The sequence below is a fragment of the Albibacterium sp. genome (assembly GCF_035514885.1).
Taxonomy (GTDB): Bacteria; Bacteroidota; Bacteroidia; order Sphingobacteriales; family Sphingobacteriaceae; genus Albibacterium.
This window is the reverse complement of record NZ_DATJCH010000003.1, coordinates 57,672-115,342: the sequence shown is the minus strand read 5'-3', so window position 1 is coordinate 115,342 and position 57,671 is coordinate 57,672. Positions and strand designations below refer to the sequence as shown.

Below are 57,671 nucleotides of genomic sequence, written 5' to 3'. Positions count from 1 at the left end.
CTTATTTTATTCCATCTGCCCGAAACGATTATGATGCTTATGGAATAGCCATCTTTTCAAGATATCCCATCACAGACTCCGGCAATGTGGATATTAACACTGAAACAGGTATTGTAAATAAAATAGTATACAGCGATATTAATAAACGGGGGAAAAACTTCCGGATATATAATGTCCATCTTCAATCGGTAGGCTTTAAACAAGAAGATTACGATTTTATAAAGAATGATATTCCGATTGCAAACGTTGATGTAAAATCAACCAAACGGATAGGAAGCCGACTAAAGTCAGCATACATTAAACGCAATAAGCAAATTGATTCTTTATACTCTCATACAAAAAATGCAAAAATACCTTATATAGTGGCCGGCGACTTCAATGACACTCCACTTTCATACTCTGTAAATAAGCTGTCTCAAGACATGCAGAATGCGTTTGTTGAAAAGGGGAGAGGCTTCGGAGTAACTTATAATGGCGCATTCCCTAATTTTCAGATTGATTATATTCTGGCTAGCAAAGAGTTTGATATTCAAAACTTTCAAATCATTTCTGAAAAGCTTTCTGATCATTACCCTATTTGGAGTGATTTACACTTATAGCCTATTAATTACACAAATCCAAAATAGAATCTCAAATCTCTTTAGTAAATTCGCAGCATGAAAGATTCACTTGTAGTTTATAATACAGTTAATCGAAATAAAGAGAAGTTTGAGCCTTTAAACAGCCCGTTTGTTGGTATGTATGTGTGCGGTCCAACCGTTTATAGTGATGTCCACTTGGGGAACTGCCGTACTTTTGTTTCTTTTGATTTAATATTCCGTTATCTGCTTCATTTAGGTTATAAGGTAAGGTATGTGAGAAATATCACCGATGCCGGACATTTAGAAGGTGATAGGGATGAGGGAGATGATAAATTCTCTAAAAAAGCTCGTTTAGAACAGGTGGAACCAATGGAGATTGTCCAAAAATATACGATTGGTTTTCATGAAGTACTAACACTTTTTAATACGCTTCCTCCTTCAATTGAACCTACTGCAACCGGTCATATATCTGAACAGATTGAAATGATCAAGGAAATCATTGATAATGGCTTTGCCTATGTCGTTAACGGGACAGTTTATTTCGATGTTGAAAAATATAGTAAAGAGAATAACTATACCCTATTAACCAATAGGAATTTAGAGGATATGCTTAATAACACAAGAGAGCTTGGTGGTCAGGATGAAAAGCGTGGCCGCTTAGATTTTGCGTTATGGATCCAAGCAAAGCCTGAGCATATTATGCGTTGGCCTTCTCCATGGGGAGTAGGTTTTCCCGGATGGCATATTGAATGCTCTGCAATGAGTAATAAGTATTTAGGAGCTCAGTTTGACATTCACGGTGGAGGCCTGGACTTGGCTGCTACGCATCATACAAATGAGATCGCTCAATCGCAAGCGTGTAATCATACCAATCCGGCAAAGTATTGGATGCATACCAACATGCTTACAGTAAACGGCGTCCGTATGTCTAAATCTGCAGGTAATGGCTTCTTGCCTCATGAGTTATTTACAGGTAAACATCCATTACTTAAGAAAGGTTATACGCCGATGTCTATCCGTTTCTTTATGTTGCAAGCCCATTATAGAAGCACATTAGATTTTTCTAATGATGCCCTTGATGCTGCTGAAAAAGGATTTAAGAGATTGATTAATGCAATGGTGTTGCTAAAAGACCTTAATCCATCCGATCGTGAGAATGATATTAATATTCAGGAATTAGAAGATCGTTGTTATGCAGCTATGAATGATGACTTCAATAGTCCGGTTCTAATTGCCGAGTTGTTTGAAGGGGTTCGTATTATTAATGGCGCCTACGATGAAAAGGTATTTTTAAATCAAAAGCAAATAAACCAATTGAAATCACTAATGGAACAGTTTGTTTATGATGTTTTGGGTTTAAAAGACGATGTCTTAAAGACGGATGAGGATTTTGAGAAAGTAATGGATATCGTTGTTGAATTACGTAATGAAGCTAAAGCAAACAAGGACTATGTAAGTTCGGATAAGATCAGAGACAGCTTGCAAAAAATTGGAATTCAGCTAAAGGATAATAAACATCAAACCCTCTGGTTAAAAAATTAGAAAACATAAACTCAACATATGCATTGTGCCATTAAATGGATCATTCCAATATCGTTTCTTGCTTTTCCCCATTTTGTTGTAGCTCAGTCAAATAATATGGTAGGTCAAATTGTGGCTGCCGATATCTATGATTCAGAGCTGAGCGTTAATAAAGGTAGTTTAGAAGGCCTTAGGAATTCCTTAGATAGAAATTCCATCTATTTTAAACCGGCACCTGAACCTGCCTTTGATTATTTCAGAACGCGTCCCAATATCCCCGATTCTATAAGCTGGCACCCTGTATTGGCAAAGATTGCTAAGAGTAATGAATGGGGTTTTACAACCGGTCCTATAAATTGGCAGAATGAAGGTTTCGGAAAGAAATATGGAGAATATCTAACCGTATGGAAAAGAGACAGACGAGGTAAATGGAAGATAGCTTTAAGGGCTGAGATTGAGCATCCTAATCCTTCTAAAGAGGAAAGTATCAAGTTTGTTAACCCTGCTAATGAAAAGTATTTTAAGCAGCACTCAGATGTGAGACTTGATCAACGGGAGGACATTGTCCGCAGTACTGACCGTCTGATGGGTACGATTCTCATGGCTGATAATGCTGTTGCATACAAGGAGTTTTTAGGTGATAATGCAAGAATGTTATTTGCAGGCTATGCGCCTCAAATAGGAAAGGAGAACATTTTTAATTTCCTAAAAACAAACAAAATTGAAATTAAGACGGAAAATATTGAGGTCGATAGGTCTTATAGTGGAGAATTAGCTTACTCTTATGGCAGTGCTAAAGTTATCAAGAACAATCGCGTTGAAAATTTTTATTATATCCGCATTTGGGAATTAAATGATGACTTTAAGTGGAATGTAATTGTAGAAATGTTATTTGAGAAATAGCTTGCCAAAAGCTATTTCTCAAATAACTATAACCATACCTTTAATACATCACAGTCTTGATATTCTTGATCGATTCTGATGTAGGTTGATTTCTTTCTTTTATCAAACCATTCTGATACTACTTTATTCATTTTCTCTTCTAAAGCAGCTTCTTTAATTTTGGCGAAGTCATCGTTAAAACTTGCTTGGTGAGGCGGGGTACGTGATTTCAAATAAACCAAACGATAAGCACTTTTACCATCCGGACCTGTAAAGCGGCTTGGTCTGGAATATTCGCCAGGCTGTAAAGTGTCGATAGCAGTAAATATACCTGCATCAAGTTGATCTACCGGAATGTAAGTAGTTCTTGTTTGAACATTCTGAGCATTAAGGATCATTCCGCCATTATACTTTGTTTCTTTATCGTCTGAATAAATAGTAGCCGCATTATAGAAGTCCAATCTCTTGGCATTTATCTCAGTATATACGCTATCCGCCAATTCCTTGGCACGTGTTAAACTAGCCTCGGTTGGAATAATTGAGAAAAGTATATGCCTAACTCTTACTTGTTCTCCTCGGCGTTCTAACACCTGAAGAAAGTGATATCCGAAATCTGTTTCAAAGACTTTTGATATTTCACCTGCCTTTAGCTTAAAGGCAACCGCTGAAAATTCCTTCACATACGAGTCACGGTCAGCAAACGGCATTTCACCACCATCAGGAGCAGATCCCGGGTCTTGTGAATATAAGCGTGCCATCGTTGCGAAATCTTTACCACCAATTATTTCCTGGCGCAATTGTTCTGCCCGGTCGTAAAAAGGTTTTTTCTCAGCTTCCGTAAGCTTTGGCTGAAATACAATTTCGCCAATCTCTACCTCGGTATTGAAGTTTGGAAGGCTGTCGGCAGGAATATTCTCAAAATAGCGTTTAACTTCGTTCGGAGTAACATCAACATCCTCAGTGATAGATCGCTGCATTTTGTTAGCAATCAGCATTTCACGAATCGTCGGACGCATTTCCTCTTTATATTGAAGTAAAGATCTGTTTAGAAATTCTTCTAATTTTTCTTGTCCACCTGCTTGATTCGACATATACCGTAAACGATTGTTTATATTGTCGTCTACTTCGTCTTCAGTAACACTGATTGAATCGATCGCTGCTTGTTGTGCAAGAAGTTTTTGAGTTAAGAGCTGATGTAAGATGAGACATTTCGCAGAAACATCCGTCGGACTTCCCTGAGCTATATATTGATTTTCAATTTCTGATTTTAAAATAATACTATTGCCAACTACTGCAACTACCTTATCAAGTTGTTGACTTTTTGCAGAATAGCTAAACGCAACGAGGAATAATATGATTAAACTAAAATACTTCTTCATTTATAATATGTATCTATTTTTAAAGATTTGCTAAGTTAGGTATTTATCGTAGATTGACTTTGCTTTTAACGATTTTTAACATTAATTATACGGTTTAAATGAAGCTTTATTTACCTTTGAAGCCATGAGTCCCTTGAATACCTCCAATCCTTTAGCTCTCCAGGTCCTGATGTCAGAGACCATCTTCGATATAGATTTTCCAATCCCTTCGATTGATGATGCCGTGGTAGAAATTCTCCCCGAAAAAAAGGAGGAGGAATTCGTGTTTAAAACTTATGGAGGCAATAATAAGAATATTCTTTTTGTAATTTCAGATAATGCCAATGAATTTCTTTCGCCAGAAGCGGAAATTGCGTTTATGAAGATATTGCGAGCCTTAAAATTAACATTGGAAGACATTGTCATTGTTAATCATAAAGAACCTCAGGTTAATTTGACATTCGAGAAGATTAGAGAAAAATTACAACCGGCAAATTGCATCTTTCTAGGTGCTGATCCTCAGCTATTAGGATTAGAGGTCTGCGCAGAGAATATATTAAAAACAGAAAATAATATCCAGTTTCTATACAGCTATAGCTTTGAAGAGATGCTGCGAGATACAGAAAAGAAACGCTTGTTCTGGGATGCAATAAAACTGATGAACCTATAAATATGAAAGAGATTGTTTTTGCAACCAATAATAAGCATAAATTAGAAGAAGTAAATGCGATGCTGGATGACCATATTATTCTAAAAAGTTTAGATGATATCGGCTGTACAGTTGATATTCCTGAAACAGGAGATACCTTTGAATTAAATGCCAGCCAAAAGAGCCATTATATCAAAGAACATTATCAGTTAGATTGCTTTGCAGATGATTCAGGATTGATGGTTGAAGCATTGAACAATGAACCGGGTGTATTCTCCGCACGTTATTCAGGATCGAGAGACATGGAAAAGAATATCGATCTGCTTTTGAATAATTTAAAAGGTAAAACTAATCGGAAAGCAGCCTTTATAACTGTAATATCCTTGTTGTTGGGTGATAAAGAATACTTTTTTGAGGGTAGGATTGATGGTACTATCAGTATGGAAAGGATGGGAGATAATGGATTCGGATATGACCCGATATTCATTCCGACAGGTTATTCGAAATCCTTTGCACAAATGGATGCCTCAGAAAAAAACAACATCAGCCATCGTGCTATTGCGGTTCAGAAGCTGGCACAGTTTCTTCAGGCTCTTCAGGCTTAAGAGTATCAGAGGCAGAAGCCGCTTCGCTGGGTAATGCCGCAGCAGTATCATCTTCGGTAGTAGTTTTTTCTTTAGTAACCGGAAGCTCTTTCGTATCCTTCACTTCGGGAACATCCTTTGCTTCGGGATCGCCTGATGGAATTATTTCTTCTTTTGATTTCGGTCGCAATTCGGGTTTCCATATAAAGCCTTCCAGTATATCTTGTCCCGAAGGAACAGAAGATATAGGATAGTAAACATTCTCTGCCTTTCGAATTGAAATCACATCGGTCATTTTATTATCTTCGAACTTGATCTTAATCCGGCTGCTGATACTTCGCAGCATACCTGTATACTTTTCCTTTTCGACCGTAAAGTAAATGCTTTCTGCATTTCCATCAACATAAATTCGATCAAGTTTATTGTCTTTGAAATAACCGGTTATCTTTCGACCTTTTACCTGATTAAATTTACTGGAATCGAGTTGTGTATTGACCATAAATGCATTCCGGTCAAAAAGAACGTTTTTCATTTTCTGATCCTTCAAAAGCATATAAATCGTGTCGGCAGAAAGCTGCGATCCTTGTGACCAAATAATTGGTTTCCCATAACAACGAATAATAGAGTCTGCATAACCATAATAGGCTGAATCGGCAATTGCCTGCAAATCCGATTTGAAAATTTTAACATTATGGTAAGCCTTTACAATTCGCGTTTCACCTGTATCTACTCTCAAAGAGTCCGTTTTAGCCTGTAGTGCAACTTTCGTTGCTTCATTGAGCAAACTGTCGGCAGCTCCCTTTACGGGTGATACAAATGTTGAATCAACAGCGAATTCCCCAACATTTAGCGAATCCAGGCTATCAATACTATTCAAACTATCAAGAGCAACGGCTTTCGTTATTGCTTTTGGAAGGTCTTTTGCTAAGCTATCAATAGGAATATCAGCAGAATCAAGAGTTTTAGCTGCCAAAGAATCAACTGTATCTATTGTTAAAGAGTCGGTTTTTACCTTCAAAGAATCGGTTGTCGTTATTGCTAAAGAATCCGCACTACTTAAAGAATCCGTACTTAAAGAGTCAGTTTGTAGCAGTGCCCCTCGACTAATTATATTATTCCGGACAGATGTATCTGGGGGAAGATTCATTGATTCGTCCGGTTCATCCAGATTATCATTTTCCTTCCCCAATTTTAACTTTAGGTGAATAAAATCACGAAGGGGTATGACTTGAGAAATAAGAGTATCAGCCGTCATAAAGGTAGAATCTCTTTTTGTTTCCGGCTTGGTAGATAAGCTATCTATTGCAGCATCGTTAACCACCATTTGAGTGGTGTCACTTAAAGTGGATGTAGTATCGCTTAATGTAGATGTTGTATTGTTTAATGTTGATGTAGAATCATTTGAATTGGAGGTGGAGTCCTCGGTCGCTAAAACAATATAAGCATTTTGAGTAACGACCGTAGTTTGCGTAGCCTTTGTATATACACCCAATTGTCCACGCATAACAATCTTTTGAGCAGTATCTATAAATAGAACATTCCTTACCGCACGGCCATTTCCTAAGATCCCATCATAATATAAACTATCACCTCGAAGGAATTTACTCCCTTCAGTATATAAATTGTTTTTTCCAAACTTTGCCTGATCGGTTTCAGTATTATAATCACCATTTTCGGTATATAGATTTCCACTTCCACCTTTAATGTTTGTAGGCCCGTAAAAGTAAGCTACTTTAGAATTGGAGTTATAACGCATGGTATCCGTATTGATAATAGCGTCCTTACTTCTAACCACTACATTCTCCCGGAAATAAGCATCCTGCGTATTCTCGAAATAATAGCCATGCGTACTATCGAGTGTATCGGTGCCGTTAATGATCTTTCCACCCCCATGATAAGAACCAATCTTTGATTTCATATTATAGGTTAGGTAATTTGTGGTTAATGTAGCCCCCCGGTCTACTAATCGAACATTTCCTGTTAACAATGCTTGTTGGGTGCTTTCCGTATAATGGAGCTTGTCGGCATAAACAACCGTGCCATTCGGTTGGGTAATAACCACATGGCCAAAGGCATCAAAAAAATTATCTCCTTCGTTGAAATCAGAACTATCGGCGGCTAACGTACTTCCTTCATGAGCAAAAACAGGATGATACCACCGGTAAGAGCCACGCTTCTGGTCATAGGTTACTTTTGTATTGGATACTACAGTAATAGTTTGCTGAGCCAATAGTAAAGTAGGAAACAATAAAATAACTAAAAAGAAGATTATTTTTTTCACCGCTTCAAAAATACGTTTTTGCTTTAACCAAAATCATAATAAAATAAAAATGTCATTTTAGGAAGCGCAAATGTGCTGCCAAAGATAATTTCCATAACTTTGATTATGCAATTCATGGATAAGTTTTTGCACTTTATTGCTGAAAATAACTTGTTTACCAAAGAACAGCCGATTCTTCTGGCTGTAAGTGGTGGTAAAGATTCTGTTCTTATGGCCCATCTATTTGCAGAAGCCGGCTTCAAATTTGGAATTGCTCACTGTAATTTTGGATTAAGAGAAAAAGCATCCGATTTGGATGAAGATTTTGTTAAAACACTTGCAGTTCAATTTAAGGTTGATTTCTATTCAACAGCTTTTCCTACGGAACAATATTCAAACGAGAACCATGTCTCTATTCAAATGGCAGCGCGTGATCTCAGGTATAAATGGTTAGAAGAAATTCGCAGTCAACATAATTATTCATTTATAGCTGTTGCACACCATCAGACAGATTCAGTCGAGACGGTATTTCTAAATCTTTTGAGAGGAACAGGCATTGCTGGTTTATCTGGAATCTTGCCCAAGCGAGATAAATTAATTCGTCCTTTATTGGCATTTACCGGAAAAGAAGTTGAAAAGATTGTTGCTCAGAAAAAACTGGCCTTTCGAGAGGATGCATCCAATGCCAGTACAAAGTATAAAAGAAATAGAATCAGGTTGGAAGTCTTGCCAATTATGCGCAAGATCAACCCGGAAATTGAGAAAACATTCCTTGCGAATAGTAAACGATTTCAAGCTATTGCTTCTTTTTTGGCTCAGGCTGTTGAAGAATTAAGGTCAGAACTCTTTATGGTCGAATCCAATGGAGAAACTCGTATCCTTATATCTCATCTGAAAGAGCTCAATCCAATTAGCTTATGGATGTATGAATTTTTCAGTCCCTATGGTTTCACAGAAGCAGTACTCTCGGATTTATTGAGAGACTGGAATAATGGCTCAGGAAGACAGTTTTATTCTTCAACACATCAGCTATTAGTAGATCGCGAGTACTTGATATTGAAACCCCTGGTCAGAGAAAGCTTTGTGAGCCACTCTATAAAAGAATTCCCCTATGAATTCACATGTTTTCATAAAAAATATAAAGTATATAGTGCAGATAGGGGAGATTTGAGTTTGACAGGTTTTACCCAAGTTGTTGATTTTGATACGATCAAATTGCCACTCTTGATCCGATCCTGGCAGCAAGGAGATCGCTTTCAGCCATTGGGTATGAAGGGACAGAAAAAAGTAAGTGATTTCCTGATCTCTTTAAAAATTCCTGTTACTTTAAAGCAGGAAGTGCCTGTTGTTGAAGATGGCAGTCAGGCTATCGTAGCAATCTTACCTTGGCGGATTGACGATAAATTTAAGGTAACTGCAAAAACTAAAAAAGTTATTATCTTCGATGAAATAAAAGATGAGTAAAGTAATTTATATCGAAAATCAGTACCTCGGTCGAGATCGCGGATGGTTAAGCGTGCGCTTACTTTTAGCGCTCTTTTGCTTCGTTGCCTATTATATTAATATAGAGCATGAAGAAAATAGCAGACTGTTTTTAGTTGCCGGCTCCATCATCATTTTTGTCTCCATCATTATGATGTATATGCTGCATTATCGGATTACTGTCACAGAGAATAGCGTGCAACTATCGGGATTGTGGACTACGCGATTGGTGAAAATCGACTTAAATAGCGTGGTACGTGCAGAAAATAGAGAATATAGTACCTTTTTGATTAACAATCCTGTTTATAATCTACATCAAAGTGGTAAAATTCGCTTCTATGCCGGCGGAAAAAAGGCTGTATGGATTACAGACCGGGAGGGCTTGGTTTACATTATTGGCAGCCAAAGGCCAAAAGAACTGGTAGACGCCATTAAACAAGCGCAACAAAAGTAATACACTCGTCACTTTTAGGGTCGATAACGACATTGGTAAACAGTTTTTTATTATTTTTGTTAGGAACTATAAAAAGAAAAGGATTTTACGATATGGGTTTTATAAAGTTTTTATTTATTGCAATATTGGTCTTATGGCTTCTTCGTATGCTGATGGCTCGTTTATTGCCCTGGATTTTAAGGAGCTTTGCCCGCAAAATGCAGGAGCAAGCTTTTAAGGAGTTTCAGGGACAAAGTCAGCAGAGAACCAGAACAAGTGCTCGTGAACATCAAAGAAAACCAGAAGGTAAAATCAATATTGATTATATTCCCCCGCAGCAACCCAATCATAACGGTGCAAACCGCGCAGGTGAATTTGTTGATTTCGAAGAGATAAAGTAAGGCTTTTTCTACAAAATAGTATTCTCTTCATAAAAATTGGATTCTATTCTATATTTTTGAATTTTCAGACATAGAATTCATAGAATGAAACATTGGTTTACGCGTAACTCTGTCCACTTTGCAATCATTGGACTATTTATAGCTATCAGCTTTATTTATTTTACTCCAGCCTGGCAAGGTAAAACGCTTGTGCAACAAGATGTTATACAAGCAAAAGCCATGCAAAGGGAGATTATGGATTTTAAAGCTGAAGACGGTACAGCACCTCTTTGGACCAATGCTATGTTTGGTGGAATGCCCTCTTACCAGATCTGGGTATCCTATCCTAAGAACATTACAACCCATGTCATGGGTTTCTTTAAAACGGTATTTCCTAACCCTATCGATACTATTTTACTGTATTTAATTGGGGCTTATTTGTTATTCTGTGTCATGCGTGTTAAGCCCTGGATTGCAGCATTGGGAGCCATTGCCTTTACTTTTTCCTCCTATAATTTTATTTATATTGAAGCGGGACATGCCAGCAAGGCATATGCTATTGCCTTTTTCGCACCTGTTATTGCCGGTATCCTGTTAACCTTGCGGGGTAAGTATATATGGGGGGCAGCTCTAACTGCCTTATTCCTTGCCTTAGAGATTAGGGTGAATCATATTCAAATGACCTATTACCTCCTTATTGCCATGTTAATATTGGTGGGAATAGAATTATACCATGCCATTAAGGATAAGAAAACAGCAGAGTTTGGAAAAGCTATCGGATCATTGGCAGTAGCTTGTGTATTAGCTTTAGCAGTAAATGCCGGTCTGTTATGGACTACCTATGAATATAGCCAGGAATCAATTCGAGGAAAATCAAACCTAACGACAGAAACAAAGGCTGCAGATACCAAAGGGGTTGATAGAGAATATGCCTATCAATGGAGCCAAGGTGTAATGGAAAATCTGACTTTCCTAATCCCGAATGCATATGGCGGCGGATCAGGACCTGAATTGGATGAAAATTCAGAAGTTGCAAAAGTGCTTCTTCAGGAAGGTGTTCCGGCAAATCAAGCAGTAGGTTTTGCTCAACAGATGCCAACCTATTGGGGCGATAAGCCTTTTACCTCCGGACCATGGTATTTTGGTGCGATCGTGATTTTCTTATTTGTTTTGGGGATATTCATTGTTCACAATCGTCTGAAATGGTGGTTGTTAGGAGCAACACTTTTGAGCTTATTCCTCGCTTTTGGCAGACATTTGCCGTTTATTTCCGATATCTTCTTTAACTACTTCCCTCTTTATAATAAATTCAGAGCAGTAGAATCAACCTTGGTTATCGCATCTTTATTTATCCCGATCCTTGCAGTTCTGGCGTTAAATGAAATCATTACCAAGCAGAGAGATATTCCTAAGCTGGATAAAAAAGTGCTTTATAGCTTTTACATTGTTGGAGGAATCTCATTGCTTGTTGCCATCTTACCGAATCTATTCTTAAGCTTTAAGGCAAGCAACCATCAAGCAATGGCTCAGCAATTAGGCCAGCAGCTTGGCGATAATAATTTTGCACAAGCTATTTTGAATGCATTGGTGAAGGATCGTGCTTCTATGGCTAGAAGCGATGCCTTTAGGTCATTCGTTTTTATATTACTTGGTTCAGGGATTGTTTGGCTCTGGGTTAAGGATAAATTGAGACCCAAAACGGCTATTGTCCTATTAGCGGTAGCTATCCTGATAGATATGTGGGGCGTAAATCGTCGTTACCTAAACAAGGATAATTTCGTTGAAGAATCTGTACTTGCCAATCAGTTTCCGGAACGAGAAGCAGATAAATTCATTAAACGTGATACGCAAAAAGATTATAGGGTTCTTGATTTAACCATCCCTACATTCTCAAGTGCCAGTACATCGTATTACCATAATACCATTGGAGGCTATCATGCAGCTAAGCTAATGCGTTATCAGGAGCTTATAGAACGGCAGTTTAATAATGCTATTAACCAGGATGTATTGGATATGTTGAATACGAAATACGCCATTACATCTGACGGACAAAATTCTCAGCATATCCAGAATAGAAGCACTGCTGCAGGAAATGCATGGATTATAAACCGAGTTAAATTTGTGGATAATGCCGAACAGGAAATGCAAGGGCTTGATAGCTTCAATCCCAAAGATGTAGCCATCATTCACAAAGAATTTAAACACCTGATCGATTCTGGTAAAGTTGGTACTTCGGCAAATGCCAGCATAGAATTGGTTGATTATCGTCCGGATCATTTAGTTTATGAATACTCTGCCCCAACGAACGTTGTGGCTGTGTTTTCTGAAATTTATTACGATAAAGGATGGAAAGCATTTGTAGACGGAGTTGAGATCCCTTATTTCAGAGCCGACTACGTTCTACGTGCTGCTCAACTTCCGGGAGGAAATCATAAAGTAGAATTCAAATTCGAGCCTCAATCTTATTATACCGGAGAGATGATTTCTCTTTTCGCCTCCGGAATATTAGTTTTAGTATTAGGCTTTGCAGTTTGGAGAGAACAAAAAGGTGATAAATCTACTTCCAAGACATCCTAAACAACCTTGTCTTTCTTGAATATTACTCAGTGCTAGCTGAGCTTCTTCGGACATGCAATGTACCTTGTACGGCCCTCGTATAACATTAAAGCAATCTTAGTGTTATATTCCTCCGTTGTATGTACGTTATAAAGGCCAAAAAAGCGTAGACATAACGCATGAATAACTCACTAATAACTGAAGCATGTATTACAAGGGTCTTACATGGCTCGTACAAGGGTGCAACAAGAGTTACGTAAGGTAGAAGAAATTAGAGGCTTCCCATATCGTTTTTAATTAATTTTCTTTACTTTTAGTAATTTACGAGAAAGGAAAGGAAGAAGAAAGCATTGCGCATTTATTGAATAAAGAAGAGCGCATGATAGTTTCGTTTCCATTAAAAACAAATTACACAATGAAAATTATCGTATTAGATGGGTGCACATTAAACCCGGGAGATCTGAGTTGGGAGGGATTAGAACAATTAGGCGAAGTTGTTGTATATGATCGAACGCCGACGGATAAAATTGTTGAACGTTGTAAGGGTGCGGAGGTTCTTCTGACTAATAAGGTTACGATTGGAGAGAAAGAAATAGAGAGCTTACCTGATTTAAAATACATTGGTGTTACAGCAACAGGTTATAATATTATCGCCATTGAGGCTGCAAAGAAACGTGGAATAACTGTTTGCAATGTGCCTGGTTACAGCACACCCTCTGTTGTTCAGTTAACTTTTGCATTATTACTGGAACTCTGCTTACGTGTTCAGCGCCATAGCGATGTTGTGAAAGATGGAAAATGGTCGCGTTCTCTGGATTTTAGTTTCTGGGATTATCCTTTGATGGAGCTTTCGGGTAAGACGATGGGGATTATTGGTTTCGGTACCATCGGACAAAAGGTTGCTGATGTGGCGACAGCCTTTGGAATGAATATTATAGGAGCGAGCAGAACTCATAGCGATCAATCACATCGTAAGAACTTTAAATGGGCTGAAGTTTCTGATCTTTTAAAAGAGTCTGATGTAGTAAGCATACACAGTCCGTTAACCCCGCAAACCGAGGGTCTGATCAATAAGAAAAGTTTGCAGAGCATGAAGTCTTCAGCCTTTTTGCTAAATACTGCCAGAGGACCAATCATTGTTGAGGAGGATTTGGCAGCGGCATTGAATGAAGGTATTATTGCCGGAGCGGGGATTGATGTACTCTCGGTTGAACCACCGAAAAAAGATAGTCCTTTGTTTAAAGCTAAGAATTGCCTTATAACCCCTCATATAGCATGGGCAACTATTGAATCGCGTACTCGTTTACTGCAAATTGCTACCGATAATCTATCCGCATTCAAGGAAGGAAGTCCGGTCAATGTTGTAAATGCTTAACAATGCATATTCTCATCGCCCCCAATAGTTTTAAACATAGCCTAGATGCTTCAGATGTTGCTTTAGCTATTGAGAAGGGTTTTTTGCAGAGCAAACTTCATTGTACTTTTGAATGCTTTCCAATAGGGGATGGTGGTGATGGTACGGGAACTTTGATAATAGATAAGTTTGGTGGAGAGGTCATAAAAACGACTGTCCACGATGCGTTGGGAAGAACGATTGATGCATCTTTCGGTTTGATTGATGGCGGAAAGACGGCTATTATCGAGATGGCCAATGCATCCGGGATACGCTTGTTGCAATCAGAAGAATTGAATCCTTTACAGGCAACATCTTTTGGAACGGGCGAGCAGATAAAAATGGCTTTGGAGAAGGGAGCGGAAAAATTGATTATTGCAATGGGCGGTTCTGCAACGGTTGATGTTGCGTGCGGAATATTACAGGCATTGGGAATTCGATTTTTGGATAAGGAAGGGCAAGAGCTGGAAATCTTGCCGGAGAATCTGACTGATTTAGACTCGATTGATTTGTCTGATTTCGATAAAAGAGTATTGGATTGTGAGGTAGTCGTTCTTTGCGACGTAGATAATTTGCTATTGGGTGACGAAGGAGCTGCTGCTGTTTTTGGACCGCAAAAGGGTGCATCTACTGAAGATGTTAAAATACTGGATAGAGCACTTTCAAGGTTTTCGGAAGTAACATTTAAGCAAACGGGAAAAGATATCACTTCCATAAAACATGGCGGTACTGCCGGGGGCGCCGCCGCCGGATTATATGCTTTTTTGAATGCGAAGCTGGTTAATGGCATTGATTACTTCTTGGATCTTACAGATTTCTCATCTTCTTTAGAGAAAGCAGATTTGGTGATTACCGGCGAAGGAAGCATTGATGAACAAACATTGCAGGGAAAGGGTCCGTTTGGGGTAGCTTCCAGAGCCAAGTTTAAGTCTCTGCCTGTTATTGCTTTTGCAGGTAAGGTGCCTTTGGAATTGAACTCTCAATTGCAGGAATACTTTGATGTAATTATGCCAATAGGAAATGAACCGGATGATTTAGCGAAGGCTTTAAGCCATACGTCGAAAAATTTGACAAGAACTGCTAAAAATTTGGGGAATATACTGGCTTTAAATATTGAGATGCCGGATTAATCGTTCGTGCGTCTGTTCTTTAAATAATACCAAGCTAGTCTGGCTGCAATAACAGCATGATTAAATAAGTTGGCTGTAAGGCCATAGTACTCAGTAAAGATGTGGAAGCGTTCCTTTAGACTCTCACGATGACGTTTTTTAGACATTCCGCCAACCAAATATTTGGCTACATATTGATGCGTGTTTACAATCTTTTTCGCTTTTCGGGCAGCTTTGAGTATCCAATCGATATCCGCACTTAATTTATAATGCTCATCGTAGGGTTCGGTGATTGCTCTGCGAATATAAATGGCTTGGTGGCTGATGCTCATGCCGTATTTGAAGCTGCGCCAGGTAAACTTTTCCGGAACTTGATGCCGGCGAGTGCCCAGGCTTTCCCATTCATCATTGAACATTTCTGTTTCTCCATAATAGATATCTGCATCGGGCTCTGTAGAGAATACCTTGGATACGGTATCATTCGCATAAATCTCATCGCCTGAATTCATAAAGAGAACATAATCGCCGCTTGCCATATTGAGCCCTTTATTCATGGCATTATAGATTCCTTTATCGGGTTCGCTGATCCAACGGGTAATACTATGTTCATATTGTTTAATAAGATCTACCGTTCCATCTGTTGAGCCCCCATCGATAATGATATATTCAATGGCGTCATACTGTTGATTAATCACTGAAAGCATGGTGCGTTCAATATCCTTAACGTTATTATAAACGATGGTGATAATCGATAGTGTGGGGTGAAAACTAGTTGGCATAGCTTAAATGAATCTTTTCCAGAATGTGGGGTTGTACTTTTCCCAGGCATGGCATCCGAATGGTAATTGCTCGTTGATGAGTTCATAAGATTGCTCGGGATTTAATTCGAACGCAAACTGCAGGGCTTCTATTTCATTGGGTTTTTTAAAAGGTGCTAAGAGTGTCCATAATATATCTTCATTTTTCGGGAAGAATTTGAATATAAAAGAAACCCACCATGCCCATTTGATATGCGGCTTTACCTTTCGCAAAGAGAAGCCTCCATTTCCTACTTTATTAATTAAAAAATTAGAGATATTGATGAATGGTTTTTTGCCGGAAGTTATGGGTGGCGCTTCTAGCCAAGGTGCGCCTATATAATCGTAATCTAGCTTGCACCAATGGGATAGATCATCCTGAAACACCCAGGCATCTAATTGATAAATTAAGATATATTCATAGGCTTCGAAGTGGCAATAGAACTTTTTACTTAAAAGCAGTTCGGAATAGCCGCGTACAGATGTGAAGTATCGTTTATTGAAATAGGTGCACTGAAGATTTCTTCCTGCAAGAGTTTCGTAAGTCGACGTGTCTAAGCCAGTTGGAGCAACCAGCATCAGCGGATGATTTCCCAATACATCCAAACACTGCTTAAAGGATTTTAATTCAGAATCCGTCAGTTCAGACTTATATATGGGTATAACTACGCTTACTTCGATCATTCTACGACTTAAAAAATTGATACCATGTATTAATAAGAAACTTCTTTCCTCGTTTGAATAAACTTCCTTTTCGATGTTTGAAAAAGAGCTTAATGGCTGCCAGTGCTTCTTTATTTTCTTTAATTTCAGTTGCGAAATTATGAATGGGTTTGCGGGAGATGGTAACTTGATAGGTGTCTTCAATTATTGAATGAACACCGGTGCCATCGTGCCCGATATTATCTATTAATGATTCTCTGGGATGTAGCACAAGCCCCTTATTTAAAAAGACAGAAGCATACCACCGGATAGACCAGGAATTATTTTTATGGCTTTTGAAGTCGAGCAGCTGTTTCCAGTAATTCATGGAACCGTCTATGGAGAAATCCTTGATTTTACTTTGGTCGAATTGCTGATATAGAAGAGAAACATTGGGTTCAAAATGATTCCAGGCTCTTTCCCAGGTAGCCCAGCCCCAACTTGTAGTAGCGCGGAAGAAAAATGTTTCCGGCAAACTTTCCGGATTTTTCAAGGGAAACATATAGGCACTGATTTGCATTACACGCTCTTCTTCCTGATAGGTTCTTAAAGCTTCGTTGAAATACCGTAAGGTAAAAGGGGAGGCTAATAAATCGTCTTCAAAAACAATTACCTTTCCGTATTCTTTTGTCAGTTCAGAAACACCATCAATGATGGATGCTGCTAAGCCATAGCTTTCCTTACGCTCGATTATTTTAACAGACTTAAAACCATCAACTGTTTTGATGAGTTCTCTGGTTTCTTCCACTTTCTTTTTATCGGTTTCGTCTTTGGCAGCGTCAGAATAAATGAATAACCTTGATTCATCGGCTAGCAGATTTTTCTGCAAAAAGGAAATGGTACGGCGCGTATGTTCCGGTCTGTTATATACAAATAAAGCAATAGGCGCAAGATGTTGCATATGAAATTAGATTAAGATTGATATATTAAATACCTAAACAGTTATTGCTTCGGTAGAATACTGAAGTTTCCTTTCTGTAAAAAAAGCCCGGTGAAATTCCACTGAAGGAAAGTTCTTTAAAGCCGTTTTCTTTTAAAGCAACGCGTCCGCCATGATATCGTTCGCGTTCAGAATCGTCTAAAATGATTACTCCTCCTTCTTTAAGAGCTTGAATACTTTGCAGACAGCAGTTTACACGGTCTCTTCCATCTATAATGATAATATCAAACTTTTGTTTGGTATTAATTGCTCCGCGGCAGTAATTGCCATCTGAGTCGAGTTCACAAAAGATCAGATCCGCATTTTTGGGTTTGTTTTTTAATCCGTTTTCGTACCAGGATCTATCATGCTCTAGGGAACTGATATGGCTTACCTTTTTCGCAAAATAGCGTGTTGAGTTACCTGAGCCAAATTCAAAAATAGACTGTTCTTTATTTAGCCTGTTTTCCAGGAAGTCGATAAATGAATAGGTGAGCCAGGGAATTGGTTCGTTCTCTCCGTTTACAGATGATTTGTGCTTAAGGGCAACAAACCAACCGATTTCTGCTAAATAACCTTTTATGCCAAAAGATAGTATTGAACGCAACTTCTGGGTATTGAGAAGGCTGGAAATAGGATATATATTTTTCAAAATTTAATGAGTTTTCTAATTAGGTTTATCTGAAATATTGATTTTAACATCATGATGCCCTGTACGCGTGTTTTTGGTATTAGTATAATATAAAATGTTGCCACTGCATACGCTATCAATGATGCCCAAGCCGCACCTTTTATGCCAAAAATGGGAATCCACCACATATTTAAAATAATATTTATCAAAGCTCCAACACCGGTACGTACTAGTGATAGTTTTGTATAGCCTTCTGCAATTAAATATTGTCCGCTTGCACTTCCCAAAAATACAAATATTCCTGCCCATATATGAATGGATAAAACCTCAGCGCCCGCCGCGAAGTCGGCTTTGTATAGTATTTTATATACAAGCGGTGACGCAAATGTCATAACAATCGCTATTCCCAGACTAATAAAAGACATGAGATCGTATAGGTTCTGGAGTCGGTTTCGGTAACGTTCTTCATCATGTTGTCGGGCATTCATGATTGCCGGAAAGAGTGCGCTTACCGTTGCGACCGGAATAAAGTACCAACTTTCACTTAAGCTTACTACGGTTGAATAAATACCCAGTGCGCTGCTATCCAAATAACTGCTGATCATTATTTGGTCTATCTTCATATATAAGGTAACCAGTATGGCTGAAAAAGCAAGTGGCCATGACATCTGGATTAAATATTTCGCCAGGTTTTTGTCGAATCTCCAATGAAAGACAGATTCTTTGCTTTTGTGATACATGCATAAATAGCTGATTGCTAAAAAAATAGCATCGGCTAGCAGAGCCCAGATAAAATAGGCAATTGGAGCAGCTACAAGTATCAGTATGATTTTTACCAGGGCAGATAAGATATTGGCGATAACCTGCACAAGCATAATTTTCTTTCCTTGAACCTGCGATTGGAAATAACTATCTATGATGTTGATAGATTGGATAACGCAGACGAAGGAGACAATGGCAATGAAATTAAATGGAACGCCCGGATTGGCGTCTGCCAGGTTGTTGATTACGAAATAGGTAAAATAAATTAAGGGTAGTACGATTAATCCGGCGGATAGGCGCAGGGCAAATGCTGTTCCTAATAGTATGTTTTTAGATTGAGGACGCTGTAGCAGTTCACGGGTTATATAAGAATCTAAACCTAGGGCAGAAGCTGCCATAAAAAAGGTGATGAGTGCCATGGGATAATTTAAAATCCCATTTCCTGAACTTCCCAAATAATTGGCTACAGCAATTCCGGTAAGCATCTTTATTAAAAGAGTGCCTACGCGTGCCATCATAAGCCAGCCCGTGTTTTTGAAATACTTCTCAAATGCTTGAGGGTCAAAACCGGGTAAGGTTGGTAGCTTCATAAAACAAACCTAAGAAAAATTAGTAAATCTATGTTGGTTTCAAAAAACTTATTCTTACCTTTGCAGTCCTTATTTTTAGGGAAAAATATAAATTATTCATAAAATAAAACAAAGCAAGTGAATACGTTAAGTTACAAAACTGTCTCAGCCAACAAGCAAACCACCAATAAGGAATGGATTGTAGTTGATGCCGAAGGTGAGATTTTGGGGCGCTTGTCTTCTGAAATTGCGAAAGTAATCAGAGGAAAACACAAGCCTACATTTACCCCAAACGTAGACTGCGGAGATAACGTGATTGTTATTAATGCAGACAAGGTTAAGTTGACCGGAAATAAACTGAATGACAAGGTTTATACCTCTTATACTGGTTATCCAGGTGGTCAGCGTTTCATTTCTCCTAAGGAATTATTGGCTAAACACCCAACACGCATCGTTGAGAAAGCGGTTCGTGGTATGTTGCCTAAGAACAAATTAGGTCGCGCTCTATTCAAGAACCTTTTTGTGTATGCTGGTAATGAGCATCCGCACGCGGCTCAAAGTCCTAAAACAGTTAAATTCTAAGGAGAAAAGAAATGTCAATTACAAACACTTCAGGAAGAAGAAAAACTGCTGTTGCACGTATCTATCTTAGTGCAGGTAGCGGAAACATTATCGTTAACGGTAAAGATTACAAAGAATATTTTCCAACATTGCCCTTGCAATACATAGTAACGCAAAGCATTGAGGTTGCCGGAGTTTCTGGAAACCATGATGTTAAAGTTAACGTTTCGGGTGGTGGAGTTAAAGGTCAGGCGGAGGCAGTGCGTTTAGCAATTGCTAAAGCTTTAATTGAGCTCGACCCAGAAGTTAAATCGGCTTTACGTGCTAAAGGATTGGTAACTCGTGATAACCGTATGGTTGAACGTAAGAAACCAGGACGCGCTAAAGCTCGTAAGAAATTTCAATTTAGTAAACGTTAATTTAAGGAGGACCAAGCAATGGCTAGAACAACATATCAGGAATTACTGGATGCAGGTGTACATTTTGGACACCTTACCCGCAAATGGGATCCGAAAATGTCGAAATACATTTTCATGGAGCGTAACGGCATCCACATTATCGATTTAAATAAAACATTGGTGAAGTTAGAAGAAGCTTCATCTGCAATTAAACAAATTGTAAAATCAGGACGTAAGATATTATTTGTTGCTACAAAGAAGCAAGCAAAAGATATTATTGCAGAGCACGCTAAAGAGACTAACATGCCGTATGTTACGGAACGTTGGTTAGGTGGTATGCTTACAAACTTCGCTACTGTACGTAAGTCGATCAAAAAAATGTCAAACATTGACAAAATGACGAAAGATGGTACATACGATGTTTTATCAAAGAAAGAAAGATTGATGATTCAACGTGAGCGTATTAAATTGGAATCACTATTAGGTGGTATCGCTGATTTAAACCGTTTGCCTGCAGCGCTATTTATTGTTGACGTAAAGAAAGAACATATTGCAGTTAGTGAGGCTATCAAATTAAACATTCCTACCTTTGGAATGGTTGATACCAACTCTAACCCATCAAATATCGATTTTCCTATTCCAGCGAATGATGATGCTTCAAAATCAATCTCATTAATTGCAGACGTAATTGGTCAGGCAATAAAAGAAGGTTTAGAAGAGCGTAAACGCGATAAGGAGGATGAAGCAGAGAAAGAAGCAGCAGCAGCAAAAGCACAAATAGATAATGCTAAGCAAGAAGCAGCTCCTGAGAAAAAAGAAGGCGCTCAAAAACGCACTCGTAAATCTGCAAGTTCCGAAGCACCTCAAGCTGCTGAAACAGCAACTGAAGAGAGTGCAGAAGATACAGTAGAAGAGAAAAAGGATTAAATTTTTTAATGTTGTGGGTTGTTGATTATGTGTTTTGCTTTTTCACGACACTTAATTAACAACCCATAATTATTTTATTAATAAATAAAGGAGAAAAAATGTCGACAGTACAAATTTCTGCATCAGACGTAAATAAACTACGCCAACAAACAGGCGCAGGTATGATGGATTGCAAAAAAGCTTTGGTAGAGGCTAAAGGTAATTTTGAAGATGCAGTTGATTATCTACGTAAAAAAGGTGCAAAGGTTGCTGCAAATCGTCAAGATCGTGAATCAAATGAAGGTTTGGTTTTAGCAAAAACTTCTGTAGATGGAAAAAGAGGGGTGATTGTTGAGGTTAATTGCGAAACAGATTTCGTTGCTAAGAACGATGAGTTTGTTGCATTTGCTGAAAGTATTCTTAACCTTGCAGCGGACGAACAGCCTTCGAGTGTTGAAGCACTAAAGGCATTAACAATCAATAATGTAAGTGTTGCTGATTTAATTATTGAGCAAACAGGTAAAACAGGTGAAAAAGTTGAAGTTTCGACTTATGAGCTTGTTGAAGCTGAGAAAGTAGTAGCTTATGTTCATAGCAACTTCCGTTTAGCTGTTTTAGTTGGACTAAGCGCAGATGCAGAAGGTGTTGAAGATGCAGGTAGAGACGTAGCAATGCAAATTGCAGCGATGAACCCTACTGCTATTGATAAAGATGGTGTAGATGCTTCTTTGGTTGAGCGTGAGCTTGAAATTGCTAAGGAACAAATCCGTGCTGAAGGAAAACCTGAAGCTATGATTGAAAAAATTGCACAAGGTAAATTGAATAAATTCTATAAAGAAAATACTTTATTGAATCAGGAGTTTGTTAAAGATTCATCTAAAAACATCAGCCAATTCTTGGATAGTGTTTCTAAGGGTTTGACTGTAACTGCGTTCAAAAGAATTCAGTTAGGGTCATAACATCTTAATAAATTTATATTGAATGCCCTCCTATTAAAGGAGGGCATTTTTTGTTTATAGAAGTCGCTTGCATGCCTGTTTTTTAATAATAGGCTTTAATCCAAAAGGAATCATTATATTTAAAACCCTTTAAAAATTATAAAAGAATTAAAAAGCGATTAGTTTAATAATGAGAGTAGATAGTAAGAAACCATTTAAGATAGTTTATTCTTTGTGTAGGCATGAGTTTCTGGGCTATTTAATTGAACCTCATGTCGTGCAATTGAATCAGGATAATAGCTTCTCGCTTACCTACCAGCGCTTATTTATGAACACTGCTTCAGAGTATGTTCAGGGCATGGATGAGACCGACTGGGTCTTAATTAAGTTGTGTGAGGAGATTGAGCAGAGTCAGTTGATTAAGCGTTTTTATAAGAAGAACATTCGTCCTTCGGAATATTTCTTAAACATTTTTACTCCAAAAATATTTGCTGTAATCCGTCCGCGGATTGAACAAAATTTGAATCAGATACTGCAGTTACTGAAAGATAAATCTCTTTTTTTAATGAGCAAGGAAGGGTGGCCGGTTGAAACTCCCCTGGCCTTTGCGGAGCATTTAACTTCTGTTTTGTTTCATTTTAGACGTTCGGATACAGAACTTCGTTATTTTCCAACATTAAAATATGATGGTTTCCGAATGGAATTCATGTACAAAGATGCAGAAGTAATTACGAATGAACCCGCCTGTTTGCTATTGGAGAATGTTCTGTATTTCTTTGAAAAGGATGTAGATGGCAAGAAGTTATCGCCTTTTCTGAATAAGAGATTTATCTCTATTCCACGATCAGCTGAGCAGAGTTATTTTAAGAAATTCATTGGTCCTTTGATTGAAAAGCATCATGTATATGCGGAAGGATTTGATATTAAAACTCAGCAATATGATGGAACCCCTATTCTTGAGTTTAGCTATCCGGCGGCTGAAGGACCGGTTCTGAAAGTTAAATTTAAATACGGGCCTTATACCTTTGCGGATATATCTGGAAAGAAGGTTAGTGTTAAACTAGAATATAATGCAGAATCGGACGCATACACTTTTTACCGTGTAAAAAGATCAGTCCAATGGGAAAGTGGACGGATTTTATTTCTTAAGAGTTTGGGTCTTCATCCGAAGACGAGTCTTTCAAATCAATTTGAAATTGATCGTTCGCTTAACGAGAATACGAGTGTTGAAGATTTCTCGTTGATTAACTGGTTAAGTGAACATATTGAGGAGCTGAAGGAAAACGGCTTTGATGTTATACAGAAAAAGGCAGAAAAACAATATCTATTTGGAAAGATAGAACTGGACTTGGAGGTGAAGGAGGATAATGACTGGTTTGACATTAAGGCGATGGTCCAATTTGGACAGTATAGCATTCCTTTTATAAGTCTTCGAAAAAATATATTAAATAAGATACGGGAATTTGTCCTTCCTTCGGGCGAAGTAGCTATTATTCCGGAGCAATGGTTTACCCAATTTGTGAATTTCTTTTATTTTGCGGAAGGTAATGAGTCTTTACGATTAAAGAAGCAGCATGTAGGGGTGATCAATGAATTGCAGGAGAGTGAAATCGCGGGAATAAGTATGAGGAGAAAGATAGAGAAGTTGGCGGATTTTGAGATGCTGGAAGAGGTTGATGATCCTGTTAATTTTAGCGGAAGTTTGCGTCCTTATCAAAAGGCAGGATATAATTGGTTTCAATTTTTAAAGAAATATCACTTTGGCGGCTGTCTGGCAGATGATATGGGATTGGGAAAGACGGTACAGACCTTAGCACTTCTGCAAAAAGAAAAAGAGGATCTTTCAACTGCAGGCAGCAATACCACTTCGCTAATTATTATGCCTACTTCTTTGATCTATAATTGGTTGAGCGAGGCTCAGAAGTTTGCTCCTCATTTAAAAATTCTAAATCATACAGGTGGAGGGCGTGATAAGTCCGCTATAGATTTCTCCAATTATGATCTGGTTATCAGTACTTATGGAATAGCCCGGATTGATGAGCCTGTTTTGGGAGAATTTTTGTTCCATTACATTATATTGGATGAAAGCCAGAATATAAAAAACGTTTCCTCTAAGTCATTTAAAGCGATTAATAAGCTGAGAGGGCGGAATAAATTAATATTGAGCGGTACTCCGGTTGAGAATTCAGTAGCTGATTTATGGCCTCAAATGGCATTTATTAATCCAGGATTATTGGGAGGCCATTCGTTTTTTCTGAAGGAATTCGTTGTTCCTATTGAGAAGAAGAAGGATGAGGAAGCTGCACGAAGACTGCAGGTATTGATTAAGCCTTTTGTTTTGCGCCGAACGAAAGCTCAGGTGGCCACCGAGCTTCCAGAGAAGTCTGAAAAGATATTCTATTGCAGCATGACGGAAGAACAGGCTGATTATTATGAGAAGATTAAGGCCGAGTATCGTAATTTGATGCTTAAGCAATTAGAGGATGGAAGTTTTAAGAAGACAGGTATCCAGGTTCTGCAAGGCTTGAGTAAACTCCGACAGCTAGCAAACCATCCCCGTATGATTGATAGCGAATACAAAGAATCTTCGGGGAAGTTTGAGAATGTGATTGATACCTTGGAGAATGTTTTATTGAGAGGGCATAAGGTTCTGATTTTTTCTCAGTTTGTAAGACAGATGAAAATTTATGCTGAGTATTTTGAGCAGGAAAACATTGCCTTTGCCTATTTGGATGGAGCTACCAAGAACCGCAAAGAAGTGGTTAATGAATTCAGGGAGAGTGATGCTGTAAATGTTTTCTTGATATCGATTAAAGCGGGTGGTGTAGGTTTGAATCTTATAGAGGCCGATTATGTTTTTATTTTGGATCCTTGGTGGAACCCTGCAGTAGAAATGCAGGCGATAGATCGCTCGCATCGTATCGGACAGACTCGCAATGTTTTTATATATAAGTTTATTACCAAAGATTCTGTAGAAGAAAAGATTCTGGCATTGCAGAACCGAAAGAAAGTAATTGCTGATTCGTTGATCCAGATAGAAGAAAGCTTCGTGAAGTCGTTGACAGAAGATGATATAACAGAATTATTGAAGTAATTATTGATTTATTAAACTATCAATTGTTTTTGTTGTTCTAAAAATAGACACATCATTAATCGTATATTTGTGCAATGACCAAAGAAAATATTCAAGATTTGAGGGATCGAACTGCTTCCCTGAGGAGGCATCTTTGACATCGATACTAAACGAGAAGAGATCCATAAAGACCAGAGTTTAACACTTACTCCTAATTTTTGGGATGACCCTAAAGCAGCTGAGGCTGTATTACATACCATACAAAGTAAAAAGATCTGGACTGATTCTTATGATAAGCTGTTAACGCTTGTTGAAGACTCGGTTGTAATGTATGATTTCTTTCATGCAGGAGATGCCAGTGCTGAAGAAGTTGATGAGGTATATAATCATGCTTTGCATGCTTTAGAGGATTTGGAGTTTAAGAATATGCTGAGTTCTGAGGAAGATCAATTGGGTGCAGTTCTTCAAATTACATCAGGTGCGGGAGGGACGGAAAGTTGCGACTGGGCTGAGATGTTGATGAGGATGTATTTGATGTGGGGAGAGAGAAATGGTTATAAGATTACTGAACAAGATTATCAATCGGGTGAAATTGCAGGTCTGAAATCTGTTACATTGCAGTTTGAAGGCAGTTTTCCCTATGGTTATTTAAAAGGAGAAAATGGTGTGCATCGACTGGTGCGTATTTCACCTTTTGATTCTAATGCTAAAAGACACACTTCATTCGCTTCTGTATATGTTTATCCGTTAATTGACGATACGATTGAGATTGATGTTAAGGATTCTGAAGTTGAATGGGATACCTTTCGTTCAGGAGGTGCGGGTGGACAGAATGTTAATAAGGTAGAGACTGCTGTTCGATTGCATCATAAACCTACGGGAATTGTTATTAAAAATCAAGAGTCCCGTTCTCAATTGCAAAACAAGGAAAATGCGATGCGCTTGTTGAAATCTCAATTGTACGAGATAGAGATGCGTAAGAAAATGGAAGCAACGGCTCTAATTGAAGGTAATAAGAAGAAGATTGAATGGGGATCGCAAATACGAAACTATGTATTGCACCCTTATAAAATGGTGAAAGACCTGCGTACAAATTATGAAACATCCAATACACAAGCTGTATTGGATGGGGAAATAGATGAGTTTTTAAAGGCGTATTTAATGGAATTTAGCGACGATTAGAAATCGTTTTTCCACATCATGCTTTCTACTGGTTTGGTAGTTTTCCGATTGTATTTTGCATTCCCTTTGGTGTTATACGGAATTTCGATTTCACCCTCAACAGCAAAGTAGATAAGCTGCCCGATTGGCATTCCGGCATAAACGCGAACGGATTGAGTGACAGATATTTCTAAAGTCCATGTATTGCAAAAGCCAACATCGCCTTTTCCTGCAGTAGCATGGATGTCGATTCCTAAGCGACCGATGCTTGATTTTCCTTCTAAAAAAGGAACGTGTTTATAGGTTTCAGTATATTCAACGGTTACCCCCAGATATAGGGTGCCTGGTTCCAGAACAATCCCCTCTTTTGGGATTTCCAGATGAACAACTTCATTGTGTTCTTTTGCATCTAATATTCGATTTTTGTAAGTAGCCAGGTACTTCCCTAAATGTACATCATATGAATTGGTCCCCAGGCATTTACGATCATAAGGCTCGATTACAATGTTTCCGGCTTCAATCTCTTCAAGTATTCGTTTATCAGATAAAATCATGGATGTAAAATTAGAAAATAATCTTGCTTAATATACTCGGAGAAGTCAAAAAACTGTTTTTAAATTAATATCCGGACAAATGTTTGTAATTTGGAATGCTTTTATCAAAAAAGAAAAGAAATTAAGAGAGAATGCCGATACGTTATATTAAAACCTTAGCCAATGGAAGCTCCCTATGCTTATGGCAAATTGAAGAAAGTGAAGAGGAATTGCGATCAAGCTTATGCATCAGTAATCGGGAGCAAAATGAGTTATTAGCGATCCGTTCAGAAAAAGGGAGAATACGTTGGTTAGCAGTACGACAGGCATTGAATGCTTTGTTTCCGGAAGGAGTGGCTGAGTGTTTTAAAGATGAGCATGGCAAGCCTTATATTGATAAATACGAGGGTTATATTTCCCTGAGCCACTCAAATGATTTTGCTATTGCAATGGTTCATCCAAAGCATGCTGTAGGTGTAGATATAGAAATAATTCAACCTAAGATAAGGCGGATAGCTAAAAAATTTCTGAAAGATTTTGAAATTGAAAGAGTGAATGGTGAACATAAAATTGAAAGACTTTATGTTTGCTGGTGTGCTAAAGAAGCAATTTTTAAATGGCAGGGAAAAAAGGGGATTTCTTTAAAACAGAACATTGAAATTGAAGCTTTTCAATATCAAGAAACCGGGAAACTTGATGCGCGTCTGTATACCTCAGATTTTTCGCAACATCTGACAGTAGATTATGAGAAAATGGATGGTTACCTTTTAGCCTATGTTTGCAATGCGTAAATTTGTAGATTGAAATAAAAACAATGCAAAACAAGAAAGTTATTTTTCAGGATTGGGGGAGTGTCGATTATTCGGAGGCTTGGGGAAAGCAGGAAAGTATTTTCGCCGATATTGTAGCTCAGAAGGTTGCTAATCGTACAAATAACACGGTTGGTCCTACAGATAACTACCTTATTTTTGTAGAACATCCACATGTATATACACTCGGAAAAAGCGGTAAACCTGAGCATTTGCTATTAGGCGATGCTGAACTTAAAGAGAAAGGTGCAACCTATCATAAGATTAACAGAGGTGGAGATATTACTTATCATGGGCCGGGACAAATTGTTGGCTACCCGATATTAGATCTTGATAATTTCTTTACAGATATTCATCTATACTTAAGAACGCTGGAGGAAGCCATTATACTGACCTTAGCAGAGTATGGCATCGTGGCTGGAAGATATCCCGGTTATACCGGGGTATGGTTAGAGCCGGATAGTGAGCGCGCCCGCAAAATATGCGCTATGGGCGTTCGGAGCAGTCGCTGGGTGACGATGCATGGTTTTGCCTTTAATGTGAACGCAGACCTAAGTTATTTCAATCACATTGTTCCATGTGGGATTGATGATAAACAGGTTACTTCCATGGAAGCAGAGCTCGGAGCGAAGCAAGATATATCTGAAGTGAAAAAGCGACTGAAGCACCATTTGTCAGTACTCTTTCAGATGGATTTTGTTTAAATCCTTATTTATTTCCCTTAATCCTTTTGAGAGCTTCCGTATCAATGGTTCCATCCATTTGGACCGGACGAGCTTTCATTATTCTTTTATCTAATTCACCTGCGAAGGATACCTTTTGTAAAAGAGACCTTGGTGCAAATGTCATCGTTCTGGCTCGTGCTTGCGGACTTGCAACAGGATCGATCAGGCTTAATGCTTTTGCTATTAATGGATCTTCTTTAGAGCCGATGGGCGATAAAGGCAAGAAATCAACTTCGTCAATCTCATAATCCGGTATTAAGCCTTGATCATAATCTCCTTCGCCATTTTTATCTGCTAGTTTAACAATAATCGGCTGTAGAGCCCAATTTATTACCCGTGGTTTTCGGGTATCTTCGATTGTAATGGATCCCTCATTTTTGCCTCGAGTGGTTTCACCTATATGAATAACAGGCATATAAGGAGCCAAATTATGAATTACCAGTTCACTTGCAGAAGCAGAATTATAGGTTCCTAATATATAAACTTTCGGTAGATTTAAGTTTGCAGCTTGTACTTCAGCATTCATGGTACTGGCTGTTGCAGCCGTATCCGGACTGTTTGATAATGCAGGGAATAGTCTTGAAAAGCTATCATTCCTATCTTCTACAGGAATCATGGCGTTTAAAAGGTCATTATAATTATAATTCACGAAGATTTGGTTCTTATTATAGTTTGGTTTAATCAATGCTGACAGTAAGCCGGAAACAGCGATTCCGCCACCTAAATTATAACGCAGATCCAAAATAAGTTCGTTGACTCCCGATGATTTGAATTCCTTGAAAACGTCAAGAAGTTCATTTGATTCTTCATTTAAGAAGCGATTATAAAAAAGATATCCTACTTTTTTGCCAGATTGTGTGGTAATGATGCTATGATAATAGACAGATGGTTCATCTACGCGCGTAGCAGTAAGATTGACTTTACTTCCAGTTTTTAAAACTTGATCTTCTATGGTAGCAAGAGTAATTTGGAAACTCTCCCCGTTAAAATAAGGATCTAGCAGTGTTTCATAATTTCCAGAAGTCATTGATGTACCATTTACTTCCGTAAAAAGATCACCTCGTTTTATACCACGAATGTCAGCGGGAGATCCGGGAATGACATATCTTACCACCCCTAAAACACTTTCATCATCGTTGTATGATACGAGCATAATATTCAATCCGGTGGTAGTGCTTACACCAGCCAGATTATCATTTAAATCATCAACGTTTTGAATCCAGGAAAACCGATCAGCATCATCAAGTATGCTCTCGAAGAAGTCGGGAGGAGCTAGTTTGAGGTTTAATTGAGCGTCATTAGGTATACTTTTGTTCCAGTAATAATAAATACGCATACTATCGGTTATCCATGTGTTAATCGCAGTATTTGATGCTGGATTACCGGGAACACGAGAGGTGTCTCTTGTACGGGGAGGTATAGGAGAAGGAACTTCTGATTTTTGGCAGGAGGCCGCGAACAATAAGAGAATAATAGAACTAAATAAAAAATGTCTTTTTAAGAATAATATATATGATGTGTTCATGCCCGTCGATTTTCTAATCAAAAATAATTATAAAAAAGGAATAAGTATTTAAGAATTAACAGATAACAGGCTTAAAAAAAAAGCCACTCTGAATAAACAGAATGGCTTTTTTTATTTATATAGCAAATGATATTACATCATTCCGCCCATGCCGCCCATTGGAGGAGCACCGGCAGCGCCTTTATCTTCTTCTGGAGCATCTGCTAGAACTACCTCAGTAGTTAATAACATCGATGCGATCGAAGCTGCATTTTCCAATGCTATACGAGAAACTTTAGTCGGGTCAATAACACCGGCTTTAATTAAGTTCTCATAAGAATCAGTACGTGCATTGTAGCCGTAATCAGCAGCACCTTCTTTTACTCGTTGAACTACGATAGATCCTTCAACACCTGCGTTTGTACAGATTTGACGTAAAGGCTCTTCGATAGCACGTTTGATGATATTGATACCAGTAGTTTCATCCTCGTTATCACCTTTCAGATCAGCTAAAGCTTCAATTGCACGGATGAAGGCAACACCTCCACCAGCTACAATACCTTCTTCAACTGCTGCACGAGTTGCATGTAAAGCATCATCTACACGGTCTTTCTTTTCTTTCATTTCAACTTCAGTTGCAGCTCCAACATATAATACAGCTACACCGCCAGCTAATTTTGCTAAGCGCTCTTGAAGTTTTTCACGATCGTAATCAGATGTAGTGCTTTCGATTTGAGATTTAATCTGACTTACACGTGCTTTAATATCTTCGCTGTTACCAGAACCATTAATCATGGTTGTATTATCTTTATCGATAAGTACTTTTTCTGCCTGGCCTAAGAAATCTAATTCAGCATTTTCTAATTTGAAACCTCTTTCTTCAGAGATTACAGTACCACCTGTTAAGATAGCGATGTCTTCTAACATTGCTTTTCTACGGTCACCGAATCCCGGAGCTTTAACTGCTGCAACTTTCAATGAACCACGGATTTTATTCACTACTAATGTAGCCAATGCTTCTCCGTCTAAATCTTCTGCAATGATTAAAAGTGGTTTTCCTGTTTGTACTTGTTTTTCTAAAATAGGAAGAAGTTCCTTCATGTTACTGATCTTTTTATCGTAGATCAGGATGTAAGGGCTTTCTAACTCAACTTCCATTTTATCAGTGTTGGTAACAAAGTAAGGCGATAAGTAACCGCGATCAAATTGCATACCTTCAACAGTTTTAACTTCAGTTTCAGTACCTTTTGCTTCTTCAACAGTTATTACACCATCTTTACCAACTTTGGTCATTGCTTCAGCGATTAATGAACCGATAACTTCGTCATTGTTAGCTGAAATTGAAGCAACTTGCTTAATTTTTTGATTATCTTCTCCTACTGTCTGAGATTGAGATTGCAGGTTATTTACAACGATAGAAACTGCTTTGTCGATTCCACGTTTTAAATCCATTGGGTTCGCACCCGCTGCAACGTTTTTAATACCTGCAGTAATGATAGCCTGAGCCAAAACAGTTGCAGTAGTTGTACCATCACCAGCTTGGTCAGCAGTTTTAGAAGCCACTTCTTTTACCATTTGTGCACCCATGTTTTCCATAGGCTCTTTCAGGTCGATTTCTTTAGCTACCGTAACACCATCTTTCGTAATAGCCGGAGAACCAAATTTTTTCTCAATAATTACATTACGACCTTTTGGTCCTAAGGTTACTTTTACAGCATTTGCTAACGTGTCAACGCCCCTTTTCAGAGCATCACGCGCATCAATATTATATTTTACTTCTTTTGCCATTTTATTTATAGTAATGTTATTAATTATAATTAATCCTTAATCAGATAATTATTCAAACCGTTAATTTATTGAATGTTATGCGTAAGACTTCTGCAATTAAAGAACTGCATAAATGTCTGATTCGCGCATAATTAAGTACTCTTTTCCTTCGTAGGTAATCTCCGTACCCGCATATTTTCCGTATAGTACTTCATCGCCAACTTTTACAGTTAATGGTTCGTCAACTTTACCATCACCAACAGCTACCACAGATCCACGTTGAGGTTTTTCTTTTGCGGTATCTGGAATATAAATCCCTGATGCGGTTTTTTCTTCTGCAGGAGCGGCTTGTACAACCACTCTGTCTCCGATAGGTTTAATGTTTAATGCCATAATTTTGATCTATTAAAAATTTAATGTTTAACACTTTAACTACTTGTTCAGGAATTATGCCAAAGCTTGTTTTTGTATAATCCTTGCCAATTTTTCATTCTTTTGCTCTTAAAAGCAGAAGCTCTCTTTAAAGTTGTCATTGGCTTATGCAAAAATGACAGAGAACCTTTATACAAAAAAAGGGGATGAAACCTTCATCCCCTTCAATTTATTCGGTTTATCTAATTTTAATTAGTTGTATCGCTTGGTGTAGTAATCGGAGTTAACGGTGCAGCTGTATTCGGAGCTGTAGTTGTAGGTACCGTGGTAGGAGTAATTTGATCTCCTAATCCAGAACCACCTATACCAGCACCACCATCTGTAGGCATGGTAGCATTAATTAATAAAGAAATAACCATGATAGCGATAACTAACACCCAAGTACCGGTTTCAAGAATATCTCCTGTGCGTTTAACACCCATCAGGTTGTTTGATCCCGCGAAGTTTGAGTTTAATCCGCCACCTTTTGGATTTTGTATTAATACAATAAATACCAATAAAATAGAGGCTAGGATAATAAGAGCGATAAATAAATAAAACATTGTATAATTAATTTAATTTCTGATTCAGTTTTTCAATAAGGTTCGCAAAATAAAGACTTTTTTCGGGATATTTCAAACTTAATTTTTTATAAGTGTCTATAGCTTTGTGATAAAGTCCTTGTTCCGTATAAATTTTGGCAAGTGTTTCAGACACGAAACCTGAATTATCTTCGGCACTTCTACGCGCCTTGTTCTCTAAATTGATTTTATCAGCTGTAGGAGGCTTTATTTGCGGATCTTCTTTAATGAACTTTTCTATGATCGCATCTTCCTTATGAGGGATCTTAAAAGTTTTGGCGTTTCCATTAAATTGTTCGCTTAATTTCTTTTCAGGATCTTGGAGGTTAAAGATATGCTCCCTGATTTGTTGGTCTAACGGATTGGATAAGTTTTTCTTGTCGGTTTCGTTCTTTTTCTCACTGTCATCTGAAGGAGCATAAGGCTGATAGGTATCGGCATATTCCATTCTGGTTTTTTGAAGCCACCATACAAATGAATAGGGCATCCAGTCATCCAGGTATCGACTAGGTGTTGAATTCTCAGTTTCAGTTTTAACTTCAGTCTCAACCTCCACCTCAGCTTCTGGTTCCTCCTCCCTTAATGGATCAGACACTAAAGTACCTTGAAGCACTTCCTCAATAGAATATTTCTCTGAGTCAGTATACTCAATTTCTTCAATTTTTTCGTTATAAACGAATTCCTTGAATGTTTCGGGGTCAGTACTATACAAAATTGCTTTTTGATAAATAGCTTTAGCATCTTCCGTCTTTTTCAAAACGCTTAATCGTGCTTGTAGAGCCCAAAGAGATTGAGCGTATGGATACTCCCTAATCAACTCTTTCACCTCAGTCAAATCAGCTTGGTCCGGATTGGCCAAGAATTGATAAAACCTTTTTTGTTTCATATTTATTCCCATATTAATATCCTCATTTACCAATTTGCAAAGGCACGGTTAAAAATATCTTCCGTTAGCATAGCGTTAATATCCTTTATCAGTTGTTGCTCCTGACTTTGAATAGGGCCGGCGTTTGTAGAAAAATCCTTAAAACGGCTAAAGGACTCCTCAAAATTTAATGATGGGGTAGCTGTATTTGTATATTTAACGCTTACTGTAATGGTTAATCGATTCAACCCGGCACGGTCGTTACCCTGAACCGCTGTCGGATTAATGGTATAGCCCGTAATCCTTCCCGAGAAAGATGCATCGGCATCTGCCCTAACCATACTTAACCGGCTTTGATTTCTAATTCTTTCTTTCAGCGCTTCTGTAAAATCCTGACTTAAATACGGTACTACCAAAGGAGCATTGTTTTCAAAGAAATCAACACTGACTGTTTCCATCGATGCTGGTATAGAAGCGCCCGTAAAGCTGTATATACCACAAGATAAATTGCACCCTAGAGCAACGAATATAATAAAGGCACAGATTAATTTATTTTTAATAGCAAGAAACATTAGTTTAGATTTAGATCTTTAATTTTACGGTATAGCGTTCTTTCTGAAATACCTAGCTCCTGTGCAGCTAATTTACGCTTTCCTTTATGCTTTTTAAGGGCTTTCTTGATTAAATCAGATTCTTTATCTACTAATGACAAAGATTCCTCGACTTCCTCTACATCTTCAGTAATATTGATATCGTCAGAGTTATCATGATTTGGTTGATGGATCGTTAGCGTAGGAGAACTGGGAAATTCTACACGTGGCTGATCTATTTCCTGGTACAGCTGATTGATGTATGGAGAGTGTTCGTCTATGGTAGATGAATTAATACCATTGTTTACAATGCCAACAACCAGTTTTTTTAACTCAACCATATCCTTCTTCATATCAAAAAGAACCTTGTATAGCAAATCCCGTTCTGAGAAATCATCTTTATTGCCATGCGGGATCCGCATCGGTAAGTTACTCTTTCCTTCAGGCGGTAAATAGTTTTTGATAGTTTGCGAGGTAATGTTACGATCCTTTTCAAGAACGGCAATTTGTTCTGCAACGTTCTTTAATTGACGTACGTTCCCTGGCCAGCCATACTCGGTTAAAAGCCTTTGGGCATCTTCTGTTAACTGTACACTTGGGCTGCGATACTTATCAGTAAAGTCAGCTATAAATTTTCTGAAGATTAGATTAATATCCTCTTTTCGTTCACGTAGGGAAGGGATTCTTAATGGAACGGTATTTAACCTGTAATATAAATCTTCCCTGAATTTCCCATTTTCAACCGCACTATATACGTCTACGTTAGTTGCTGCAACAATACGTACATCTGTTTTTTGTACTTTTGATGAACCTACTCGGATATACTCCCCCGATTCCAATACGCGTAGTAACCTGGCCTGCGTTCCGACAGGTAGTTCAGCTACTTCATCCAAGAAAATCGTGCCGCCATTAACCACTTCAAAATATCCTTTACGCGCCTCGTGTGCACCCGTAAATGAACCTTTTTCATGTCCGAAAAGTTCAGAATCAATAGTCCCTTCTGGAATCGCCCCGCAGTTTACTGCGATAAAAGGTCCATGCTTCCTTGCACTCAATTGATGGATTATATGTGAGAATACTTCTTTACCACTACCACTTTCACCGGTTATTAGAACAGAGATATCCGTAGGTGCAACTTGCTTGGCAACATCAATAGCCCGATTCAGAAGAGGAGAATTCCCAATAATTCCGAATCTGTTTTTTACATCTTGTATATCCATACTTAATTATTCAATAATTTTTCCGATTAATGTAGCCGATGTACAGGTTTCCCCTAATACGGTTACATAATCTCCAATTTTATAAGAATCAACAACAGGAAAAACCACCATTGAGTTTTGATCGTTTCTGCCGCAAAAATCCTGATCTGATCTTTTTGAAAAGCCTTCTATAAGTACCTTATGGGTTTTTCCTAATTGATTTTCTAGCCTTTTAAGACTATATCCTCTTTGTTTACTAACAATTTCTGTCAGTCTTCGTTTTTTCACTTCTTCAGATACATCGTCTTCAAGCCGTTTTGCAGCTAAAGTTCCCGGTCTTTCTGAGTAGGTAAACATATACGCATAATCGTATTGAACTAAATCCATAATGGATAAAGTATCTTCATGATCTTGTTCAGTCTCAGTACAGAATCCAGAAATAATATCGGTTGAAATACCACAGTTCGGTACAATTCTACGGATGGCATTTATACGGTCAATATACCACTCTCTTGTATACGTACGGTTCATTAAATCTAAAACACGCGAACTGCCTGACTGGATTGGCAGGTGAATATTGTTGCAGATATTGGGATATTTAGCGATTGTGTAAAGAACGTCATCTGTAAGATCCTTGGGATGCGAAGTAGAAAAGCGTACCCTTAATAAAGGATCGACATCTGCAACCATAGCCAGTAGGTCTGCAAAGGTTATAACCGCTTCATTCTCTTTTCCGTCCGCTTTATATTTATATGAATCAACATTCTGCCCTAATAAGGTTACCTCTCGATAGCCCGCCTCAAATAAATCTCTTGCTTCCTGTACGATGGATTCAGCACTTCTGCTTCGCTCTCTACCACGTGTAAAGGGTACTACGCAAAAGGAACACATATTATCACAGCCACGCATGATGGAGATAAATGCCGTGATGCCATTGGAATTTAAGCGCACCGGACTAATATCAGCGTATGTTTCTTCTCTCGAAAGCAACACATTCACTTCACGAGAGCCTTCTTCAACCTTTGCGATAAGATTTGGCAAGTCGCGATACGCATCAGGCCCCACTACTAAGTCAACTAGTTTCTCTTCTTCTAGGAATTTTGACTTTAACCGTTCTGCCATACAGCCCAAAACTCCGATAATCATTCCTGGATTTTGACTCTTTGCGGTTTTAAAATCTGTTAAACGTTTACGAACCCGTTGTTCTGCGTTCTCCCGAATAGAGCAGGTATTGATGAAAATTACATCAGCATCATTAAAAGTCCCGGTAGTTTCAAAGCCATAGTCAAATAAAATAGAAGCAACAATCTCGCTATCTGCAAAATTCATCTGACAACCATAACTTTCGATATATAGCTTTCTGCTATCATTTGTTGATAGGTCATTCTTTAGCAAAAGTGCTTCCCCTTGGCGAGCTTCATCGTGTTCTTTTGATTGAATATTTAATTCTAACATAGATTTTGATTTCGAACATCAAAGATACAAAAAAAATGATATAATGACAGTTTGTCATGTTAAAGCAAAGTAAAATTGTATAAGTTTCTGAATGAATGAACTATTTACCTTGATTTATGTTAGTTAACAGGTAAGAATGAGTTTTATTATACTTTATGGATAAAAACCGCAGTGATCTAAAACAATCAATTGAAAATAATTGGAAGAAAATATTAATCTGGACAGCATCTGTAGTAGGCTTTATAGTTTTACTGTTGATTATTGGCGGTTTTATTTTACAGAGCCGCCTTCCTGAAACCCTAAAGAAAAGAATAAGTACAGAAACAAAAGGTGTGTATGAATTGAAGTTCGATAGGATGAATGTCAGTCTGTTAAGTGGTTCTGTCGGATTGAGGAATGTAAAGCTCTTGCCAGATACGACAGCCTATTTTAAGCTTGACAGCACGCAACGTGCTTCCAAGCTTTTTAAGATAAATGCTCAATCACTGGATATATCAGGTCTTGGTTTTTTAAGATTGATTTTCAAAAAGGATCTGGATGTTTCTAGCATTACCCTCAACAGGCCCGATCTTATTGTTATGAAAATGACCGATACGGCCAAGGTTGATTCCAATGCAAATGAATCTTTATATGAGCAAATGCCCTCCCTTTTAAAAGACGCAAAAATAAAAGTACTCCGAGTTAATGAACTGTCCTATGTTCGGCAGGAAAAGGGTGATACAACTAAGCAAGAAGGCAAGTGGAGTAATCTGAGCTTTGCGCTCGAGTCAATTTTTATTGACTCTCTTAGCCAGAAAGATTCAACCACTTTTTGGTTTTGCAAAAATATTCAGGTTAATAGCAGAAAGGTTCAATTTTCTGCAAGTGATGGAATGTATAAGTATACGATCGGAGAAGTGAAGGCTTCTATGAAAAATAGAACCATTGATATTCTTGATTTTAAAATCATCCCTCAATATCCCGAATTAGAGTTCTCACAAAAGATGGGTAAAGAAGGAGACCGTTATCAAATGGTTATTCAAAATCTGAATGCCCGGGATGTGAATTTTAAGCATCTCGAAGCAGAAGGCCGTTTACACGTTTCAGCTTTAAATCTTGAGGATGCCGAACTGCGGGTTTTTCACAATAAGATGTTACCACCAGCCAGAGGGGTGAAGGTTGGAAATTTCCCCAACATTGCTATAAAAAGATTGGCTGTTCCATTAATAGTGGATACCATGCATGTAAAGAATTTTGATGTTTATTATAAAGAACTAAGTGATCAGTCAAAGAAAGCCGGCACTGCTTATTTTACAAATATCTACGGTACGCTCCATAATATAACAAACGATAGTTTACAATGGAAAAAGGATCCTTGGTGCCGGACTACTTTTCAAACAAACTTTTTAGGAAAGGTTAAGCTTGTAGTTGATATTAATTTAAACATGGAGGATAAGGATGGAGAGTTTAACTATAAAGGTTCATTAGGTCAATCTGACGGTCCGTTTTATAATCAACTATTGGAGCCGCTTGCAATGGCGAAGATTGAAGGTGGAACCATACAAAAAGTCACGTTTGATGTTCATGCAAACAGCTATGGCTCAACAGCAAATGTTCAGATGCTTTATAGTGATTTAAAAGTTAGCTTATTAGGCAAAGACGGAAAAGTATTGAAAAAGAAAGGCTTGCTTTCCTTTCTGGCAAATACGTTTATTGTAAAAAACAGCAACCCCAGAAAAAAGGGCGAAACTCCTCTAAGTGCTGATGTAAGTTATACTCATGACCGCGAAAGGTCCTTTTTTAATTTAATGTGGAAGAGTATATTTACGGGATTAAAGGTAAATGTAGGAGTGCCCGAACTTTAAAGGTATAGACATGAAGAAGGGTTGGAAGATTGCCATTGCTATATTTATAATTGTACTGCTGATCGTATTTGGCGGTTCCTGGTACTTAAGCAGACATTGGAAGCCAATTCTTAATGAACGCCTTCAAGCTCTTGTCAGTTCTTCTACCGATAGCCTCTATCAATTGAGTTATGATGAATTCGACTTTAGCTGGTATAGTGGGAACGCCTATCTCACGAATGTGTCGCTAACGCCTGTTAAAGAGGTTTATGAAAAATTAAAGATAACAGGCGATGCTCCGGATAATCAGTACTCGGTGCAAATCAAGTCAATTAAGATCAAAAATTTCCATCCAACCAGATTATATAAACAGCGAAAGTTGAATATTGATGAGATTATGGTTCAGGATCCTACCATACTAGTTATGAACGAGGATCTGCCAAAAAACGATTCAATTCAACCAAAGGAGAAGAAAACACCTTATCAAAAACTATCCAGGTTTCTTAAAGAGCTTCATGTAAACGATTTTACCATTAATAACCTGAATTTTACCTATCAGAATAATACATTGGAAGAACCGAAGGAAACGAAGCTAAAAAATATTAACATTGCTGTCCATGATTTCCTGATCGATTCTCTTTCTCAGCACGACTCGTCGCGTGTTTATTATTCATCGGGTCTTAATTTTAAAATGGATAGCTATCAGATTGCTACGCGCGACAGCATGTATTATATTAACTTATCCGCGATAGACTTTTCTACAACTGATAAACGCTTAAAAATCGACCGATTGGAATTAGAGCCCCGTCAGAGTAAAAAAGATTTCTACAAGGTAGGAGAAAAGTCAGGCGAACGTTTTGATTTAGCTTTTGATTCCTTATTAATTAAAGGCATCAATGTTCCTGAGTTATTGAATAATCAACGTTTTCATGCCGGGAAAGTTAATATTGCAAAAGGCTCGGTCGAGGTTTATAATAATACAAACTATGCAAGGCCTCCTGCGAATAAAAAAGGCAAGGACCCGCATCAGCAATTACAGAAATTAGCATGGAGATTAAACATTGATACGCTGAATTTGCTGAATACAGACATTGTTTATGAAGAGCTGAGTAAAGTAACTCAGAAAACAGGTAAGCTATCGTTTAATAATTCGACTATACTTTTCACCAACATTACTAACGATTCTTTGGCTATTAGCCATAATCCGATTATGAGTGTTGCTATGCAAACTAAATTTATGAATGCGGCAGCTTTACAAACAAATTTTCATTTTGATTTGGCTTCAGATATCGGTGCTTTCGAATTTCAAGGTAAGTTAAATGCTATGAATGGTAGAACCTTAAATTCAGTATTGATACCATTGGCTGAAGTAGAAATAAATTCTGCTAACATTCGGAGCCTTGCCTTTAATTTTAAAGCAAATGAAAAGGATGCCCGGGGAACCGTCAATTTCAGATATAACGATTTAAAAGTTAGGTTATTGATGTTAGAGGAGGAGGGCGTTATCAAGAGTAAAATAGCTTCTACAGTTGCCAATAGCTTTATTATCAACAGCAGCAATCCAACCGCTTTGGGAGAATTTATCCCGGGCACAGTTTACTATAGGCGCCCATCCACATATTCGATTTTTAAATTTATGTGGAAGAGTATATTCCAAGGGGTAAAAACAAGCGTAGGTGTTAGCCAAGAACGCGAGTCAAGGCTGAAAAGAACAGCCGAACAAACCAAACAGCGAGTTGAAGATACTAAGCAAGCTGCCAGGAAAGTTGGTTCTTTTATAAAAGGAGTGTTTAAGAAAAAAGAGAAGGAATAGTGGTTTATTCAACCACTAAATTCCATCCAAATTCATCTTCAATCCTTCCGTAGCGTAATTCATTCAGGTATTTTAAAACCTTATTTGAAAATTCACGGGTAGCCGGATCGCTTAATTTGTATACTTTTCCTTCGTATCCGATTTCTGAAATAGGAGTTAAGGTAGCTGCAGTACCTGCAGCGAAAGCTTCGGTAACTGTACCGTTCTCAATGCCCTCAATCAACTCTTTAACTGAAACTTTGCGCGATTCAGTTTTCATACCCCATTTTTCGGCAATCGCCATAATGCTTAAACGCGTAATGCCTCTTAAAATAGTTTCTGAAGAGGGTGTTATCAAGGTGTCTCCAATCCTGAATAGAAGATTAGCTGTTCCAGCTTCTTCTACATAGGCATGTTCCTTGGCGTCTGTCCAGATTAACTGGTCAAACCCTTCCTCCTGTGCCAGTTTTGTTGGGTGAAGAGAAAGTGCATAGTTACCTGCATTCTTAGAAAAACCTACACCGCCATTAGCAGCACGTGTATAATGAGTTTCTACTTTCAAACGCAATGCTTTGTTATAATAAGAACCCACCGGGCTTGTTATTATCATAAATGTATAGCTTTCAGAAGGGTGTACTCCCAACGCAGCTTCCGTTGCGAACATAAAAGGACGGATATATAAAGAAGAATCTTTTGTATGAGGCACCCAATCTCTATCCAAATCGATTAATGTTTTTAAACCATCCATGAAAATTTCAGCGGGAACAGTCGGCATTTCTAAACGGGCCGCTGACTTGTTAAAACGCTCATGATTTTGATCCGGACGGAAAATACTGATATCTCCATTCTCAAGCTTATAGGCCTTTATCCCTTCAAAAATTGATTGTCCGTAGTGGATAAATGAACTAGAAGGGCTCAAGACGATGTTTCCATAAGGTACGATTTTGACACTTTGCCACGCACCATTATTATATTCTGCTACCAACATATGATCAGACAGGTGTTGTCCGAACTTCAGATTTTCAAAATCTACTTGGGCTAAACGAGACGATGTTGTTTGCTCAACTTCTATAGAATGCACTTTTTCCACGATATTTTATTTTTTACCTATTCTTAGCGCAATTTAAGAAAAAAACGATTTGAATTCTAATATTAATTTTAGATGACGCGGATCTATCTTTAAATAGTTAATTTTGCTTGGAGAGCTTGTTCAAATGTCTCTCATTTAAAAATAAAATACAATGATTAAGAGAATGTTACTAAGTGCTTTTGTCGTATTGCCTTTTATGGTATTTGCACAAGAGAACTATACCATTACCGGAGAAATAACGAACGCGCCGAATACAGCCAAAGCCTATCTTATATACAGCGATGGAGCGCAGAGAAAGATAGATTCTACATCAATCAATCAGGGTAAATTCACATTTGCCGGTGTAGTAAGTCAGCCGGGTGAGGCTCTTCTGACGGTTGATCATAAAGGTGTTGGAATGTCTCAGTTGAGTAGCCCCGATCTTTTGAATCTGTTTCTCGAAGGCGGAGAAATTAGCATTAAGGGCACTGATTCTATTTATAATGCTGTTTTATCCGGAACTCCCCTAAACAACGATCGCTATAAGCTCAACTCAAGTCTGGCTGCGGTTACAGCTAAAGAGAAGGCTTTTAGAAAAAGATTCAGTGAAGCAACACAAGAGGAGATGAACTCACCAGAATTTAATGGACGTTTAGAGAGTCAGTACAATGCCTTGCAAAAAGAAAAGGATGACGCGTATATAAATTTTATCAAAACTTCTCCGAACTCTCTTTTAAGTTTGAGGACTTTATTAGAGATAGCTGGTCCGATGCCCGATGTTATTTTGATTGAACCTCTTCTAAATTCATTATCTCCTGAACTTCAGGAAATGGCACCAGCAAAAGAATTGCGTCAATTACTTGAGTTAGGAAAGCGGGTTATGGTTGGAGCTATTGCTCCTGATTTTACACAGAATGACCCGGATGGTAATCCTGTAAGCCTTTCTTCACTTCAGGGTAAATATGTGCTTATTGATTTTTGGGCTAGCTGGTGTGCGCCTTGCCGTCAGGAAAATCCGAATATCGTTGCAGCATATGAAAAGTATAAAGATAAAGGATTTACAGTATTGGGAGTTTCTTTAGATCGGGAAACCGGTAGAGATTCCTGGCTAAAGGCAATTAAGGATGATGAATTAACCTGGACTCAGGTATCTGATCTTAAGTTCTGGAATAATGCAGTTGCAAAAGAGTATGGGATAAGGGCTATCCCTCGGAATTTCTTGCTTGATCCTACGGGTAAAATCATTGCGGCTAATATTCGTGGCGAAGAACTTCATACCACACTGGAAGAATTTTTAAACTAATGGGATATAAAATCCCACTAGTTTAATTTCGAATCTTTAATAGAGTACCCTGAATTTTATGGTATGTGAAATAGACTTTAACTCTGTTAAAAGTTTCTTGTCGTATTTTCTGCTCACATCAGTTATCACATAACCAATTCCATTTTTAGTCATTAAGAACTGAGCAACAATGTTTACATTGTTATCACGAAAGGTTCCGTTAATTTGTGCCATAATACCCGGTATATTTTTGTGAATGTGAATCAACCGATGCGCATTATCCATTAATGGAACCTTTAGATTAGGAAAATTCCTACTCATCTTGGTGTCACCATTGTTAATGAAATCGGCCATTCTTTTTGGAATAAAATCGGCACTCTTCCATGTATCTTTTTTATCATCAAATAAAACAATACCTTTTTGAAGACAAAAGTTCTTATCGATTTTACGCTTACTATTTCCCAGGTAGCCAATCGTTTTTAAGCGGGCTGCTTTTTCTATCTGCTCATTGGTGAATGTCAGTCCATCCTGAAAAAGAATCATTCCTGCCTCACTTAAATCTTCGCCTTCAATTTTTTTAAGCTGAATAGTACTGAAGCCATCCTTCTCTAAGAACTTGATGGCATGATGAGGAACATCACCAATAACATAACATTTAATCCGGTTTTTAGGATAGGATATCGCGCGTGGAAGTTGATTTATATATAAAAACTCATCGAAAGTTGGAGCGATATGATCTGCTTTAGATGAAACAGAAGCACGTTCTATATTTTCGGTAAAGGCATAGAATTTTTCGATCATACCGGATTCTTTTAATTGAAAATCCGAATATCCATCTCCAATACCATAAACTTTGCCATCCAGCTTTAGTTTTTTCAATAGTTTAACTTTTCCACCTTCTTCCGATAACGGATTCTTCTCATCGAAGCCGTAAATGTTTCCCTCTTCATCGAAAAGGAATGTGTTGGCATATACATTGTCTTCAGAGATATGATAATTGGCTACAACCGGACAAATGAATTCTTTAAATCCTCCCGATACGATAAATACATCCTTTGAGTTGTCTTTGAAAAACTCCTTATTTCGCGAGAAAGATGCTGACACTTTTTTCTTTAATTTCTTAATAAGTGCATCCAGATGCTCGCGATTTGCATGTAGAAGTTGCACTCTGCGTGTTAAACTCTCACGAAATGAAAGCTTCCCATCCATTGCAAGATTTGTTAATTCTGCAATATCAGCCAAATGTTGCTGACGGTCGGGATTGTTTTTCAGAGAGATTTTTGCTAGTTCATCCAGCGCTTCTACCTGCGTAAAAGTGCTGTCAAAATCTATTATATAATTTGTTTTCATGAAGTTTTAATGAAATTTGACGCAAATATAGGGGTTAATGACTAATTTCTTCTAAACTAAGATCAAAGGGTTTAAAGGAATAGTTTAAGGTGCTTGTTATTTTTTCATTGCTGTAAATATGCTTTTTGATGGAAGAACGGGCTATTTCTTTGGTTAAGCTCGGTTTCGTAATCTTAAGAAATGAAAGTAAGGATTGTGCCCGCCAGACGAAGGCCAGGAGGTAACGATTGGTTGGGATGGTAGGGGGATTCTTTTTTACAATACGCGCATATTGCTCAAAAAACTCCTTATAGCTTAAGTTGACGTTATTGATCAGGAAATTAGTCCCTGAAATATCAGACGACTCCATTAGTTGAATCATAATAGAGGTCAGGTCTTTTACATCTACAAAACCTGTACTGCCTGTTGGGTAGTATTTCAGTCCCTTTTCTATAAGCGAAAATAGCTGAGCAGTATTGCTGGAGTTGTCGGCACCGATTACGATTGTCGGATTTACAATAACTGCATCTAAACCTTCTGCAATTCCTCTCCACACTTCCCTTTCAGCTTCAAATTTAGAAATGCTATAGTTGCTTAATTTTGGATGCCACTCCCATTTAGATTTCTCATTGATATACACACTCTCTTTTCCTTCGCCAAGAGCAGCTACAGAACTCAGATATACCAAACGGGCCTTTTTCTCCAGACAAAGATTAACAATATGCGTAGTGCCTTCTACGTTCACATCCATTAATTCCTTTCGATCTGCTTTGTTAAAAGAAACCATGCCGGCACAATGATATACTTGCCGAACCTGGGTAAAAACATCGTCCAATGAGAAATAATCCGTCACATCGGCATCAAACCAGAATAGGTTAGCTTTATAAAGTAATTCTTGTGGAATAATGGAGCTTGTACGTTTTATTGCTAAAACAGATTTACCTTTTTCTAGCAAGCTTTTAATTACAAGTGATCCGATAAAACCAGTTCCGCCCGTTACTAATATCACATTAATATTTTTTGGAAATTAATTCAATGCATTATTCGCTTTCAAAAGTAAGGTATTAAATGGATATTTGCAGGAATTATCTGTTTTACCATCTCATATATTTTAAGCCAATTTATGTCGTTAATCGATTTTTTTACGCCAATCAACGTTCAGGAAATAAGGAAAGAAGCTGGCTTTCTTAACAGTCAACTGGGTTCAATAATTACAATTTATGAGCAAGAGTTTCCTGATCTTGAGGGCGTCGATATTGCCATATTTGGAGTAGCAGATGATCGGAGAGCTATTAATAACACAGGCTGTGCATCAGCTGCAGATGCCTTTCGTAAGAAATTCTACCATCTGCATCAGGGTGAACATAAAATAAATGTTGTTGATCTTGGAAATATTCAAAAAGGATATGAAGTTAGCGATACCTATGCGGCGGTAAAAGCAGTTGTTTCTGAATTGGTGAAAAGCAATGTTCTGCCCATTATTATTGGTGGCGGACAAGATCTGACCTATGCGCAATACATGGCTTATGAGAAGTTAGAACAAAGGGTTGACCTGGTACTTATTGATCCGGCTTTTGATTTGGAAGAAGATAGCAATGAAGAAACTGATACCACATCCCGGTCTTATCTGAATAAGATCATGCTTCATCAACCTAATTATCTCTTTAACTTTAGTAATATCGGCTACCAGTCTTATTTTGTTAATACAGAGAGTCTTAAAGTTTTAGATAAACTTCTTTTTGATGTTTATCGTTTAGGAGCATTCTCAAATAAGATAGAGCAGTCAGAACCCATACTACGCAATGCCGATATGATAAGTTTTGATATGGGTGCTATTCGTTCTTCGAATGCTTTTGCAAATAGAAATGCCGGTCCCAACGGTTTTTATGGCGAAGAAGCCTGTCAGATGTGCCGCTATGCAGGGATGAGTGATAAACTTACCTCTATTGGCTTCTACGAATTTAATCCGGATTTAGATCAAAACGGACAAACGGCTATTTTGCTGTCTCAAATGGTATGGTATTTTATAGATGGCTTTTATGGCCGCAAGAAAGACTTTCCTTTGCAACCTAAATCTGCCTATGTTATCTACCGGACTTCTTTAACTGCCGACGAGCATGAAGTAGTATTTGTAAAAAGCAAAAAATCAGACCGCTGGTGGATGCAAGTTCCTTACCCAAATACAAAATCGATTAACGAACGCTATCACATGGTTCCTTGCCGTTATGAAGACTATCAAATAGCCATTGACGGCGAATTGCCTGATTTATGGTGGAGAACCTATCAAAAACTAATTTAAAACACAACCTTTCATAAAACAGCTTGTTTAACTTTTATATAGCCACCATAAACGCTGTTCGACACACTTATACGATCGTCAGCAATAAAAGCCGTATAGATATGCAGGGTTGTGCCAGGTGGGACGCCTACCAAAGAAAGAACTTCTTTCTTTGCTTTTCTTAGCGCGCCACTTGCTGTGCCTATTGCATGATCTAAGGTATCGTCAATCAGAAGAATCATAGATTGGTCGGTTCCTCTTTCCCAGTCTCCCGAGAAGTCCCAAGTGATTTCTATTGCCGAATCAACCTGCTTGACCTGCAGGTTTTTAGGGTTCTCAAGATCGCCTTGAGCAAACATCAGATTTTCGAAATTAAGCTTAAGTACGTCATTCTCAATAATAAACCCATGCTTTTTATTATAAGACATGGCTGCATTGAATGCACTCATTCTTTCGATTTCGGGAACTAATGAAAAGCCTTTCCTGATGAGGCTAATGCTTTTTGATAAGAACAGTTGAATAGTCCGCATCTTCTCTTCGTTAAGCAGCTGTTTCATACTTCTTTTCTTTTTGCTTGCTTTAGGAAGGCTGATAACCAACGACAGATCCTATCCTTCCGTTAAACCCTCCATTTATTCCATCTTTAAAAGTTGCCATAATTAAATAATAATAGATTAAACCAGAAATAATTATCCAAATCCTTAAGATAAGCTTAATAAGAGGCATTGTCGAATATACGAGGGTTGTTATTGTAACATTCAAAGGACATTATAGGGACTTTATAGGAATTTGCCCCTACAACGTCCCTACAATGTCCCTAGGAGGTCCCTATAATGTTCTTAAAATAGTCTTATAATATTAGGAGGCTATATGTATATGTTATTAGCTTCAAACTTTCATCAAAAACAAAATATATATTTGTGCTATAAATGAAGGTATTAGTCATTGAGGATAACGAAGAACTAGCACAAAACATCACTTCTTACTTAACGAGAGAAGGATATATTTGTGAGCTTGCGACAAATTATTTCCAGGCAATTGATAAGCTAAAGAGCTTTAAGTACGATTGCATTGCCTTGGATATTCTGTTGCCTGATGGGAATGGTCTGGATATTTTGACCCATATTAAATCAGAGAAAATCGATAGTGGTGTTCTTATTATATCTGCCAAGAATTCGTTGGATGATAAAGTAAACGGATTGGAGTTAGGCGCAGATGATTATTTAACGAAACCCTTTCATTTACCTGAATTAAATGCGCGTTTAAAGGCTATCTATCGCCGAAAATACTTGCAAGGTGCTTATGAAATTCGTTTTAATGAGATTTACATACATACCGATAATATGGAGGTAAGTGTAAATGGCAACATGCTTGATCTGACCAGAAAAGAGTATGCGTTGCTGCTGTACTTTCTTACTAACCAGAATCGTGTGTTGACCCGTCAAACCATTGCCGAGCATCTTTGGGGTGATTATACGGACAACCTGTTGAATTTTGATTTCGTTTATCAGCATGTTAAGAATCTGAGAAAGAAGATTGTACAGGCCGATGGGAAAGATTATATTGAAACTGTATACGGTTTGGGATATAAGCTAAACACGAATAAATAAATGAAGCTCATTCAGAAATTCACCCTTTGGTATTTGGTAATTACCTTTATTGTACTTATCATAGGGGGAGTATTTGCTTATCATTCTATAAAATCTGAGGTTGATTACGAGCAAGTGAGATACCTCAGAAAGAACATTGATTTTACCATTCGAGAATTGCATAAGGGTGTTATGCCTGATTCCTTGTCTCAGAATAGGATGGAAATTAGTGAATTGGCAATGTCTACTCCGCGAACTAAGCTTGTTGTGGCAGATACTATGGTTTATACGCGCTATCTGCGACGTAAAGAGCCTCAATTAAAAGTTTCAATTTCGCGTGTAATTAACGGACATCACTATTATATTTCAACCTATGGTGCTATTGTAGATACCCACGATATTACCAATGCGGTGGTTAAGTCCATCAGTACTATCTTTCTGATTATGCTGGTTGTTACCGGCCTGGTAAGTATATTAATTTCTAGAAAGGTTTTATCGCCTTTCAATAAAACCTTAAAAGCGATGCAGCAGTTTAGGCTGCAGCAAAAGAAACCACTGGTGCTGCCTGCTACCCGAACCAAAGAATTCAAAAGGTTGAATAGCTTTCTGAGTTTGATGACCAATAAGGCATTGAAAGACTATCAGAGTTTAAAAGAGTTTACTGAGAATGCTTCGCATGAGATGCAAACACCACTTGCTATTATTATGGGTAAGCTGGAATTATTACTAGAGTCGGATATTGACGATGAGCAAGCTAAATTAATTGTTAGTGCGCATAATGCGGTAGAGAAATTAAGTAAGGTGGGGCAGTCGTTGACATTGATGACAAAACTTGATAACAGAGAGTTTGAATCGCAGGAGATGCTTGATCTTAGCCGGGTATTGAACGACAGTCTTTTTGCATTTCAGGAACTACTTGAAATGAAATCTTTGAGCCTGGAGAAGGAAATTGAAGACGATGTTAAAGTCAAGATTCATCCTTTGTTGGTTAATATTCTCTTGAATAATTTAATAGGGAATGCAATTCGTCACAACATAAAAGGCGGTGTTATTTTTGTAAAATTAACTTCTAATATATTGGAAATATCCAACTCGGGAGAGCCTCTGTCTATTCCGGCGGAGAAAATGTTCAATCGATTTGTTAAAAATAATCAGAGTAATGAATCAGTCGGTTTGGGCTTGGCTATTGTAAAGCAGATTTGTGAGCAAAGCAATATTGATATTAGCTATGAGTACACAGAAAATAAGCATAATATCAGACTCGTCTTTTAATGTCGCTATAATTGTTACCAATCTAGGGTGTTTTAAACACATACTTCAAGATTCCTTCAAAATTACATCAAATTATTTTTAGATGTTCGCGGTACATTTGAATTATATACTAAAACTACAAAAAACGTTAATCTTATGCTTCGGTTTTCATCAGTCAGAAATATTAAATTATTTTTATTAAGTGGCCTCCTGCTTATAATGCAAAGTGCTTTTGCGCAGCAAGGTGGGGGATTGAGGGGCCAGATTGTTGATGAAGCAAAAGATGCTGTTGAGTTAGCTTCTGTTTCTTTATTACGCCTGCCGGATTCAACAATTGTTAAAGATATGCAAACTTCCTTAACAGGTAGATTTGAGTTTACCGATGTTGCTGCAGGGAACTATGCTATTCGGATAAGCTTTGTTGGTTTTGTTCAAAAAGTTGTAGGGAATATCCAAATCGGAACAACATCTCACAATTTGGGTGTAATTACATTGAGTCAGGATGCAGGCTTGCTGGATGCTGTTGTGATTGAAAGAACCGCTCCTGCAGTAGAATATGGTTTGGATAGAACCACATTTAATATGACTCCTGATATCCAATCAATGAGTGTAAATGCAACGGAAGTGCTGGAGCAGATACCGATGGTAGAAATGGATGAAGAAGGTAGTCCGAGTGTAATGGGTCAGAATTTAACGGTATTGATTGACGGAAGACCTTCTACTGTATATGGCAGCAATATTGCGACCGTGTTGAAGTTAGTTCCTTCGGGGACTATTGAAAAGGTTGAAGTGATAACAAGTCCGTCTGCTCGTTATACTACGGAACAGGGAGGGATTGTATTAAATATAGTTACCAAATCAAACAGGCTGATTGGTGTAAGTGGTATTGCTACTTTAGCTGCCACTACTGCGAACAGATATTCTCCTTCTATTAATGTGAATGTAACTCGTAACCGGATTGGTTTTAATAATAGCATCAGCTTTGATGCTGAGCGCGATCCTTCAAATAGCAGTATTTTTAGACAGAATTTATTGAGTCCTACATTTTCTACCGATCAAAAGCGTAATGGTTTAGAGAAAGAAAGTGATTTCTCTTATAATGGTAATCTGTTTTATGAGGTAACTGATAAGAGTACCATCGGTGTATTCTTTGGTGTGGGACGTGATACTGAAAATGAAGATGAAACATTGATTACGCGCACACTGGACAATAATGATCAGTTAACATCAGGTTATAATCGTGCTATTAGGTCTGAAAGTGAAATGATGAACTACAGAGCCGGGATAGATTTTAAGAAAACATTTGCTAATGAAGATCAGATATTGGATGTTCAGGCATATTACTCAACAAGAGATAATGACGAGACGGAGATATTTGATCAGCAGAGCGATTGGGATGAATTAGATTACTTACAGCGCCAGGTTTCTACAGGCGGAGACGAAGGCTTTACTGTTCAGGCTGATTATGTTCAGCCACTTGGTGAGAAATCAAGTCTGGAAGCCGGATTTAGAGGAAGATGGGAGGAAGATAACGATCAGTTTAATCCTTATCAGTTTGATAATCAGTTAGGAGACTATGTTATCATTACGGATAGAATGGACGACCTAACATCGAAAGATCAGCGTTATTCATTATATACAATGTATCGTACGAGTATCGAGCGTTTAAGTATTCAGGCAGGGGCAAGACTTGAAAAATCAGTTTTAGATGCAGAACAGCCTTTATTAGGTCAGTCTTACAGTAATAACTTCCTGAACTTAATACCAACCCTTAATTTGGCTTATCGTTTAAAGAACGAAGATAATATTAAGGTTAGCTACAGCCGTAGAGCACGTAGTCCGCGTTGGAATCAATTAAGTCCGTTTATAGACTATTCAAATCCTGAAAATATTCAATCGGGTAATCCGGAATTGAAACCAAGTGTTACTAATTCATTTGAGTTTAGCTATGGAAAGTTTATCAATCAGTTTAATCTTTTTGCATCGGTTTTCTATAGAAACAGTAACAATCCAATTCAACGGGTTACCACTCTTAACTCTGAAGGAATTTCGTTTACAACCTTTGATAATATTGGAAAAGAGAATTATTACGGTTTAGAGACTGGTGCCAGCGCAGATATTATTCCGAAGTGGAATGTGCGTTTGAATGTTGGTGTAAGAAAAAGTGAGGTGCTAGGGTTTGATCGTGAGAACTCGAACGTATCATTAACCGGTCGTTTCTCAACATTCTTCCCGCTGCCTTACGGGTTTAGAGGATATGCATTTGTTCGTTATATGGGCCCGAGAGCTATTGCTCAAGGAGAAATGAAAGGTATGTTGATTAGTGATATCGGTTTACGAAAATCAGTTATGGATCAGAAGGTGAATCTGTCATTACGCTTATCGGATGTTTTCAACAACCAACAATTCTCAAGAACATTAACACAACCAAACTTTATTGAGGTAAGTGATTTCAGAAGGCAGTCACGTTATTTAAGTTTCAGCATTAGCTACACTTTCGGATCGTTGAAAGAAGGTGCTGCAAGAAACTCCGACGATCAAGAACCAACTATGGGAGGAGATATGAACGGTGGAATGGATGGCGGTATGGGTGGCGGCGATGTTGGCGGGCCAATGTAGTAAAGTCTTTAATATATTTCAGCAACCTGCTTATTTGATATTAATAAATAGGCTGAAAAAGATGGCGGATAATCTTGCATAGTGGAGTCACTGGATAGGTTTGATGATAGGTTCTGAATGATAATTTCAACGTTATAGTTTGAGCTGCTCGCGGATAATTTCATTCGCTCAGCGGGAACTATAACGTTGTTGTTTTTATCCGTATTCCATGCTGATTCTGTGGTTTTTGCGATTTGGTTCTTATAATTAGCGATGATGTCTTTTCCAAGCTGGTTAATATTGAAATTAACACTGTCTTGCTTTCCGATTACTACCAGTAAAGATTGATCTTTCTTATTTTCTATTCTAATTTCCCCCAATGGAGAATTAAATTCTTCATCTAAACCACCTTGCAGCCAATAAATATAGTTGAAATTGTCGATTGGAATAATCTTATCAGCATTGTTGAAATTAACATATTGGTTATAGAGTAAGACTGCATTTGGGTCAATCGATAGTATAGCAAATGCGGTATCTCTCAACTCGCTTTTAATTTCATAACTAGTTGTTTTTAACGAATCAGAATTGAAAACGATCTGTTTTTGGATCTCGCTTAAGTTGGACGATGAAAATTCTTGAAGTGAGCTTAAGCCATGAAACTTTACTAAATAATTCACAATTGATATTTTTTCGTGATTAGCCTTTTCATCATGCTGGTGAATATATGTTTGGAGCCGTGCTTGTTGCGATTTTTTGGAAAGATTGAAAGGGCTTTGCGGTCCGTAAGTTGATAAAATCGTAAGTATAAAAAGGCTAATGGGTATGAGCTGGATACTTGGTGACTTATAAAATATAAAGTAAAGACATAAACACAAAAGCCAAATGGCTAAGAGGATGATAAAGTAGCGCATTTCTGTTAATCCATAATTGTCGGTGCGCACCCAGATTGCTACAAACAATAGAGCCAAGAAAGGAAGCATTAACCAGAAGAAGAGCTTTGAAAACTGGCTCATCCATTTGTTTTCTGGTTCTTTACTGATAGGGTAAATGAGGAGATAGGAAAGAATGCCGAATACTGCATAACCCAATATTAGGATAGAAACCATTCCGTTTGGTAATTCGGCATTGATGACAATTTTCAGTTCATAAACGACTAATATCCCGAAGTAGATGGTTAGTAATGGGATGAGTACATACTGGGTGAAAATCTTCAATACCTTTGGATAGCTTTTCTCCTCAGTGGTATAGACGCTGCCATCGGGAACGCCGGCAAGAAAGAACAGGCTGTTGAAAACAGTTGCTAATATAATGAAGAGATTGAAGTAGATATCGCCTTTGATAGTATAACTGAAAAGAGTCTCGATGGTTAAAAGAGCAATAGATAGGCCAGCAAATAGAACTGCTGAAAATAGAAACGCGGTTATAAAGCGAAGGAACAGGGTTTTATTGAAATGCCAGAAATCGTAGATATTGGAAGGATTGGGATAGACACTAAAAGAAACCAAAAGATGACCAGCAAGAATAAACAAGAGCAAACGAAAAAGATCAGCTTCAAAGAGCTGAGGCGATAAAAGCACAAATAAAGCGACACATAAAGCAATTGCTAATAGCTGTAGTCCGATACTTTTAGGTTGTATCCACCTTTGTTTTTCAGCATAGAGATTGGCAGATAGACTCAGCGTAAAAGCGATGTTGCAGAGTGGGATTAATTTGTAAAGCTGACTCTCGTTCTCAGAACCTGAGTTGTTGTTTAGCCATATCCACACTGACATAGCGAGCAGGCAGATAAGCGTTTGTAATGGAAAACGGAGAAGTGTTTTTCTGCTCTTTTGCCATAGACTTGACAAGGATGGAATCTTAATCATAATCGTTTTTCTTAAATGTGAATTTAACTCATTTTTTTTACCTTTGTCAAAAAAAAGCATTAAACGCCGTTTGCAGCGGTATCAATGATATGATGAAAACAAGCTATCAAACTTTGCTGTACTATTGCTACAGCCCTTTGGCGAATGGAGAAGAATTTGCCGCAGAACACCTTGAATTTTGTAAATCGTTAAACTTAGTCGGACGGATTATCGTTGCCGATGAAGGTTTGAACGGAACAGTTTCCGGCACGAAAGAGTCCTGTAGAATATATATGAACACTGTTCATGCGGATGAACGCTTTGCGAAAATAGATTTTAAGATTGACGATGTTGAAGAGCCGTCTTTTATTAAAATGCATTGTCGTTATAAATCTGAGATTGTTCATTCGGGTTTAAAAGATCCAAACGTTATTGATCCTAATAAAGAGACGGGCACTTATTTGGAGCCTCAAGAGTTTTTGGAAATGAAGGATGAGGAAGATGTTGTAATCTTGGATGTGCGTTCAAATTATGAGCATCATTTAGGCCGTTTTAAGAATGCGGTTACCTTAGATATTGAGAATTTCCGTGACTTTCCATCGAAGATTAATGAGCTTGCCAAGTTTAAAGATAAGAAGATAGTAACCTATTGTACCGGTGGTATTAAATGTGAGAAGGCATCTGCTTTATTGCTTAAAGAGGGCTTTAAAGATGTTTACCAGTTACATGGAGGTATTATTAAATATGGGAAAGAAGCTGCCGGAAAGGATTTTGACGGACAGTGTTATGTATTTGACAACCGGGTTGCAGTAGATGTTAATACGGTAAATCCTACGGTTATTGCTACCTGCCTGAACTGCGGTACGAAGACTAATAAGATGATTAATTGTGCCAATCCGGAATGTAATGAGCATTTTAATCAATGCGATGCGTGTGGAGAGCAATTGGATGGCTGCTGTTCTGTAGAATGTCAGTCGCACCCACTTAAAAGAACATACGACGGGACAGGCTATTATGTTAAAGTTCCTCAACCGGTAATGAAGGCATAGAGAAGCTCTATGCCTGATTATGATTAAGCCATGTTATGATAAACGGCTTGAACATCATCGTCCTCTTCGATTTTATCGATTAGTTTGAGGATTTCGGCTGCATCTTCTTCAGATATTTCTATAGTGGATAATGTAATCCGCTCTAATTTTGCAATAACCTCTAAGCCTTTTGCTTCCAGTAGTTTTTGCATGGTTCCGAAATCTTCAAAGGAGGTTTGAACAACAGCAATATCATTTCCGTCTTCATCGTCCTCGATATAAAGCTCTTCTAATCCTCCGTCAATTAATTCCAGTTCTAATTCTTCAAGATCAATGTTCTCATCTGCTTTAAAGCGAAACATGGATTTACGACTGAAGATGAAATCGAGAGAGCCTGTTTTTCCTAGTGAACCTCCCGCCTTTGTTAGGTAGCTGCGAACATTGGCAACCGTTCTGTTGATATTATCGGTAGCTGTTTCAATTAGTATAGCAATCCCATGTGGTGCATAACCTTCGTAGATATGTTCTTCGTAGGTACTTGCATCTTTCTCAGAAGCTCTTTTGATCGCTGCTTCTATCCGGTCTTTGGGCATGTTTACCGCTTTCGCATTTTGGATTACGGTACGCAAACGTGAATTTGTTTCAGGGTGAGGCCCGGACTCTTTTACTGCCATGGCAATTTCTTTCCCCAAACGGGTAAATTGGATTGCCATTTTTGACCAACGCTTAAACTTTCTTTCTTTTCTAAATTCGAATGCTCTTCCCATGTGGCAAATATATACTTTTTGGAAATAAAATAGAATGGGCTTCAAATTTTGTTGACAAGAATGAAGCTCTCCTTATGAGTCTTAAAGAAACCATCACTGTCGAAAATTTCTACATAGATGTAATAGACGCCGGTAGATAGTGTTTGGTTTTTATCATCCTTGCCATTCCAGCTGAATTGTTCTTTCGTTCCCATTAGTTGATTCTTTGCAAGACTTCGGATGTTGATGCCTTTTGAATTATAAATATGAATGCTAGTCATTTTGCCACCTAAAGGAAGGTGTATGTTGATTGTTAATGGTTTGCGTTGGTTTGGATTAAAAGTTTTTTCATTAAGAAAGATTGTTTTGGGGATTGGTTCATTGTTTTCGGCCTGAGAATTCTGATAGCCGGGAGTTGCATAACCATTGCTTGCTGCCGCTGATGAAAAGTTTCCTGCAAGGTGACCTGCTCTGTGGAAACTCACTCTTTCTAAAGAGACACCTTTTGCATCTTTTATAAAGCGATTGTGCATAGCTAAATTGTAGTGGAGGCTATCAATTGCCACCTCATTCATGAACAGGACGACTGCTCCCTGGTTGTTTGTAAGAACCGGAAAGGATGGCATGTCATGAAAAGAGTTTTTGCTTTGAAAAGGATATTGAGCTTGCACTTTTTCTGAATCTTTGCTGAGGAGCTTATAGCTGAATGGAGAAATGTATGAGTTTGAATTATCAACAGCATGGAGCTTGCTTCTTTTACCCGAAGAATTAATGCTTGCGAGCTGAAGAGAATGAAGGCTAATAGTCTGATTTGAATTATTGTAGATTTCAACAAATTCTACTCCATCCTTTTTGGGGTCGACAAGGATTTCACTGATTAGGATGCCTGCAAATTCATCCGTTGAATCTGTAGGAGAATTATCCATGGATATTAGTCTATCCTTATTGCATGCTGATACAATGACTAAGAGAAATAGTGCTACGATAACCTTTACCTTCAACATATACGATGAGTTTAAGGCTTAAGGTAGAAAGCAATTTGATAGCTAGCGTGCTATTAATGATTTTAGCTAAGGTCAATAGTTCCCCTGAAGACGAATTTGGCTGGTCCTTCCAGAAAGATATTAGAGTAGTGGTTATCGCTTGCATGGAAGCGAATCAGGAGATTTCCTCCAAGTGCCCGTATAGGAGTTTCAATTTCACCTTGTTGCTGATTGTGCTTAGCCATGGCTAAAGCTACAGCGGTTACGCCGGTTCCACAAGCAAGAGTCTCATCTTCTACTCCTCGTTCAAACGTTCTTACGAAATAACCATTGTCTTCCGGACTTGTGAAGTTAACATTGATGCCTTCCTGACGATAGGTGTCTTGATTTCGAATGGAAGCTCCTTCTGTAGCAACATCCATCGTTTCCAGATCGGATACAATCTTCACATAATGAGGGGATCCTGTGTTCAGGATATAGTCATTTCCATCGCTATCGATGTTATTCACGTCATTCATTTTTAGTGAAACCCACGTGCCTGCCTGATCAATAGAGGCTTCGTGAATTCCATCCACAGCTAAGAAACGAGTACTATTAGAAATGATGCCTTGATTTTTGGCAAAAGCGACGATACACCGTCCGCCATTGCCACACATGCTACCTAGATTTCCGTCTGCATTGTAATAGACCATCTCAAAGTCTGCTTCCTCTGAGTTCTGCAAAAGCATAAAGCCATCAGCGCCGATACCAAATCTACGATCACATAATTGAGCGATCTTTTGCGGATTATTTTCTGTAAATTTCAGGTTGCGATTATCGATTATAATGAAGTCATTTCCGGCTCCTTGGTATTTATGAAATGTGTGTGAACTCATAGTAATCAAAAATAAAACAAATAATTGAATAGAAGATTTTTAGTTTAAATGTTTAAGCAGGTTTCTTTAACATTTTTTAACAGAAATGGCCTGTTTTACGTTTGCAATTCGTGGCCTTTGGCAGTAAATTTGTATCTATT

The 57,671-nt window shown here is 38.0% G+C and carries 51 protein-coding genes (1 of these 51 only partly in view); 27 read left to right on the top strand and 24 right to left on the bottom strand.

What is annotated here, in order from left to right:
- The 3 genes in view from VL047_RS00585 to VL047_RS00575 are tightly spaced (at most 57 nt apart) and all read left to right on the top strand, a layout consistent with a single transcriptional unit that may run on beyond the window.
- Window positions 1-599, top strand: partial view of an endonuclease/exonuclease/phosphatase family protein gene (locus tag VL047_RS00585; protein ID WP_325357440.1) — the 3' portion only. The gene continues 514 nt to the left of window position 1, outside the view; the window shows 599 of its 1,113 coding nt (coding positions 515-1,113); its start codon lies off the left edge, out of view; its stop codon occupies window positions 597-599.
- Window positions 600-656: 57 nt separating this feature from the next.
- A complete protein-coding gene (gene cysS, locus VL047_RS00580; protein WP_325357438.1) occupies window positions 657-2,123 on the top strand; it encodes a cysteine--tRNA ligase in 1,467 nt (488 codons plus the stop codon).
- A gap of 18 nt (window positions 2,124-2,141) precedes the next feature.
- A complete protein-coding gene (locus tag VL047_RS00575) occupies window positions 2,142-3,005 on the top strand; it encodes a DUF4440 domain-containing protein (protein ID WP_325357436.1) in 864 nt (287 codons plus the stop codon).
- A gap of 26 nt (window positions 3,006-3,031) precedes the next feature.
- On the opposite strand, the gene VL047_RS00570 is transcribed toward VL047_RS00575, so the two are convergent.
- Window positions 3,032-4,363, bottom strand: a complete 1,332-nt coding sequence (locus VL047_RS00570; protein WP_325357434.1) for a peptidylprolyl isomerase — start codon at window positions 4,361-4,363, stop codon at window positions 3,032-3,034.
- Window positions 4,364-4,487: 124 nt separating this feature from the next.
- Here VL047_RS00570 and VL047_RS00565 point away from each other — a divergent pair, with 124 nt between their 5' ends.
- Both VL047_RS00565 and VL047_RS00560 read left to right on the top strand, forming a co-directional pair.
- Window positions 4,488-5,012 carry a hypothetical protein gene (locus tag VL047_RS00565; protein ID WP_325357432.1) on the top strand — a complete coding sequence of 175 codons (525 nt, stop codon included), beginning with the start codon at window positions 4,488-4,490 and terminating at the stop codon, window positions 5,010-5,012.
- A 2-nt stretch (window positions 5,013-5,014) separates the two neighbouring features.
- On the top strand, window positions 5,015-5,596 hold the full coding sequence (locus tag VL047_RS00560; RefSeq protein WP_325357430.1) for a non-canonical purine NTP diphosphatase: 582 nt from the start codon (window positions 5,015-5,017) through the stop codon (window positions 5,594-5,596).
- Here VL047_RS00560 and VL047_RS00555 read toward each other — a convergent pair.
- The gene (locus VL047_RS00555) at window positions 5,547-7,856 is read right to left on the bottom strand and encodes an OstA-like protein (RefSeq protein ID WP_325357428.1); all 2,310 of its coding nucleotides are present in this window, start codon (window positions 7,854-7,856) and stop codon (window positions 5,547-5,549) included. The two genes, VL047_RS00560 and VL047_RS00555, sit on opposite strands and share 50 nt — an antisense overlap.
- 114 nt (window positions 7,857-7,970) lie before the next feature.
- Here VL047_RS00555 and tilS point away from each other — a divergent pair, with 114 nt between their 5' ends.
- The 6 genes from tilS to VL047_RS00525 all read left to right on the top strand — a co-directional run bounded on the left by tilS (window position 7,971) and on the right by VL047_RS00525 (window position 15,209).
- Window positions 7,971-9,299: a tRNA lysidine(34) synthetase TilS gene (gene tilS / locus VL047_RS00550; protein WP_325357426.1), complete on the top strand. Its 1,329-nt coding sequence runs from the start codon at window positions 7,971-7,973 to the stop codon at window positions 9,297-9,299.
- Entirely contained in the window at window positions 9,292-9,771 is a 480-nt protein-coding gene (locus tag VL047_RS00545) for a hypothetical protein (protein ID WP_325357424.1), read from the top strand. Before tilS ends, VL047_RS00545 begins: the two co-directional genes overlap by 8 nt.
- A 92-nt stretch (window positions 9,772-9,863) precedes the next feature.
- Complete coding sequence (locus tag VL047_RS00540) at window positions 9,864-10,151, top strand: DUF4834 family protein (protein ID WP_325357422.1); 288 nt, start codon at window positions 9,864-9,866, stop codon at window positions 10,149-10,151.
- 84 nt (window positions 10,152-10,235) lie between these two features.
- Complete coding sequence (locus VL047_RS00535) at window positions 10,236-12,707, top strand: YfhO family protein (protein WP_325357420.1); 2,472 nt, start codon at window positions 10,236-10,238, stop codon at window positions 12,705-12,707.
- 394 nt (window positions 12,708-13,101) lie between these two features.
- Complete coding sequence (locus VL047_RS00530) at window positions 13,102-14,061, top strand: D-2-hydroxyacid dehydrogenase (protein ID WP_325357418.1); 960 nt, start codon at window positions 13,102-13,104, stop codon at window positions 14,059-14,061.
- Between the two features lie 2 nt (window positions 14,062-14,063).
- A complete protein-coding gene (locus VL047_RS00525) occupies window positions 14,064-15,209 on the top strand; it encodes a glycerate kinase (RefSeq protein ID WP_325357416.1) in 1,146 nt (381 codons plus the stop codon).
- Here VL047_RS00525 and VL047_RS00520 read toward each other — a convergent pair.
- Genes VL047_RS00520 through VL047_RS00500 form a run of 5 tightly spaced genes read right to left on the bottom strand, consistent with a single transcriptional unit; the run spans window position 15,206 to window position 19,589 of the window.
- On the bottom strand, window positions 15,206-15,967 hold the full coding sequence (locus VL047_RS00520; RefSeq protein ID WP_325357414.1) for a glycosyltransferase family 2 protein: 762 nt from the start codon (window positions 15,965-15,967) through the stop codon (window positions 15,206-15,208). The two genes, VL047_RS00525 and VL047_RS00520, sit on opposite strands and share 4 nt — an antisense overlap.
- 3 nt (window positions 15,968-15,970) lie before the next feature.
- Entirely contained in the window at window positions 15,971-16,669 is a 699-nt protein-coding gene (locus VL047_RS00515) for a DUF5672 family protein (protein WP_325357413.1), read from the bottom strand.
- A gap of 1 nt (window position 16,670) precedes the next feature.
- Window positions 16,671-17,588 (bottom strand): sugar transferase, encoded by a 918-nt coding sequence (locus tag VL047_RS00510; protein WP_325357411.1) that lies wholly within the window; start codon window positions 17,586-17,588, stop codon window positions 16,671-16,673.
- Between the two features lie 25 nt (window positions 17,589-17,613).
- Window positions 17,614-18,258: an FkbM family methyltransferase gene (locus VL047_RS00505; protein WP_325357409.1), complete on the bottom strand. Its 645-nt coding sequence runs from the start codon at window positions 18,256-18,258 to the stop codon at window positions 17,614-17,616.
- Window positions 18,255-19,589, bottom strand: a complete 1,335-nt coding sequence (locus VL047_RS00500; RefSeq protein WP_325357407.1) for a flippase — start codon at window positions 19,587-19,589, stop codon at window positions 18,255-18,257. Before VL047_RS00500 ends, VL047_RS00505 begins: the two co-directional genes overlap by 4 nt.
- Before the next feature lie 117 nt (window positions 19,590-19,706).
- Between VL047_RS00500 and rplM the strand changes: the two genes are divergently transcribed.
- From rplM to prfB, 6 genes are all read left to right on the top strand, one after another.
- On the top strand, window positions 19,707-20,150 hold the full coding sequence (gene rplM / locus VL047_RS00495; protein WP_325357405.1) for a 50S ribosomal protein L13: 444 nt from the start codon (window positions 19,707-19,709) through the stop codon (window positions 20,148-20,150).
- Between the two features lie 11 nt (window positions 20,151-20,161).
- Window positions 20,162-20,548 (top strand): 30S ribosomal protein S9, encoded by a 387-nt coding sequence (gene rpsI, locus VL047_RS00490; protein ID WP_325357403.1) that lies wholly within the window; start codon window positions 20,162-20,164, stop codon window positions 20,546-20,548.
- A gap of 18 nt (window positions 20,549-20,566) precedes the next feature.
- Window positions 20,567-21,454, top strand: a complete 888-nt coding sequence (gene rpsB, locus VL047_RS00485; protein ID WP_325357401.1) for a 30S ribosomal protein S2 — start codon at window positions 20,567-20,569, stop codon at window positions 21,452-21,454.
- A 98-nt stretch (window positions 21,455-21,552) separates the two neighbouring features.
- Window positions 21,553-22,392: a translation elongation factor Ts gene (gene tsf / locus VL047_RS00480; protein ID WP_325357399.1), complete on the top strand. Its 840-nt coding sequence runs from the start codon at window positions 21,553-21,555 to the stop codon at window positions 22,390-22,392.
- A gap of 169 nt (window positions 22,393-22,561) precedes the next feature.
- Window positions 22,562-25,465 carry a DEAD/DEAH box helicase gene (locus tag VL047_RS00475; RefSeq protein ID WP_325357396.1) on the top strand — a complete coding sequence of 968 codons (2,904 nt, stop codon included), beginning with the start codon at window positions 22,562-22,564 and terminating at the stop codon, window positions 25,463-25,465.
- 74 nt (window positions 25,466-25,539) lie between these two features.
- Window positions 25,540-26,626 (top strand): peptide chain release factor 2 gene (prfB, locus tag VL047_RS00470; RefSeq protein WP_414635293.1). Its coding sequence is split into 2 segments (ribosomal slippage): window positions 25,540-25,590 and window positions 25,592-26,626, totalling 1,086 coding nucleotides; the frame shifts between segments, so codons are not numbered across the junction.
- On the opposite strand, the gene dcd is transcribed toward prfB, so the two are convergent.
- On the bottom strand, window positions 26,623-27,159 hold the full coding sequence (gene dcd / locus VL047_RS00465; RefSeq protein ID WP_325357392.1) for a dCTP deaminase: 537 nt from the start codon (window positions 27,157-27,159) through the stop codon (window positions 26,623-26,625). The genes prfB and dcd overlap by 4 nt on opposite strands.
- Before the next feature lie 131 nt (window positions 27,160-27,290).
- Between dcd and VL047_RS00460 the strand changes: the two genes are divergently transcribed.
- Window positions 27,291-27,929, top strand: coding sequence for a 4'-phosphopantetheinyl transferase family protein (locus VL047_RS00460; protein WP_325357390.1), 639 nt, complete (start codon window positions 27,291-27,293; stop codon window positions 27,927-27,929).
- Between the two features lie 23 nt (window positions 27,930-27,952).
- A complete protein-coding gene (lipB, locus tag VL047_RS00455; protein WP_325357388.1) occupies window positions 27,953-28,651 on the top strand; it encodes a lipoyl(octanoyl) transferase LipB in 699 nt (232 codons plus the stop codon).
- A 4-nt stretch (window positions 28,652-28,655) separates the two neighbouring features.
- Here the strand turns inward: lipB and VL047_RS00450 are convergent, their stop codons facing one another.
- The 8 genes from VL047_RS00450 to miaB form a co-directional block, all read right to left on the bottom strand.
- Window positions 28,656-30,197: a S41 family peptidase gene (locus VL047_RS00450; RefSeq protein ID WP_325357386.1), complete on the bottom strand. Its 1,542-nt coding sequence runs from the start codon at window positions 30,195-30,197 to the stop codon at window positions 28,656-28,658.
- Between the two features lie 132 nt (window positions 30,198-30,329).
- Window positions 30,330-31,964: a chaperonin GroEL gene (groL, locus tag VL047_RS00445; protein ID WP_325357384.1), complete on the bottom strand. Its 1,635-nt coding sequence runs from the start codon at window positions 31,962-31,964 to the stop codon at window positions 30,330-30,332.
- Between the two features lie 96 nt (window positions 31,965-32,060).
- Window positions 32,061-32,336 carry a co-chaperone GroES gene (groES, locus tag VL047_RS00440; RefSeq protein WP_325357382.1) on the bottom strand — a complete coding sequence of 92 codons (276 nt, stop codon included), beginning with the start codon at window positions 32,334-32,336 and terminating at the stop codon, window positions 32,061-32,063.
- 227 nt (window positions 32,337-32,563) lie between these two features.
- On the bottom strand, window positions 32,564-32,917 hold the full coding sequence (gene secG, locus VL047_RS00435) for a preprotein translocase subunit SecG (RefSeq protein ID WP_325357380.1): 354 nt from the start codon (window positions 32,915-32,917) through the stop codon (window positions 32,564-32,566).
- A gap of 7 nt (window positions 32,918-32,924) precedes the next feature.
- Window positions 32,925-33,821, bottom strand: coding sequence for a hypothetical protein (locus VL047_RS00430; RefSeq protein WP_325357378.1), 897 nt, complete (start codon window positions 33,819-33,821; stop codon window positions 32,925-32,927).
- Window positions 33,822-33,847: 26 nt separating this feature from the next.
- Window positions 33,848-34,258, bottom strand: coding sequence for an LptE family protein (locus VL047_RS00425; protein ID WP_325357376.1), 411 nt, complete (start codon window positions 34,256-34,258; stop codon window positions 33,848-33,850).
- Between the two features lie 113 nt (window positions 34,259-34,371).
- Window positions 34,372-35,610: a sigma-54 dependent transcriptional regulator gene (locus tag VL047_RS00420; protein WP_325357374.1), complete on the bottom strand. Its 1,239-nt coding sequence runs from the start codon at window positions 35,608-35,610 to the stop codon at window positions 34,372-34,374.
- A 6-nt stretch (window positions 35,611-35,616) separates the two neighbouring features.
- Window positions 35,617-37,044 (bottom strand): tRNA (N6-isopentenyl adenosine(37)-C2)-methylthiotransferase MiaB, encoded by a 1,428-nt coding sequence (gene miaB, locus VL047_RS00415; protein WP_325357372.1) that lies wholly within the window; start codon window positions 37,042-37,044, stop codon window positions 35,617-35,619.
- A gap of 155 nt (window positions 37,045-37,199) precedes the next feature.
- On the opposite strand from miaB, the gene VL047_RS00410 reads away from it, so the two are divergent.
- Both VL047_RS00410 and VL047_RS00405 read left to right on the top strand, forming a co-directional pair.
- Window positions 37,200-38,888, top strand: coding sequence for a hypothetical protein (locus VL047_RS00410; protein WP_325357370.1), 1,689 nt, complete (start codon window positions 37,200-37,202; stop codon window positions 38,886-38,888).
- A 10-nt stretch (window positions 38,889-38,898) separates the two neighbouring features.
- Window positions 38,899-40,680, top strand: coding sequence for a hypothetical protein (locus VL047_RS00405; protein ID WP_325357368.1), 1,782 nt, complete (start codon window positions 38,899-38,901; stop codon window positions 40,678-40,680).
- Window positions 40,681-40,684: 4 nt separating this feature from the next.
- Here the strand turns inward: VL047_RS00405 and VL047_RS00400 are convergent, their stop codons facing one another.
- Window positions 40,685-41,749 carry a branched-chain amino acid aminotransferase gene (locus VL047_RS00400; protein ID WP_325357366.1) on the bottom strand — a complete coding sequence of 355 codons (1,065 nt, stop codon included), beginning with the start codon at window positions 41,747-41,749 and terminating at the stop codon, window positions 40,685-40,687.
- Between the two features lie 151 nt (window positions 41,750-41,900).
- Between VL047_RS00400 and VL047_RS00395 the strand changes: the two genes are divergently transcribed.
- Entirely contained in the window at window positions 41,901-43,031 is a 1,131-nt protein-coding gene (locus tag VL047_RS00395; RefSeq protein ID WP_325357364.1) for a TlpA disulfide reductase family protein, read from the top strand.
- Window positions 43,032-43,067: 36 nt separating this feature from the next.
- On the opposite strand, the gene VL047_RS00390 is transcribed toward VL047_RS00395, so the two are convergent.
- Both VL047_RS00390 and VL047_RS00385 read right to left on the bottom strand, forming a co-directional pair.
- Complete coding sequence (locus VL047_RS00390) at window positions 43,068-44,360, bottom strand: HAD-IB family phosphatase (protein WP_325357362.1); 1,293 nt, start codon at window positions 44,358-44,360, stop codon at window positions 43,068-43,070.
- A gap of 34 nt (window positions 44,361-44,394) precedes the next feature.
- Window positions 44,395-45,348: an SDR family NAD(P)-dependent oxidoreductase gene (locus VL047_RS00385; RefSeq protein ID WP_325357360.1), complete on the bottom strand. Its 954-nt coding sequence runs from the start codon at window positions 45,346-45,348 to the stop codon at window positions 44,395-44,397.
- A 114-nt stretch (window positions 45,349-45,462) separates the two neighbouring features.
- Here VL047_RS00385 and VL047_RS00380 point away from each other — a divergent pair, with 114 nt between their 5' ends.
- On the top strand, window positions 45,463-46,638 hold the full coding sequence (locus tag VL047_RS00380; RefSeq protein WP_325357358.1) for a formimidoylglutamase: 1,176 nt from the start codon (window positions 45,463-45,465) through the stop codon (window positions 46,636-46,638).
- 11 nt (window positions 46,639-46,649) lie between these two features.
- Here the strand turns inward: VL047_RS00380 and VL047_RS00375 are convergent, their stop codons facing one another.
- Complete coding sequence (locus tag VL047_RS00375; RefSeq protein ID WP_325357356.1) at window positions 46,650-47,216, bottom strand: DUF6266 family protein; 567 nt, start codon at window positions 47,214-47,216, stop codon at window positions 46,650-46,652.
- Window positions 47,217-47,546: 330 nt separating this feature from the next.
- Between VL047_RS00375 and VL047_RS00370 the strand changes: the two genes are divergently transcribed.
- From VL047_RS00370 to VL047_RS00360, 3 genes are all read left to right on the top strand, one after another.
- The gene (locus VL047_RS00370; RefSeq protein ID WP_325357354.1) at window positions 47,547-48,227 is read left to right on the top strand and encodes a response regulator transcription factor; all 681 of its coding nucleotides are present in this window, start codon (window positions 47,547-47,549) and stop codon (window positions 48,225-48,227) included.
- Window positions 48,228-49,478, top strand: coding sequence for a HAMP domain-containing sensor histidine kinase (locus tag VL047_RS00365; protein ID WP_325357352.1), 1,251 nt, complete (start codon window positions 48,228-48,230; stop codon window positions 49,476-49,478). It begins immediately after the preceding gene.
- A 135-nt stretch (window positions 49,479-49,613) separates the two neighbouring features.
- Entirely contained in the window at window positions 49,614-52,076 is a 2,463-nt protein-coding gene (locus tag VL047_RS00360; RefSeq protein WP_325357350.1) for a TonB-dependent receptor domain-containing protein, read from the top strand.
- 8 nt (window positions 52,077-52,084) lie between these two features.
- Here VL047_RS00360 and VL047_RS00355 read toward each other — a convergent pair whose 3' ends face one another.
- On the bottom strand, window positions 52,085-53,920 hold the full coding sequence (locus VL047_RS00355; protein WP_325357348.1) for a DUF4153 domain-containing protein: 1,836 nt from the start codon (window positions 53,918-53,920) through the stop codon (window positions 52,085-52,087).
- An 89-nt stretch (window positions 53,921-54,009) separates the two neighbouring features.
- Between VL047_RS00355 and VL047_RS00350 the strand changes: the two genes are divergently transcribed.
- Window positions 54,010-54,948 (top strand): rhodanese-related sulfurtransferase, encoded by a 939-nt coding sequence (locus tag VL047_RS00350; protein ID WP_414635292.1) that lies wholly within the window; start codon window positions 54,010-54,012, stop codon window positions 54,946-54,948.
- Between the two features lie 23 nt (window positions 54,949-54,971).
- Here VL047_RS00350 and VL047_RS00345 read toward each other — a convergent pair whose 3' ends face one another.
- The 3 genes from VL047_RS00345 to dapF all read right to left on the bottom strand — a co-directional run bounded on the left by VL047_RS00345 (window position 54,972) and on the right by dapF (window position 57,531).
- A complete protein-coding gene (locus tag VL047_RS00345; RefSeq protein ID WP_325357346.1) occupies window positions 54,972-55,694 on the bottom strand; it encodes a YebC/PmpR family DNA-binding transcriptional regulator in 723 nt (240 codons plus the stop codon).
- A gap of 41 nt (window positions 55,695-55,735) precedes the next feature.
- Window positions 55,736-56,677, bottom strand: coding sequence for a lamin tail domain-containing protein (locus VL047_RS00340; protein ID WP_325357345.1), 942 nt, complete (start codon window positions 56,675-56,677; stop codon window positions 55,736-55,738).
- A 62-nt stretch (window positions 56,678-56,739) separates the two neighbouring features.
- Window positions 56,740-57,531, bottom strand: a complete 792-nt coding sequence (dapF, locus tag VL047_RS00335) for a diaminopimelate epimerase (protein WP_325357343.1) — start codon at window positions 57,529-57,531, stop codon at window positions 56,740-56,742.
- Window positions 57,532-57,671: the final 140 nt, after the last annotated feature.

Bases quoted from the DNA above. Each gene is read 5' to 3' on its own strand.
- VL047_RS00380 (WP_325357358.1), top strand. From the start codon at position 45,463: ATGTCGTTAATCGATTTTTTTACGCCAATCAACGTTCAGGAAATAAGG.
- VL047_RS00405 (WP_325357368.1), top strand. From the start codon at position 38,899: ATGAAGAAGGGTTGGAAGATTGCCATTGCTATATTTATAATTGTACTG.
- VL047_RS00540 (WP_325357422.1), top strand. From the start codon at position 9,864: ATGGGTTTTATAAAGTTTTTATTTATTGCAATATTGGTCTTATGGCTT.
- secG (WP_325357380.1), bottom strand. From the start codon at position 32,917: ATGTTTTATTTATTTATCGCTCTTATTATCCTAGCCTCTATTTTATTG.
- VL047_RS00570 (WP_325357434.1), bottom strand. From the start codon at position 4,363: ATGAAGAAGTATTTTAGTTTAATCATATTATTCCTCGTTGCGTTTAGC.
- VL047_RS00560 (WP_325357430.1), top strand. From the start codon at position 5,015: ATGAAAGAGATTGTTTTTGCAACCAATAATAAGCATAAATTAGAAGAA.
- VL047_RS00525 (WP_325357416.1), top strand. From the start codon at position 14,064: ATGCATATTCTCATCGCCCCCAATAGTTTTAAACATAGCCTAGATGCT.
- rpsI (WP_325357403.1), top strand. From the start codon at position 20,162: ATGTCAATTACAAACACTTCAGGAAGAAGAAAAACTGCTGTTGCACGT.
- tsf (WP_325357399.1), top strand. From the start codon at position 21,553: ATGTCGACAGTACAAATTTCTGCATCAGACGTAAATAAACTACGCCAA.
- VL047_RS00425 (WP_325357376.1), bottom strand. From the start codon at position 34,258: ATGGAAACAGTCAGTGTTGATTTCTTTGAAAACAATGCTCCTTTGGTA.
- VL047_RS00345 (WP_325357346.1), bottom strand. From the start codon at position 55,694: ATGGGAAGAGCATTCGAATTTAGAAAAGAAAGAAAGTTTAAGCGTTGG.
- VL047_RS00365 (WP_325357352.1), top strand. From the start codon at position 48,228: ATGAAGCTCATTCAGAAATTCACCCTTTGGTATTTGGTAATTACCTTT.
- VL047_RS00340 (WP_325357345.1), bottom strand. From the start codon at position 56,677: ATGTTGAAGGTAAAGGTTATCGTAGCACTATTTCTCTTAGTCATTGTA.
- groL (WP_325357384.1), bottom strand. From the start codon at position 31,964: ATGGCAAAAGAAGTAAAATATAATATTGATGCGCGTGATGCTCTGAAA.
- rpsB (WP_325357401.1), top strand. From the start codon at position 20,567: ATGGCTAGAACAACATATCAGGAATTACTGGATGCAGGTGTACATTTT.
- VL047_RS00370 (WP_325357354.1), top strand. From the start codon at position 47,547: ATGAAGGTATTAGTCATTGAGGATAACGAAGAACTAGCACAAAACATC.
- VL047_RS00545 (WP_325357424.1), top strand. From the start codon at position 9,292: ATGAGTAAAGTAATTTATATCGAAAATCAGTACCTCGGTCGAGATCGC.
- VL047_RS00395 (WP_325357364.1), top strand. From the start codon at position 41,901: ATGATTAAGAGAATGTTACTAAGTGCTTTTGTCGTATTGCCTTTTATG.
- VL047_RS00575 (WP_325357436.1), top strand. From the start codon at position 2,142: ATGCATTGTGCCATTAAATGGATCATTCCAATATCGTTTCTTGCTTTT.
- VL047_RS00450 (WP_325357386.1), bottom strand. From the start codon at position 30,197: ATGAACACATCATATATATTATTCTTAAAAAGACATTTTTTATTTAGT.
- VL047_RS00420 (WP_325357374.1), bottom strand. From the start codon at position 35,610: ATGGATATACAAGATGTAAAAAACAGATTCGGAATTATTGGGAATTCT.
- VL047_RS00520 (WP_325357414.1), bottom strand. From the start codon at position 15,967: ATGCCAACTAGTTTTCACCCCACACTATCGATTATCACCATCGTTTAT.
- dapF (WP_325357343.1), bottom strand. From the start codon at position 57,531: ATGAGTTCACACACATTTCATAAATACCAAGGAGCCGGAAATGACTTC.
- VL047_RS00565 (WP_325357432.1), top strand. From the start codon at position 4,488: ATGAGTCCCTTGAATACCTCCAATCCTTTAGCTCTCCAGGTCCTGATG.
- lipB (WP_325357388.1), top strand. From the start codon at position 27,953: ATGCAAAACAAGAAAGTTATTTTTCAGGATTGGGGGAGTGTCGATTAT.
- VL047_RS00460 (WP_325357390.1), top strand. From the start codon at position 27,291: ATGCCGATACGTTATATTAAAACCTTAGCCAATGGAAGCTCCCTATGC.
- VL047_RS00515 (WP_325357413.1), bottom strand. From the start codon at position 16,669: ATGATCGAAGTAAGCGTAGTTATACCCATATATAAGTCTGAACTGACG.
- VL047_RS00510 (WP_325357411.1), bottom strand. From the start codon at position 17,588: ATGCAACATCTTGCGCCTATTGCTTTATTTGTATATAACAGACCGGAA.
- tilS (WP_325357426.1), top strand. From the start codon at position 7,971: ATGGATAAGTTTTTGCACTTTATTGCTGAAAATAACTTGTTTACCAAA.
- cysS (WP_325357438.1), top strand. From the start codon at position 657: ATGAAAGATTCACTTGTAGTTTATAATACAGTTAATCGAAATAAAGAG.
- miaB (WP_325357372.1), bottom strand. From the start codon at position 37,044: ATGTTAGAATTAAATATTCAATCAAAAGAACACGATGAAGCTCGCCAA.
- VL047_RS00500 (WP_325357407.1), bottom strand. From the start codon at position 19,589: ATGAAGCTACCAACCTTACCCGGTTTTGACCCTCAAGCATTTGAGAAG.
- VL047_RS00350 (WP_414635292.1), top strand. From the start codon at position 54,010: ATGATGAAAACAAGCTATCAAACTTTGCTGTACTATTGCTACAGCCCT.
- VL047_RS00475 (WP_325357396.1), top strand. From the start codon at position 22,562: ATGAGAGTAGATAGTAAGAAACCATTTAAGATAGTTTATTCTTTGTGT.
- VL047_RS00360 (WP_325357350.1), top strand. From the start codon at position 49,614: ATGCTTCGGTTTTCATCAGTCAGAAATATTAAATTATTTTTATTAAGT.
- VL047_RS00530 (WP_325357418.1), top strand. From the start codon at position 13,102: ATGAAAATTATCGTATTAGATGGGTGCACATTAAACCCGGGAGATCTG.
- VL047_RS00535 (WP_325357420.1), top strand. From the start codon at position 10,236: ATGAAACATTGGTTTACGCGTAACTCTGTCCACTTTGCAATCATTGGA.
- VL047_RS00430 (WP_325357378.1), bottom strand. From the start codon at position 33,821: ATGAAACAAAAAAGGTTTTATCAATTCTTGGCCAATCCGGACCAAGCT.
- VL047_RS00390 (WP_325357362.1), bottom strand. From the start codon at position 44,360: ATGAAAACAAATTATATAATAGATTTTGACAGCACTTTTACGCAGGTA.
- groES (WP_325357382.1), bottom strand. From the start codon at position 32,336: ATGGCATTAAACATTAAACCTATCGGAGACAGAGTGGTTGTACAAGCC.
- VL047_RS00410 (WP_325357370.1), top strand. From the start codon at position 37,200: ATGGATAAAAACCGCAGTGATCTAAAACAATCAATTGAAAATAATTGG.
- dcd (WP_325357392.1), bottom strand. From the start codon at position 27,159: ATGATTTTATCTGATAAACGAATACTTGAAGAGATTGAAGCCGGAAAC.
- VL047_RS00355 (WP_325357348.1), bottom strand. From the start codon at position 53,920: ATGATTAAGATTCCATCCTTGTCAAGTCTATGGCAAAAGAGCAGAAAA.